The 57,097-nt window shown below is 49.5% G+C and carries 59 protein-coding genes and 1 pseudogene (2 of these 60 only partly in view); 43 read left to right on the top strand and 17 right to left on the bottom strand.

Annotated features, from left to right (window positions below; all coding sequences use genetic code 11):
- Positions 1-331: the beginning of an ATP phosphoribosyltransferase regulatory subunit gene (locus tag CYJ98_RS02840; protein WP_101755204.1), read on the bottom strand. It extends 827 nt beyond the left edge of the window; 331 of the gene's 1,158 nt are visible here — the first part of the coding sequence; the start codon lies at positions 329-331; its stop codon lies beyond the left edge, outside the window.
- 322 nt (positions 332-653) lie between these two features.
- Positions 654-1,457 (bottom strand): outer membrane protein assembly factor BamD, encoded by an 804-nt coding sequence (locus tag CYJ98_RS02835; RefSeq protein WP_003680807.1) that lies wholly within the window; start codon positions 1,455-1,457, stop codon positions 654-656.
- On the opposite strand from CYJ98_RS02835, the gene rluD reads away from it, so the two are divergent.
- The 6 genes from rluD (at position 1,456) to CYJ98_RS02805 (ending at position 6,216) form a co-directional block, all read left to right on the top strand.
- Complete coding sequence (gene rluD, locus CYJ98_RS02830; RefSeq protein ID WP_101755203.1) at positions 1,456-2,580, top strand: 23S rRNA pseudouridine(1911/1915/1917) synthase RluD; 1,125 nt, start codon at positions 1,456-1,458, stop codon at positions 2,578-2,580. The two genes, CYJ98_RS02835 and rluD, sit on opposite strands and share 2 nt — an antisense overlap.
- A gap of 83 nt (positions 2,581-2,663) precedes the next feature.
- A complete protein-coding gene (gene pgeF / locus CYJ98_RS02825) occupies positions 2,664-3,434 on the top strand; it encodes a peptidoglycan editing factor PgeF (RefSeq protein ID WP_101755202.1) in 771 nt (256 codons plus the stop codon).
- 119 nt (positions 3,435-3,553) lie between these two features.
- Positions 3,554-4,033, top strand: a complete 480-nt coding sequence (gene lptE, locus CYJ98_RS02820; protein ID WP_101755201.1) for an LPS assembly lipoprotein LptE — start codon at positions 3,554-3,556, stop codon at positions 4,031-4,033.
- On the top strand, positions 4,033-5,034 hold the full coding sequence (holA, locus tag CYJ98_RS02815) for a DNA polymerase III subunit delta (RefSeq protein ID WP_070608832.1): 1,002 nt from the start codon (positions 4,033-4,035) through the stop codon (positions 5,032-5,034). Before lptE ends, holA begins: the two co-directional genes overlap by 1 nt.
- 146 nt (positions 5,035-5,180) lie before the next feature.
- Complete coding sequence (locus tag CYJ98_RS02810) at positions 5,181-5,600, top strand: hypothetical protein (RefSeq protein WP_003746427.1); 420 nt, start codon at positions 5,181-5,183, stop codon at positions 5,598-5,600.
- A gap of 91 nt (positions 5,601-5,691) precedes the next feature.
- Positions 5,692-6,216, top strand: coding sequence for an RDD family protein (locus CYJ98_RS02805; RefSeq protein ID WP_101755200.1), 525 nt, complete (start codon positions 5,692-5,694; stop codon positions 6,214-6,216).
- A gap of 83 nt (positions 6,217-6,299) precedes the next feature.
- Here CYJ98_RS02805 and CYJ98_RS02800 read toward each other — a convergent pair whose 3' ends face one another.
- From CYJ98_RS02800 to CYJ98_RS02790, 3 genes are all read right to left on the bottom strand, one after another.
- On the bottom strand, positions 6,300-7,535 hold the full coding sequence (locus CYJ98_RS02800) for a beta-ketoacyl-ACP synthase (RefSeq protein ID WP_101755199.1): 1,236 nt from the start codon (positions 7,533-7,535) through the stop codon (positions 6,300-6,302).
- Complete coding sequence (gene fabG / locus CYJ98_RS02795; protein WP_003746422.1) at positions 7,529-8,257, bottom strand: 3-oxoacyl-ACP reductase FabG; 729 nt, start codon at positions 8,255-8,257, stop codon at positions 7,529-7,531. The genes CYJ98_RS02800 and fabG overlap by 7 nt, the downstream gene beginning before the upstream one ends.
- 65 nt (positions 8,258-8,322) lie before the next feature.
- A complete protein-coding gene (locus CYJ98_RS02790; RefSeq protein WP_101755198.1) occupies positions 8,323-8,811 on the bottom strand; it encodes a thioester dehydrase in 489 nt (162 codons plus the stop codon).
- A gap of 110 nt (positions 8,812-8,921) precedes the next feature.
- Between CYJ98_RS02790 and CYJ98_RS02785 the strand changes: the two genes are divergently transcribed.
- The 9 genes from CYJ98_RS02785 to CYJ98_RS02745 all read left to right on the top strand — a co-directional run bounded on the left by CYJ98_RS02785 (position 8,922) and on the right by CYJ98_RS02745 (position 16,246).
- Positions 8,922-9,683 (top strand): beta-ketoacyl synthase chain length factor, encoded by a 762-nt coding sequence (locus tag CYJ98_RS02785; RefSeq protein ID WP_101755197.1) that lies wholly within the window; start codon positions 8,922-8,924, stop codon positions 9,681-9,683.
- Entirely contained in the window at positions 9,680-10,438 is a 759-nt protein-coding gene (locus CYJ98_RS02780) for a lysophospholipid acyltransferase family protein (RefSeq protein ID WP_049344240.1), read from the top strand. Before CYJ98_RS02785 ends, CYJ98_RS02780 begins: the two co-directional genes overlap by 4 nt.
- A complete protein-coding gene (locus CYJ98_RS02775; protein WP_003680822.1) occupies positions 10,435-10,695 on the top strand; it encodes a phosphopantetheine-binding protein in 261 nt (86 codons plus the stop codon). Before CYJ98_RS02780 ends, CYJ98_RS02775 begins: the two co-directional genes overlap by 4 nt.
- 12 nt (positions 10,696-10,707) lie before the next feature.
- Positions 10,708-10,956 carry an acyl carrier protein gene (locus tag CYJ98_RS02770; RefSeq protein ID WP_101755196.1) on the top strand — a complete coding sequence of 83 codons (249 nt, stop codon included), beginning with the start codon at positions 10,708-10,710 and terminating at the stop codon, positions 10,954-10,956.
- Positions 10,957-11,074: 118 nt separating this feature from the next.
- Positions 11,075-11,509 carry a hypothetical protein gene (locus CYJ98_RS02765; protein ID WP_101755195.1) on the top strand — a complete coding sequence of 145 codons (435 nt, stop codon included), beginning with the start codon at positions 11,075-11,077 and terminating at the stop codon, positions 11,507-11,509.
- 269 nt (positions 11,510-11,778) lie between these two features.
- Positions 11,779-12,564, top strand: coding sequence for a lysine exporter LysO family protein (locus tag CYJ98_RS02760; protein WP_101755194.1), 786 nt, complete (start codon positions 11,779-11,781; stop codon positions 12,562-12,564).
- A 79-nt stretch (positions 12,565-12,643) separates the two neighbouring features.
- A complete protein-coding gene (locus tag CYJ98_RS02755) occupies positions 12,644-13,183 on the top strand; it encodes a hypothetical protein (protein WP_101755193.1) in 540 nt (179 codons plus the stop codon).
- 234 nt (positions 13,184-13,417) lie between these two features.
- Entirely contained in the window at positions 13,418-15,121 is a 1,704-nt protein-coding gene (locus CYJ98_RS02750) for an AMP-binding protein (protein WP_101755192.1), read from the top strand.
- Positions 15,122-15,157: 36 nt separating this feature from the next.
- Positions 15,158-16,246: a methyltransferase gene (locus CYJ98_RS02745; RefSeq protein WP_101755191.1), complete on the top strand. Its 1,089-nt coding sequence runs from the start codon at positions 15,158-15,160 to the stop codon at positions 16,244-16,246.
- Positions 16,247-16,337: 91 nt separating this feature from the next.
- On the opposite strand, the gene CYJ98_RS02740 is transcribed toward CYJ98_RS02745, so the two are convergent.
- Entirely contained in the window at positions 16,338-16,994 is a 657-nt protein-coding gene (locus CYJ98_RS02740) for a cytochrome b/b6 domain-containing protein (protein WP_101755190.1), read from the bottom strand.
- Positions 16,995-17,047: 53 nt separating this feature from the next.
- Here CYJ98_RS02740 and CYJ98_RS02735 point away from each other — a divergent pair, with 53 nt between their 5' ends.
- Positions 17,048-17,929 (top strand): NAD(P)H-hydrate dehydratase, encoded by an 882-nt coding sequence (locus tag CYJ98_RS02735; RefSeq protein ID WP_101755189.1) that lies wholly within the window; start codon positions 17,048-17,050, stop codon positions 17,927-17,929.
- 149 nt (positions 17,930-18,078) lie between these two features.
- On the top strand, positions 18,079-19,026 hold the full coding sequence (locus CYJ98_RS02730) for a bile acid:sodium symporter family protein (protein WP_101755188.1): 948 nt from the start codon (positions 18,079-18,081) through the stop codon (positions 19,024-19,026).
- Between the two features lie 69 nt (positions 19,027-19,095).
- Here CYJ98_RS02730 and CYJ98_RS02725 read toward each other — a convergent pair whose 3' ends face one another.
- Positions 19,096-19,659: a YceI family protein gene (locus tag CYJ98_RS02725; protein ID WP_101755187.1), complete on the bottom strand. Its 564-nt coding sequence runs from the start codon at positions 19,657-19,659 to the stop codon at positions 19,096-19,098.
- Between the two features lie 278 nt (positions 19,660-19,937).
- On the opposite strand from CYJ98_RS02725, the gene ilvD reads away from it, so the two are divergent.
- The 7 genes from ilvD (at position 19,938) to ubiE (ending at position 25,251) form a co-directional block, all read left to right on the top strand.
- On the top strand, positions 19,938-21,797 hold the full coding sequence (gene ilvD, locus CYJ98_RS02720; protein ID WP_070615262.1) for a dihydroxy-acid dehydratase: 1,860 nt from the start codon (positions 19,938-19,940) through the stop codon (positions 21,795-21,797).
- A 69-nt stretch (positions 21,798-21,866) separates the two neighbouring features.
- Positions 21,867-21,998, top strand: coding sequence for a hypothetical protein (locus CYJ98_RS02715; protein WP_256388404.1), 132 nt, complete (start codon positions 21,867-21,869; stop codon positions 21,996-21,998).
- A gap of 68 nt (positions 21,999-22,066) precedes the next feature.
- Positions 22,067-23,356, top strand: a complete 1,290-nt coding sequence (locus tag CYJ98_RS02710) for a CAP domain-containing protein (protein WP_101755186.1) — start codon at positions 22,067-22,069, stop codon at positions 23,354-23,356.
- A gap of 76 nt (positions 23,357-23,432) precedes the next feature.
- Entirely contained in the window at positions 23,433-23,666 is a 234-nt protein-coding gene (locus CYJ98_RS02705; RefSeq protein ID WP_039862213.1) for a hypothetical protein, read from the top strand.
- Between the two features lies 1 nt (position 23,667).
- Positions 23,668-24,099 carry a gamma-butyrobetaine hydroxylase-like domain-containing protein gene (locus tag CYJ98_RS02700; RefSeq protein WP_063075864.1) on the top strand — a complete coding sequence of 144 codons (432 nt, stop codon included), beginning with the start codon at positions 23,668-23,670 and terminating at the stop codon, positions 24,097-24,099.
- A gap of 19 nt (positions 24,100-24,118) precedes the next feature.
- Positions 24,119-24,484, top strand: coding sequence for a ribonuclease Z (locus CYJ98_RS02695; RefSeq protein ID WP_244169016.1), 366 nt, complete (start codon positions 24,119-24,121; stop codon positions 24,482-24,484).
- 29 nt (positions 24,485-24,513) lie between these two features.
- Positions 24,514-25,251 carry a bifunctional demethylmenaquinone methyltransferase/2-methoxy-6-polyprenyl-1,4-benzoquinol methylase UbiE gene (gene ubiE / locus CYJ98_RS02690; protein ID WP_003746386.1) on the top strand — a complete coding sequence of 246 codons (738 nt, stop codon included), beginning with the start codon at positions 24,514-24,516 and terminating at the stop codon, positions 25,249-25,251.
- 166 nt (positions 25,252-25,417) lie between these two features.
- Here ubiE and CYJ98_RS02685 read toward each other — a convergent pair whose 3' ends face one another.
- Complete coding sequence (locus CYJ98_RS02685) at positions 25,418-26,548, bottom strand: polyamine ABC transporter substrate-binding protein (RefSeq protein WP_101755185.1); 1,131 nt, start codon at positions 26,546-26,548, stop codon at positions 25,418-25,420.
- Between the two features lie 250 nt (positions 26,549-26,798).
- On the opposite strand from CYJ98_RS02685, the gene alaS reads away from it, so the two are divergent.
- The 3 genes from alaS (at position 26,799) to CYJ98_RS02670 (ending at position 31,956) form a co-directional block, all read left to right on the top strand.
- Positions 26,799-29,693 carry an alanine--tRNA ligase gene (gene alaS / locus CYJ98_RS02680; protein ID WP_101755184.1) on the top strand — a complete coding sequence of 965 codons (2,895 nt, stop codon included), beginning with the start codon at positions 26,799-26,801 and terminating at the stop codon, positions 29,691-29,693.
- 220 nt (positions 29,694-29,913) lie between these two features.
- The gene (locus CYJ98_RS02675; protein WP_101755183.1) at positions 29,914-31,797 is read left to right on the top strand and encodes an ATP-dependent nuclease; all 1,884 of its coding nucleotides are present in this window, start codon (positions 29,914-29,916) and stop codon (positions 31,795-31,797) included.
- 36 nt (positions 31,798-31,833) lie between these two features.
- Positions 31,834-31,956: a hypothetical protein gene (locus tag CYJ98_RS02670; RefSeq protein ID WP_283127050.1), complete on the top strand. Its 123-nt coding sequence runs from the start codon at positions 31,834-31,836 to the stop codon at positions 31,954-31,956.
- 209 nt (positions 31,957-32,165) lie between these two features.
- Here the strand turns inward: CYJ98_RS02670 and CYJ98_RS02665 are convergent, their stop codons facing one another.
- The 3 genes from CYJ98_RS02665 to CYJ98_RS02655 all read right to left on the bottom strand — a co-directional run bounded on the left by CYJ98_RS02665 (position 32,166) and on the right by CYJ98_RS02655 (position 36,131).
- Positions 32,166-33,023 (bottom strand): YgfZ/GcvT domain-containing protein, encoded by an 858-nt coding sequence (locus CYJ98_RS02665; RefSeq protein WP_101755182.1) that lies wholly within the window; start codon positions 33,021-33,023, stop codon positions 32,166-32,168.
- A gap of 122 nt (positions 33,024-33,145) precedes the next feature.
- On the bottom strand, positions 33,146-33,709 hold the full coding sequence (locus tag CYJ98_RS02660) for a peptidylprolyl isomerase (protein WP_101755181.1): 564 nt from the start codon (positions 33,707-33,709) through the stop codon (positions 33,146-33,148).
- Positions 33,710-33,908: 199 nt separating this feature from the next.
- The gene (locus CYJ98_RS02655; RefSeq protein WP_101755180.1) at positions 33,909-36,131 is read right to left on the bottom strand and encodes a TonB-dependent receptor; all 2,223 of its coding nucleotides are present in this window, start codon (positions 36,129-36,131) and stop codon (positions 33,909-33,911) included.
- 232 nt (positions 36,132-36,363) lie between these two features.
- Here CYJ98_RS02655 and CYJ98_RS02650 point away from each other — a divergent pair, with 232 nt between their 5' ends.
- The 11 genes from CYJ98_RS02650 (at position 36,364) to CYJ98_RS02600 (ending at position 46,391) form a co-directional block, all read left to right on the top strand.
- Positions 36,364-38,130: an ABC transporter ATP-binding protein/permease gene (locus CYJ98_RS02650; RefSeq protein WP_101755179.1), complete on the top strand. Its 1,767-nt coding sequence runs from the start codon at positions 36,364-36,366 to the stop codon at positions 38,128-38,130.
- Between the two features lie 146 nt (positions 38,131-38,276).
- Positions 38,277-39,002 (top strand): glycosyltransferase family 2 protein, encoded by a 726-nt coding sequence (locus CYJ98_RS02645; protein ID WP_101755178.1) that lies wholly within the window; start codon positions 38,277-38,279, stop codon positions 39,000-39,002.
- A 4-nt stretch (positions 39,003-39,006) separates the two neighbouring features.
- A complete protein-coding gene (locus CYJ98_RS02640) occupies positions 39,007-39,936 on the top strand; it encodes a glycosyl transferase family 2 (protein ID WP_101755177.1) in 930 nt (309 codons plus the stop codon).
- Between the two features lie 26 nt (positions 39,937-39,962).
- Complete coding sequence (locus CYJ98_RS02635) at positions 39,963-40,400, top strand: acyl-CoA thioesterase (protein WP_101755176.1); 438 nt, start codon at positions 39,963-39,965, stop codon at positions 40,398-40,400.
- A gap of 103 nt (positions 40,401-40,503) precedes the next feature.
- Positions 40,504-41,883, top strand: a complete 1,380-nt coding sequence (locus tag CYJ98_RS02630) for an MATE family efflux transporter (protein ID WP_101755175.1) — start codon at positions 40,504-40,506, stop codon at positions 41,881-41,883.
- A gap of 71 nt (positions 41,884-41,954) precedes the next feature.
- Positions 41,955-42,995 (top strand): UDP-N-acetylmuramate dehydrogenase, encoded by a 1,041-nt coding sequence (gene murB, locus CYJ98_RS02625; RefSeq protein WP_101755174.1) that lies wholly within the window; start codon positions 41,955-41,957, stop codon positions 42,993-42,995.
- 18 nt (positions 42,996-43,013) lie between these two features.
- A complete protein-coding gene (locus tag CYJ98_RS02620) occupies positions 43,014-43,655 on the top strand; it encodes a TetR/AcrR family transcriptional regulator (RefSeq protein WP_004519965.1) in 642 nt (213 codons plus the stop codon).
- Between the two features lie 89 nt (positions 43,656-43,744).
- A complete protein-coding gene (locus CYJ98_RS02615; protein WP_101755173.1) occupies positions 43,745-44,518 on the top strand; it encodes an NAD(P)-dependent oxidoreductase in 774 nt (257 codons plus the stop codon).
- A gap of 50 nt (positions 44,519-44,568) precedes the next feature.
- Positions 44,569-45,141, top strand: a complete 573-nt coding sequence (locus CYJ98_RS02610; protein ID WP_101755172.1) for a ubiquinone biosynthesis accessory factor UbiJ — start codon at positions 44,569-44,571, stop codon at positions 45,139-45,141.
- Positions 45,142-45,168: 27 nt separating this feature from the next.
- Positions 45,169-46,059, top strand: coding sequence for an NAD(+) kinase (locus CYJ98_RS02605; protein ID WP_101755171.1), 891 nt, complete (start codon positions 45,169-45,171; stop codon positions 46,057-46,059).
- A gap of 26 nt (positions 46,060-46,085) precedes the next feature.
- On the top strand, positions 46,086-46,391 hold the full coding sequence (locus CYJ98_RS02600) for a hypothetical protein (protein WP_003746349.1): 306 nt from the start codon (positions 46,086-46,088) through the stop codon (positions 46,389-46,391).
- Positions 46,392-46,489: 98 nt separating this feature from the next.
- Here CYJ98_RS02600 and CYJ98_RS02595 read toward each other — a convergent pair whose 3' ends face one another.
- From CYJ98_RS02595 to CYJ98_RS02570, 6 genes are all read right to left on the bottom strand, one after another.
- A complete protein-coding gene (locus CYJ98_RS02595; protein WP_101755170.1) occupies positions 46,490-47,623 on the bottom strand; it encodes an AAA family ATPase in 1,134 nt (377 codons plus the stop codon).
- A gap of 32 nt (positions 47,624-47,655) precedes the next feature.
- The gene (locus CYJ98_RS02590) at positions 47,656-48,459 is read right to left on the bottom strand and encodes an RNA ligase family protein (RefSeq protein ID WP_240315438.1); all 804 of its coding nucleotides are present in this window, start codon (positions 48,457-48,459) and stop codon (positions 47,656-47,658) included.
- A gap of 59 nt (positions 48,460-48,518) precedes the next feature.
- Entirely contained in the window at positions 48,519-49,820 is a 1,302-nt protein-coding gene (locus CYJ98_RS02585) for a hemolysin family protein (protein WP_101755168.1), read from the bottom strand.
- A gap of 182 nt (positions 49,821-50,002) precedes the next feature.
- Positions 50,003-50,428: a low molecular weight protein tyrosine phosphatase family protein gene (locus tag CYJ98_RS02580; protein WP_240315439.1), complete on the bottom strand. Its 426-nt coding sequence runs from the start codon at positions 50,426-50,428 to the stop codon at positions 50,003-50,005.
- Entirely contained in the window at positions 50,400-50,615 is a 216-nt protein-coding gene (locus CYJ98_RS02575) for a hypothetical protein (RefSeq protein ID WP_070824389.1), read from the bottom strand. Before CYJ98_RS02575 ends, CYJ98_RS02580 begins: the two co-directional genes overlap by 29 nt.
- A gap of 186 nt (positions 50,616-50,801) precedes the next feature.
- Positions 50,802-52,109: a replication-associated recombination protein A gene (locus tag CYJ98_RS02570; RefSeq protein WP_101755166.1), complete on the bottom strand. Its 1,308-nt coding sequence runs from the start codon at positions 52,107-52,109 to the stop codon at positions 50,802-50,804.
- Between the two features lie 151 nt (positions 52,110-52,260).
- On the opposite strand from CYJ98_RS02570, the gene CYJ98_RS02565 reads away from it, so the two are divergent.
- The 5 genes and pseudogenes from CYJ98_RS02565 to CYJ98_RS02545 form a co-directional block, all read left to right on the top strand.
- Positions 52,261-52,635, top strand: coding sequence for a hypothetical protein (locus CYJ98_RS02565; RefSeq protein WP_004519975.1), 375 nt, complete (start codon positions 52,261-52,263; stop codon positions 52,633-52,635).
- A gap of 86 nt (positions 52,636-52,721) precedes the next feature.
- Entirely contained in the window at positions 52,722-54,131 is a 1,410-nt protein-coding gene (thrC, locus tag CYJ98_RS02560) for a threonine synthase (RefSeq protein WP_101755165.1), read from the top strand.
- A gap of 228 nt (positions 54,132-54,359) precedes the next feature.
- Positions 54,360-56,126, top strand: a complete 1,767-nt coding sequence (msbA, locus tag CYJ98_RS02555; protein WP_101755164.1) for a lipid A export permease/ATP-binding protein MsbA — start codon at positions 54,360-54,362, stop codon at positions 56,124-56,126.
- An 85-nt stretch (positions 56,127-56,211) separates the two neighbouring features.
- Positions 56,212-56,988, top strand: a complete 777-nt coding sequence (locus CYJ98_RS02550; protein WP_101755163.1) for a ferredoxin--NADP reductase — start codon at positions 56,212-56,214, stop codon at positions 56,986-56,988.
- Between the two features lie 72 nt (positions 56,989-57,060).
- Positions 57,061-57,097 (top strand): annotated as a pseudogene (locus tag CYJ98_RS02545) (uroporphyrinogen-III synthase); its annotated part runs 599 nt beyond the window's last position; the annotation flags it as partial.

Raw genomic sequence — 57,097 nt, 5'->3', positions numbered from 1 at the left:
CATGAAGCACCGAGCCGGCATAGCACAAACGGTTGATGCCTTGATTGGCAGAAAGCAAGTGTGCATCAATGCGCGCCACCTGCGGCGTAATATCCGCGCGGATACCGAGCTGGCGACCGCTAAGCTGATCGACGACCAAAATGGTTTTCAAAGACAAACCGACATCGATATGAGTCAATAAGGAATGGCTGTATTCCATCAACGGCGGCTGTACCAATTCGTAACCATGCACGCGGAACAAAGCCAACAGCCGCTCACGGGTGCTTTCCAATTGTCGCGCATTGGTCGGCAATACGTCGGCGACGTGTTCAGGAAGCTGCCAAGACTTCATGAGAATCTACCTCTGTTTTTTGTAAACACAAAGGGCTGCTTAAATTTAAAACCAAATCAGCCTGACGACTGAAATTTTCCTGAATGCATCGACGGCACATCCGATGCGGCTTCAACAAAACTGATTTTAAATTTAAACAGCCCCTGAGTGACGGCTTCAAACCGTCGAGTTATTAAAATCAGACTTTACCATATTAAAACAAATTTTGCACCCTGTTTGCAGGAAACGTAAAAAAAACATTAAAAACAAAGGCCGTCTGAAAACCAAATGCATAGATGCATCATTCTCAGACGTCCTTATTCATGCCTGAACAACCCGACGCTTAACGCCAGTAACGCCACCAAGGCATATCGTCAGATCGCCATTCGTGTTGCAAGAACGGGCTTTGAGGGAAGTTGGTTTCCAAAACGCGGCGCGTATCGGCTGCCAGTTGCGGCTTGTCCAGTTTTTTGTACGCCAATTCCATCATCGCCAAAGCTTCTTCGACATAACGGGTATTTTGGTAACGGCTGACGATTTTTTGCGCACGGTTGGCTGCTGCGACATAAGCACCGCGTTTCATGTAATAACGCGCCACAGATATCTCGTTACCACCCAAAGCGTCCACCAGCTTGGCCATACGCTCGGTTGCATCGGCAGCGTATTTGCTGTTTGGATAACGTTGAACCAACTCGGCAAACGCCTGATAAGCATCGCGGTTGGCTTTCGGGTCGCGGTCGGACCAGTCTTGGGAAGCCAGCTTGTTCAAGAAAGACTGGTCTTCGTTAAACAGGACCAAACCTTTCAAGTACAGCGCGTAGTCCATATTCGGATGTTGCGGATGATGGCGTTGGAAGCGCGCAATGGCAGCCAAGGCTTTTTCCGGCTCATCGTCTTTATAATAGGCATACGCCGTATCCAACTGGGACTGCTGTGCATAGCGGCCGTTTGGAAAACGGGATTCTAAAATTTCGTATAACTTGACAGCTCGCGTATAATTGTTGCTGTTCAATTCGTCTTGCGCTTCGGCATAAAGCTTTTCCACACTCCAATCTTGAGTAATTTGGGCGTCTTTATCGATTGTGCCTTTATTTGCGCAGGCACTTAGTGCCAAACCTAAAGAAACTACTAAAAGAATTTTTTTCATGCAGAATACTTCCTTTGATAACGAAGCCGATTATAGCGATGATTTAGACTTTCCGTCATCCCCTGAAACAGAAAGTTGTGTTAATTTGACCGTTCCGCTCAAAATGGCGGGCGGAAGGCTGGATGCCGTATTGGCCAAACTCATGCCCGACTACTCGCGCAGCCGCCTGAGTTCGTGGATTAAAGAGGGTGCAGTCATTGTAAACGATAAGCCCGCGCAACCCAAAGATAAAATGATAGGCGGTGAATTGATTGCCGTTACGGTACGTCCGAGCGAAGAAAACCTCGCCTTCACGCCCGAGTCTATGGATTTGGACATTATTTATGAAGACGATACCGTCATCGTCATCAACAAGCCTGCCGGGTTGGTCGTCCATCCTGCCGCAGGCAACTGGAGCGGCACCCTGCTCAACGGCCTGTTGGCGCACTGTCCCGAATTAAGCCAAGTGCCGCGTGCGGGCATCGTACACCGTTTGGACAAAGAAACCAGCGGCCTGATGGTGGTCGCCAAAACCTTGCCGGCGCAAAACTCACTGGTTCAACAGCTTCAAGAGCGCACAGTCAAACGCATTTACCGCGCAGTCGCCAACGGCATCGTCCCTTTCGATGGCAAAATTGAAACCCAAATCGGCCGCGATCCGCACAACCGCCTAAAAATGGCAGTCGTCAAATTCGGCGGCAAACCTGCCATCACCCACGTCAAAGTGTTGGAACGTTATCTGGCACACAGCTACATCGAATGCTCACTCGAAACCGGCCGCACCCACCAAATCCGCGTTCATATGCGCGAAGCCAACCATCCGCTGGCCGCCGACCCTGTTTACGGCAACCTGCGCCACCCATGCAGCGATGCGGTTAAAGAGGCCATCAAAGCCCTTGGTGCACGCCAAGCCCTGCACGCCTACCGCTTGAGCTTTGTGCACCCGAAAACCGGCGAAACCGTTTCCTTTGAAGCGCCTATGCCTGACGATATGTACCACCTGCTTTCCGTCCTGCGTCTGGAAGCCGGTTTGGATTCGTCCCTAAGCAACGAGGAAGAATGGCAAGAGAAATTCGGCATGGACGATGACGACGATTGGAATGAAGACGACTACGATGTCGAAGTCGTTTACGTAAGGGATTAAACCCATATTTTCAGACGGCCTAAAATATTGTTTTGAGGCCGTCTGAAATCAATCCGTTCCAATATTTCAGCGACTCAAAGATTATGAAAACCATCACAGATACCCTAAACCTCGCCCCGCAAGGCAAAAATTTTTTGACTGCCGACTGGCCTGCCCCTGCCAATGTTAAAACGCTTATTACCACACGCAACGGCGGTGTCAGCGAAGGCGTGTACCGCAGCCTAAATGTCGGTTCGCACGTCGGCGACAATCTGGAAGCCGTGCTCCGCAACCGTGAAATCGTACAGGAACAAGTCGGCCTGCCCGTTGCCTACCTTAATCAAATCCACAGCACCATTGTTGTAAATGCCGCCGAAGCATTAGGCAATTCGCCGGATGCCGATGCCTCGGTTGATACGACGGGCACGATCGCCTGCGCTTCGATGACTGCCGATTGCCTGCCTGTCTTGTTTTGCGACAAAGCAGGGACCGTTGTTGCGGCGGCTCATGCAGGTTGGCGCGGTTTGGCCGGTGGCGTTTTGCAAAACACCATTGCAGCAATGAATGTCGAGCCGCTGGAAATCATGGCCTATCTCGCCCCTGCCATCGGCCCTGATGCGTTTGAGGTAGGGCAAGATGTATTTGATGCGTTTTGCACCCTTATGCCGGAAGCTGTCGATGCGTTTAAAGACATCGGCGGCGGCAAATACCTTGCCGACATTTACGCTTTGGCGCGCATGGTTCTGCACCGCGAAGGCGTGAACATGATTTATGGCGGCACCCATTGCACCGTCTTGGAACGCGATACTTTCTTCTCCTACCGCCGAGACGGGCAAACCGGCCGCATGGTCAGCCTGATTTGGCTGGAAAAATAAGCGTTGTATCTTATAGACAAGGCCGTCTGAAATACTTTCCGTTTACGGTTTCAGACGGCCTAAACATTATTCGTTATAATCCGACGATACCGTAACCGGTTTCAACGAAGGAATATCCAATGAAAAAAATCCTATTGCCTGCACTCGCCCTATTGATTGCCTCTTGCGGTTTCCACCTGAAAGGCACAGGCGTGACTTCTCAGCCGTTGCCTTATCAGAACTGGCATGTAGAAGGCGGAGCCGTCATGCAAAAAGCGCTGGAAAATGCCTTACGCCGTGCCGACGGCCATCCGGTTAGCGAAGCCGAATCACAAATCACCCTGCGCGTTGTCGACTTTCAAAAACGCCGCGATATCTACACCATCACCCGCGCCGCCGCAAACAACGAATACCTGCTGGCCATGACCGTCAAAGCCCAAGCCTTCCGCAACGGCGAGCCGGTTGGCGAACCGCTGGAAATTAAGGTTCACCGCACCATGGACTACGCCGACAGCGAAGTTTTGGGTAAACAGGAAGAGGAAGAAACCATTTGGTCTGAAATGCGCATTGACGCCGCAGATCAAATCGTCCGCCGCCTGACTTTCCTGAAGGCGCAATAATGGCTGCCGCGCCCATTGAGAGCCTGCGCCCCGATACGCCGCTCAAACCGTTGTACATCATCCACGGCGAAGAGGATTTGTTGCGCATCGAGGCTTTGGATACGCTGCGCGCAGCCGCAAAAAAACAAGGTTATCTCAACCGCGAAGTCTATACCGCCGAAAACAATTTTGACTGGAACGAGCTGTTGCAAAGTGCCGGCAGCGCAGGTTTGTTTGCCGATTTGAAACTGCTGGAAATCCACATTCCTAACGGCAAACCCGGCAAAAACGGAGGCGAGGCCCTGCAAGCCTTCGCTGAACGCCTGCCCGAAGATACGGTTACGCTCATCCTCCTGCCCAAGCTTGAAAAAGCGCAAATCCAGTCCAAATGGTTTTCTGCATTGGCAGGCAAAGGCATCGTCTTAGAAGCCAAAGCCGTTGCGCCACATGCTTTGCCGCAATGGATACAGGGCCGTCTGAAACAGCAGGGTTTGGATATCGAACCTGAAGCACTCGCCCTTTTTGCCGAGCGCGTCGAAGGCAATCTTTTGGCCGCCCGTCAGGAAATCGAAAAACTCGCCCTGCTCCATCCCCAAGGCCATTTAATCAATATTGCCGACGCAGAAGCCGCAGTTGCCACCGTCGCCCGCTTCGACGTATTCCAACTGGCAGGCGCATGGATGAAAGGCGATGCCCTGCGCGTTTCCCGTTTGCTGGACGGTTTGGAAGAAGAAGGCGAAGAGCCGGTTTTGCTGTTGTGGGCAGTTGCCGAAGACATCCGCACCCTAATCCGCCTGACTGCCGCACTCAAGCAGGGCCAAAACATCCAAAGCCTGCGCAACAGCCTGCGCTTATGGGGCGACAAGCAGACCCTTGCACCGATGGCGGCCAAACGCATTTCCATCAACCGCCTGCTCGACGCGCTCAAAACCTGCGCCAAAATCGACCGCATCATCAAAGGCGCAGAAGAAGGCGATGCATGGACCGAGTTCAAACAACTCGTTACTTCGCTGGCCGCTTGAAACCGTTGCCACGCGTCAAGAAACTTGCACGCAATACGCCCCAAAAACAGAAAATACTGTAAAATAGCGTAAACTCAAATTCAGGCCGTCTGAACCTCGCATTTCAGACGGCCTCTTCCAGCAAAAAACAAGGAAACACCAACCATATGGATAATAAAACCAAACTTCGCATCGGCGGTCTGGCCCTGCTGACCACTGCCGTATTAAGCCTCATCATCGTTCTGATCGTCGATTCATGGCCGCTGGCCATCCTGTTGGCCGTCATTATCGTGGCCGCTGCCGCAGGCGGTTTCGTTTGGACTTCACGCCGTCAGCAACGCCAATTCCTCGAGCGCCTGAAAAAATTCGACATCGATCCGGAAAAAGGCCGTATCAACGAAGCCAACCTGCGCCGCATGTACCACAGCGGCGGCCAACATCAAAAAGACGCAATTACCTTGGTTTGCCTGTCACAAAAATGTTCCGTTGACGAAGCGCACGCCATCTTCAAAAAACGTCCGACCCGTCAGGAAATGAACCAAATGGCTGCCCAACAGGCACGCGGTCAAAAACGTCCACATCGTTAATCCCGACAGTAACAGGCCGTCTGAACATCCTATCCCGTTTCAGACGGCCTGTTTTTATTTCCATTAAACCTATTTCCGTTTCCATCGCATTATGACCCGTCTTCCCACCGCCCCACTCAAACGCCGCCTCGCCGCACTGGTTTACGAACTTCTGCTGACCGGTGCCGTTACCAGCATTGCAGCCCTTGCAGCCGGTATTGTCGCCATCTTTCTCAATCCTGTTTCCACGCGCCTGTCCATGCTGACAACCTGTCTGATTCTGTTCTACGCATGGTGGCTCTACTTCCGCACCAACTGGCACAAAAAAGGCCAAACCCTCGCCATGCAGACATGGAAAATCGGTTTAGCCGATAAAAACGATACCCAGCCGCCCCTGCCTCAACTGCGCCTACGCTTTATTTGGGCAAGCATTTTTATTGTCTTCATTCCCCTGTTTGCCTACGCCGGATTGCGCCATCTGCTCAATATCCCGCCCAAAGGCGCATTCGGCGCCGCGCTCATTTGGCTCATCCTGCCATGGGGCTTCGCCCTGTTCCATCCCGACCGCCAGTTCCTCTACGACTTCTTGGCCGGAACAAGGCTGGTGGATTTAAATCAGAAGAAAACAAACGAATAAAATCCAAAAGCGGCATAAAATAAAGGCCGTCTGAAACTCAAGATAAGTTTCAGACGGCCTTTAATCATAACATCAAGCCATAATTATTCTTGCCAACGTTTGAACACCAGCGAAGTATTGACACCGCCAAAAGCAAAGTTATTGCTGACCACATAATCGGTTTGAATCTCGCGTCCGCCTGTTTGGATGTAATCCACCTTGCCGCAAAGCGGATCGATGTTTTCCAAATTGACGGTCGGCGCAAACCAGCCGTTGTTCATCATTTCGATGGTAAACCAGGCTTCCAATGCGCCGCATGCGCCGAGTGTATGGCCGAGATAACTTTTTTGCGAACTCATCGGCACAAAACCAAACACTGCCTCAGTCGCCAATGTTTCGGCAATATCGCCTTTTTCGGTCGCCGTACCGTGGCCGCTGACATAGCCGACTTTATCAGGCGTAATACCGGCATCTTTCAGCGCAAGCTCCATACATTTTTGCATGGTTTCTTTTTGCGGCTGGGTAACGTGGCTGCCGTCGCTGTTGGCACCATAGCCGACAAGCTCAGCATAGATTTTTGCACCGCGCCGTTTGGCGTGTTCCAATTCTTCCAACACAAAAATCCCTGCGCCTTCGCCGATGACCAAGCCGTCTCGAGCGTTGTCGTAAGGGCGCGGCGTCAGCTCAGGTTCGCCGTTGCGGCGGCTGGCGGCATAAAGTGAATCGAAAACATACACTTCAGACGGACAAAACTCTTCGCCGCCGCCAGCCAACATCATATCAATCAGGCCGTATTTAATCGCTTCGTAAGCATAACCAATGCCTTGACTGCCGGAAGAGCACGCGCTCGAAGTCGGGATAATGCGGCCTTTTAAGCCGAAGAAAATACCGATATTGGCGGCAGTCGTATGCGGCATCATACGCACATAAGTATTGGCGTTGAAATTGCGCGATGTGCCGGTGAGCAAAAGTTCGCCCATATCGCCGATGTCTTTGGTACTGCCGACAGACGAACCGCACGCTACGCCCATACGGCCGTCTGTAATACTTTCATCACCCAGCAAGCCTGCATCCGTCAAAGCTTGTTCCGCCGCATCGACACACAAATGCGATACGCGCCCCATGCTTCTGAGCTGCTTGCGCGTCCAATGTTTGGGAGGAGAATAGCCTTCAATCGGCGCACCCAGTTGCGCTTCCAATTCAGGAAAGCGTCCACTCCAGTCCATATGTTTGACTGCGTTTTTTTCGGCTTTAAAGGCCGTCTGAATACTTTGCCAATCACGGCCGAAGGCGGTAATACCGCCGATACCTGTTACTACGACTCTTCTAGTATTCAACACAAACCTCCGTTCACAGCAATCACTTGGCGCGTAATATACGCCGCTTTTTCATCCATTAAAAAGCGCACCGCATGCGCCACTTCCTCGGGCAATCCCATACGCGCGGCAGGGACGGCCTTTAAGATTTCTTCGACAGGCACGTTCTCATCGATAATATCGGTATCGATAAGGCCCGGTGCCACGCAGTTGACGGTAATTTTGCGTTTAGCCAACTCAACCGCCAAGGCTTTTGCCGCGCCGATTAGGCCCGCTTTGGACGCGCTGTAATTGACCTGACCGCGGTTGCCCGTCAAACCGGATACCGACGCCATGCACACAATCCGTCCGGCTTTGCGGCGACGGATCATCGGCATGGTCAAAGGGTGCAGCACATTATAAAAACCGTCCAAATTGGTACGCAACACCAAGTCCCAATCATCATCTGTAAAAGCAGGAAACGCATTGTCTCGCGTCAGGCCGGCGTTCAACACCACGCCGTAATATGTGCCGTTTGCCTCAATGTCGGCAGTCAAAATTTCTCGGCAGGCTTCGCGGTCGGACACGTCAAACTGCAACACGCGCGCATTTCTACCCAATGCACGGATTTCTTCCGCGACAGCTTCCGCTTCATCGCGGCGGCTGCGGCAGTGGACGACAATATCAAAGCCATCTTGCGCCAAACCAAGCGCGACGGCTTTGCCGATACCGCGATTAGACCCTGTAATTAAAATAGTTTCACTCATACGTTTTCTCACTATATCGACAGGCCGTCTGAATCTTTGTCTTTTCAGACGGCCTTGTAAACGGTTTAAATGATTTGACCGTCTTTCGGACTGTACACATTTAAAGAAGCTATTGCCAGCAAACCGTCCGGCGGCAACAGATGCTTCACATCTTCCGGCGCATCCGTCCAGCGCAACTCGCAATCAAATACGCCCATGCCGCCCAAATCCTGAATGGACACATGCGCCCTGACTTCCAGCTCAGTACCGACTGGCACAGAATCGGCAAACAAATCCAGCTTGCGCGTTCCCAATAAAAAACCCAAACGGACAGGCTCTCCAGCCTTTAAAGCCTCAATGCCTGCAAACGCGCCTATGCCCTGCGCCATCAATTCCATATAAGCCATAGACGGCAACACACCGTCCTGCAGCAAAATATGCTTATCGCCAACCGGCGCACGGCAAACCGTGTAGTCATCGCCAAATTCTTTCACACAATCGATAAGCACCATATGTCCGCTGTGCGGAAGCAGCGAAGCGACATCATAAATCGGGGCACTCGGTATTGAAGGCATAAAATGTCATCCGGGAATAAATTACGTTACAATATGCATTATAACAGAGCCTAGCTTTTACTAACCTATTTCATTACAATGTATGAAAATGTAAAACATTGAAAGACATCATGCCTCAAAACGTTTGCCGTTTCAGCTTCAATATCGCCGCATGGCAGGCCTCCTCCAGCAAAATCAGTACGCCGGAGCAATGGCAGGACTGGGCGCAGGGAAAACTCGATATCGCCTCACTGCCGGAGTGCAAACCCGCGCTCTCCTTTTTGCCGCCTATGCAACGCCGTCGCTTGGGAAAAGCGGCGCGCTTGGTTTGTGATGCCGCATGGAATCTGGCCGACCAATATCCCGAAAGCGTACCGGTGTACGTTTCGCACGACGGCGAAAGCAACCGCAGCTTTGAATTATGGCAAGAGCTTTTGAACACGCATACCGTATCGCCGACCTCATTCGGCCTGTCCGTTCACAACGCGACGATTGGGCAATGGTCGATGTTGCGTAAAGATATGAGCGAACATACCGCGTTGGCCGTTGCCGCCGATTCCTTTGAAACCGCGCTGACTGAAGCATTCGCGCTTTTGCAAGATGGCGTGCCATCCGTTTTAGTAATTGTCGCCGATGATCCGTTGTCTGAAGACTATCCCGTCTTGGCTACACGTGCGCCGTTTGCCTATGCATTGGCACTGGTCATCATAAAAGGCGAAGACTATACCTTAAGTTTGGAAACCACAGCCGCAAGGCCGTCTGAAAATCCTAACGATACAACAGTCGAGCCCTATTGGAGCAGCTTGGAGTGGGTACGCTTCCTGCTTTCAGACGGCAGACAACATACGCAACACTATCTCGGTAGAAACTGGCACTGGCAGAAAAACGCATGAAGACTTTAGACTATTTCCGTCGCTTTTTTGCCACACTCTTCGGCTTTATTCTTTTCGGCGTTGCAGGCGTATTGTTCAAAATCGCACTTTTACCCTATACGCTCAAATCGACCAAAGGCGACATCAAACGCCAACTTGAAGCAAGACGCATGATAGGCAAAGTTTGGCGTTTCTTCGTCGGCTACCTGCAATGGTCAGGCGTATTGAGCGTCCGCTTCAACGGCTTGGAAAAACTCGGCAGGCCTGGCCAGCTTATTCTTGCCAACCATCCCTCGCTTTTGGATGTCGTCTTGCTGATCAGCCATTATTCGGAGCCGAACGTACTGGTTAAAAAAGACCTGTTGCACAACCCCAGCATGAAAAGCCAGATTATCGCTTCCGGCTACATCCCCAACGATGAAAGCATGGAAATGCTGGAAGAAATCGATGCCGTGTTCAAAAGCGGGCAAAGTTTGCTGATTTTCCCCGAGGGCACGCGCACAGGTTGGGATGGACAGGTTAAAATGCACCGCGGCGCCGTATCACTCGGTTTGCGCAGCGCATCAGTCATCACGCCCGTGTGCATCAAGATGACGCCGCCCAATTTTAAAAAGGGGCAACCGTGGTACAAAATCCCGCCACAAAAAATTCATTATGAAATTACCGTCGGCGACGACATCCTGCCGGAAGAATGGCTGGCAGAAAAACCCCTGCCCATCGCCGCACGCCGTTTAAACGAATACCTGCAAGACTATTTTACAAGGAAAACCACATGAGCAATTTAGAAAACCAAATCAAACAATTAATCATCGACAGCTTGGGCTTGGAAGACATTACCGTTGCCGACATCGGCAGCGAAGATCCGCTTTTCGGCGACGACGGCCTGGGTCTGGATTCGGTTGATGCATTGGAACTTGGTTTGGCCGTACAAAAAACCTTCGGCTTCCAGCTCGACGGTGAAAACGACAACCTGCGCGAAAACTTCGCCAACGTCAAAACTTTGGCCGAGTTCGTCAAGAGCCGCCAAGCATAAGGGAGAAACAAGATGACTGAACAAGAAGTACGCGCCCTGCTGACCGATGCACTGGTTAACCTGTTTGAAATCGAACCGGAACGCATCAAACCCGAAACCAACCTCTACGAAGATTTGGAAATCGACAGCATCGACGCTATCGACCTTATCGACCACATCAAACGCGAAACCGGCCGCAAACTGCAAGCCGAAGACTTCCGCAATGTGCGTACCGTAGAAGACGTGGTTCAAGCGGTTTTGAAAGTACAACAAGATTTCTAATTCCGCTTTGAATCAGCATATTTTCAGACGGCCTTACCCACCGGCAAGGTCGTCTGAATATCAATAAACAACCTAATCATCAATCTTTCTCACTTATCCATAATATACAACTAACACCATGAAAAAATTCATTTCCCTACTGCTCTTACTCCCCGCCTTGTCTGCGCACGCTGAAATTTCCCTCATCAAAAAAATGACACATGCCGAGTGTATGCAAGTCATTCGTGATTCATTGGATATGTATAACGATATGGAGTTTTGTGAAAAAAACACGAACGAGGAAACTCAACGTAACGGGATGCTGGCATGGAATATGGCTGGATTTGCCAACAGCAAATCAGCAATGGCCCCTATCTGCCCAACGGTCAAAAAAATGACCAAACAAGAGCAGACTGAAATGTTTTCCCGCTATCCTAAATCTCATGAACCCAAAGAGGTTGCAAAATTCTGCACCTCGGAAAACCGTAACCGCATCGCCAAGCTTTATCCAAAATACTATAAGCTGCTCGTAGAACATGAAGCCTTTGAAAAAAATAAGGAAGAAAACGAATAATCCAAGACACCATCGACCTTATTGACCACATCAAATGCGAAACCGGCCGCAAACTGCAACTGGCAAACCTGCTCAAAGAACAATGATATTAATTGACTTCTCTCTTACGAAACAAAATATTTAATATCAAATCAATAATTTTCAACTGGAGAATTATAAATATGGAATCATCTTTATCATCGATCTTTATTGTTCTTGCATTGTTATCTACCGGTTTCCTATCTGGTAAATTTCTTGCACCACCCCTTCGACAAGTCCTACTCAAACCCTTGTCCTTTATTGTCCTGCTGCTGCTCTTTTTCATGGGCTATGAGTTCGGCGGCGTCTTTACCGACCCGAATCTGGGCGCGGACATCGTCAAATATGCCCTGCTGCTCGCACTGATTATCAGCGCGTTTACCTTGATTGCGCTTTATCGCAAACCCGAAGCCTCGACTGCTCCCACTCCATCGGGCAGCTTTATCAAACCCTTTTACGGCTGTTTCAAAGCCTTTGCTTTTTTCGGTTTGGGTGTCGCGGCATTTGCCTTTTTCGGGCGACAGGTCGGCAATCTGCCCATCGACAGCACCCATATCCTCTATCTGCTGATTTTCATGGTTGGCATGGACTTGGTTCATTTCCAGCTTGGCGGATTCGGACGTAGGATTTTCCTGCTGCCGCTTCTGACCGTTGCTGCAACCGCCGCCGCGTGTTTCGTTTTTTCGCTATGTTCGCCCTATTCGTTTGCCCAAAGCCTGGTATTGTCGGGCGGTTTCGGCTGGTTCTCCCTTTCGGGTCCTATGGTTGGAAAAGCGGTATCGCCCGAAATGGGTGCGGCAGCGTTTATGACCGATTTTTTCCGCGAAATGATCAGCATCGTCTTCCTGTATTTCTACGGACGAAAGCAGCCTATGGCGGCAATCGGCATTTCCGGCGCAGCGGCAATGGACTCCGCCCTGCCCTTTGTAAAAGAAAACTGCCGCGCCGAATACATCAAATACGCCGTCGTCAGCGGCTTTATCCTGACCCTTGTCGCACCGTTTTTTCTGTCCGCCGCCATTGCCATGCTGAACTGATCCTACTATTTTTCCAAACAACTTTCAGACGACCTCCCCCCCCCTAAAACCCAAAAGTCATCTGAAACCGAACACCATTATGAAAACACTGGGAAAATTCCTACTGACCCTTGCCAGCCTCGCCTATCCGCTTCTATGGTATTACGGCAGGGAAAACGGCGCATTTTTCTGGCTTGCTGCGGCCATGTGTGTGTTATGGCTGATACGCGCCGCCATGCCGCAAACCACAGCCCAACGCATTACGGCGATTATCCTTGCCGCCTTTTTTGCGGCGGTACTGGTTTTCAGACGGCCTGACTCGATGTATTGGTATCCCGTCGCCGTCAATGCACTGATGCTTGCCATTTTCGGCGGCAGCCTGTTTGCCAAACAAACCGTTATCGAACGCCTCGCCCGACTGCAACACCCCGACCTGCCGCCCGAAGGTGTGCGCCACACTCGACGCGTTACGAAAATCTGGTGCGCCTTCTTTATCTTCAACGGCGCAACCGCCGCCATTTTGGCAGGCTTGCAATATTACGACTGGTGGGCGGCTTATACCGGCATTGTGTCGTATGTGTTAATGGGAATCTTATTTGCCGGAGAGTGGATTTATCGGAAATTGGTTTTGAAGGTTTAATCCATTAAAAATATTTCATCAATTATCAGCCTTTTTGTAGACGGACAAAACGGCAAAACCGATCGGCTACTCCATTGCTTCAAAAGAAGTGAAAGCCATTCATTGGAAGAGTGGCAGGCGAATGATTACGAATTGGTACACCAAACGACAAACAAACAATACGATGAATGCTTGGCTCAATTCAAAGAAGATACCAAGGCAGATACATCAAAATTATAAAACCTTAGAACCATCATGCACCTAACCCAAATTCTATCCCCCGACCTGCCCCAACACGACCTTATCGCCGCCCATCCGAATTGGACGCGTGCTGACTTCAACCGTGCGGTTTTCCATCTGTCAGGCCGTCTGAAACAGGCAGGCGTGCAAACGGCCGCGTTGTGGTTTGACGATGCTACGCTGTTTGCCTGTGCTGTGTTGGCAGTGTGGCATTCTGGCGGAAAGGTTTTATTATTGCCCAATTTGGCGCAAGACAATTTGGATTGGGGGAAAACGGCAGAAGCGTTTTTAACGGATTCAACAGATAAAAAGCTGTCTTCAGACGGCCTGAACATCTGGCATTTACCTGATGTATTGACTCAAACAGAATCGGAAGGGCTGAACACTTATCCTGAAAACCATCTGATTCCCAACCATGCCGAAGCATGGCTGAAAACATCAGGTTCCAGCGGTGAAGCGCAAATTATTGTGAAAACCGCCGCGCAAATGCAGGCAGAAGCCCTGACTTTGGCAAATACGCTGCCATTTGGACAACACGGTGAAACCGTGATCGGCAGCGTGATTCCGCAGCATCTTTACGGCTTCACATTCCGCTTCGCACTCGCGTTGACAATGGGTTGGACTATGGAACGACAGCAGGCGGTTTATCCGGAAAACCTGCTTTCCAGCACGGCCGCACACGATAAAGTGGTTTGGATTGCCAGTCCGGCCGTACTCAACCGCTTGGGTGAAAACCGCAACTGGCAAAGTATCGGCCATAAAATTGCAGGCATTGTCTCGGCCGGTGGCGCATTGCCCGCAGCCACGGCGGATTTGCTGCAACAGGCTGCCGTCCGCCCGTTTGAAGTTTATGGCAGTACCGAAACCGGCGTGATTGCCTCACGTTGCGAACGCCAAGAATGGCAGCCTTTCGAAGGCGTGGAAATCGGGCAAAACGAAGAAGGCGCACTGTGGGCTTCTTCGCCTTGGTCGCCCGAACGCCGCCAAACCGCCGATTTGATCGAACCGCAAGATGACGGTTTTCTGTTACTCGGTCGCCAAGACCGTATTATTAAATTTGAGGACAAACGCGTGTCGCTGACCCAAATCGAACACGAACTTTTACAACACCCTTGGATTGCCGACGCCCATTGCGGCCGCCATCCGCAACATCAGCGCATCGCCATATGGGCGGCGTTGAACGCGGACGGTATCGCCGCCTTGCGCGAGAAAGGCCGCGCTGCGGTTGCCGATACGCTCAAACGCCATCTCGCCGCCACACAAGACACCATCGCCCTGCCGCGTTACTGGCGTTTGACCGACAGCCTGCCGCGCAACGCCCAAGCCAAAATCGCTGCGGCGGATTTTCAGACGGCCTTTACCGTCGCCCAGACATCGCCCGTTTGGTCGAAAACATCATCTGACGATGAAACCAATATCGAAACTTTTATCGGGCGCGTGCCTTTGGATTTGGTTTATTTCGGCGGCCATTTTGCCACCTTCCCGCTTGTTCCCGGCGTGGTCGAGCTGCAATGGGTGCGCAATCTGATCGCGCCCAAGCCATGGAGTAAACAGCGTATCATCCGCATCGAAAATCTAAAATATCAGCAGTTTATCCGTCCTCACGATGAAGTGTCGGTGGAGCTGAAATACGATGAAGGTAAAAATAAACTGAGCTTTAAAATCAACAACGGAGAGCATCCGTGTGCATCAGGACGGATTGTGTTTGAGGCCGTCTGAATATACTTATTAACTTTTTAGTGGAAAACCAACAATATGCAACTCTTCCCTGCCCTAGAACAACGCTATTCCCACGAACACCAGTCCGCAGGCGAGGCTCAACGTCTGGCTCAAGAAATCGCTTTTGCACCGATTGTGTTCCAAGTTTCCCGCCTGATGGTGAAATTTGGCATTCTGGACTTGCTGAACGACCATCCAGACGGCCTCACTCAAGCCGAAATCGCTGAAAAAGCGAAAATCAGCAACTACGCGGCACAAGTCCTGCTGGAAGCTTCGCTGTCTATCGGCACTGTCTTAACTCGCGACAACCGCTATTTCATCAGCAAGGCCGGTTGGTTTGTCCTCAAAGACAAAATGGCCCGCGTCAACATGGATTTCACACAAGAAATCTGCTACCAAGGCATGTTTGATTTGGAAAAAACCCTGCAAACCGGCAAGCCCGAAGGCCTGAAAGTATTCGGCGACTGGCCGACCATTTACGAAGGCTTGTCTTCCTTGCCAAGCATCGCGCAGGAAAAATGGTTTGCGTTCGACCATTATTATTCCGACAATTCCTTCGCCGAAGCACTGAACACCGTGTTTGCCAAACCAGTTAAAAAACTGCTCGATGTCGGCGGCAATACCGGCCGCTGGGCGGAGCAATGCGTCAACCACAATGCCGAAGTCGAAGTAACCATCATGGATCTGCCGCAACAAATCGGCTTGATGCGCGAAGCGACCAAAGGCAAAAACGGCGCAGACCGTATCCACGCCCATCCAGCCAACCTGCTTGATCCTGAAATTCCGTTCCCAACCGGTTTTGACGCGATTTGGATGAGCCAATTCCTAGACTGTTTCACCGAAGAACAAGCCACCAGCATTCTTCAACGTGCCGCTGCGTCTATGAACGAAAACACCAGCCTCTACATCATGGAGCCTTTCTGGGACAGACAACGCTACGAGACCGCCGCCTACTGCCTGACCATGACCAGCCTGTATTTCACTGCCATGGCCAACGGCAACAGCAAAATCTTCCATTCTGAAGACCTGATCCGTTGCGTTGAAAAAGCCGGATTGAAAGTAGCAGAAATTTCAGACGGCATCGGCCGCGGCCACAGCATCTTGCGCTGCGTTAAGGCCGTCTGAACATCATCTTTTAAACCCTAAAAAGCAACCGACCCCAACAGCCATTTCGGCTATCAGGGTCGGTTTGTTTTTAGGTATCAGCCTTAATGCATCAGCCGCGCAACATCCATACTGCGCACACTAACGCAATCGCTACCAACAAAGCGGCAAACAGTTGCCCCAGTCCGGCCACTTTAGGCTGCTTGGCATCGATGGTTTTAAAGCCGTTAATCATCGGCGTAATCAAATCCTGTTTTTTCACAAAGCGATACAGCAAAACGGCTGCGATATGTACAGCCGCCAACACGGCCAAAATATTAAAGAAATTGACATGGATTTTTCGCGCCAGCGTACCGGCGTGTTCGCTGACCAAATGATTTAAAAAGCCGGAATTGGTAAACGTATTTTCATCGGCGGCAAATAAGCCTGTGGCCGTCTGAAAAACCAAGGCGACCAATAAGGCGATGACCATCAGCGCGCCCAAAGGATTGTGGCCGACCAATTCGTCTTCAGACATTTGGCCTTGCGTATAGCGACGGATTTCGGAAAACGGACGCACAAATCGGCTGAATTTTGCCGTATCGCTGCCCCAAATCCCCCAACACAAGCGGAAAACCACCAAGGCCAGCATCAACAAGCCGCCGCGCAAGTGCCATACCAGCATATCGCCGCCTTGGGTTGCGCTGTACCACATGAATCCCATCAATAACACCAAGAGCCAATGGAACAGGCGTGTAGGTGCGTCCCAAACTTTTATTTTTTGCTTCATTACCTTTTACTTTCTGATTTAAAATTAAATTTCTTATCTTGGAAGGTTACGCCATGCAGTCCATCTACACGCTTCCCGAATCGCTTCAAGCTTTTCAGACGGCCTTAGCATTTCCCGACGTATTCCGCCCCCGCGCCCAAGAATCACACAAAGGCACATACGGCACGCTTGCCATTATCGGCGGCGCAACAGGAATGAGCGGTGCGGTAGTTTTGGCAGCCACAGCCGCGATGTATCAAGGGTGCGGCAAAGTTTGGGCGGGCTTCAACCAAGCCACGCTGCCTTTTGCCATCATTCCCGAACGCCCTGAAATTATGCTCGCCACTGCAACCCAACTGATGGAACGCAACGATGTCAGCGCACGCGTAATCGGCTGCGGCTTTGGTTTAGACGGATTATCAGAGCAGCTGCTGCACCATATCCTGTCTACACACCATGACCAGCCTTTATTACTCGATGCAGATGCTTTGACACTGCTTGCCCGTTCTTCCAAATTAGCCGAACGCCTCAAATCGTACAAACATATCGTCCTGACACCTCATCCGGCCGAAGCCGCCCGCCTACTCGGCACCGATACCCAATCAGTTCAAACCGACAGGCAAAACGCCGTAACCGAAATCAGCCGTAAATATGGCGCGACCGTCGTGTTGAAAGGCCATCACACATTAGTGGCCACGGCAGACGGCATAGTCTATACCAACACCAGCGGCAATGCCGGTTTGGCCACCGCAGGCAGCGGTGATGTCTTGAGCGGCATCATCGGTAGCCTATTGGCGCAAGGCATTCCGACATTCCAAGCCGCCTGCGCCGGCGTATGGCTGCATGGTGCGGCGGCCGATGTCATCAAACACAGCAGCCAAATCGAAACCGGTATGCTCGCCGGAGAAATCGCACCTGCCGCCCGATGGCTGCGCAATATTTTATCAAAAGAATAATGCCGTCTATATAGCAAATACAAATCACAGGCCGTCTGAAAATCAATCCTTATTTTCAGACGGCCTTATTTATTTTAAGTCATTTTGCAAATTAAGGTTAAGGCGTGTATCCTTAGTTTCCCTTAAAAACAACTTCACAACATATCATCATGAATACCCTCAACAAAATCAGTAATTTTATCGGAAAGACCTTTTCCCTCTGGGCCGCACTCTTTGCCGGTATCGCTTTTTTCGCACCCGACACCTTCAAATGGGTCGGCCCTTACATTCCTTGGCTACTGGGCGTCATCATGTTCGGCATGGGCTTGACCCTCAAACCCTCCGACTTTGATATTTTGTTTAAACATCCCAAAGCCGTCATTATCGGCGTGATTGCCCAATTCGCCATCATGCCTGCAACTGCCTATCTGCTGGCGAAACTGTTGAACCTGCCTGCCGAAATCGCGGTCGGTGTGATTTTGGTCGGCTGCTGCCCGGGCGGTACGGCTTCCAATGTAATAACCTATTTGGCGCGCGGAAATGTGGCTTTGTCGGTTGCCGTTACGTCGGTTTCCACCCTGATTTCCCCATTGCTGACTCCTGCCATCTTCCTGATGCTTGCCGGTGAAATGCTGGAAATCCAAGCGGGCGGCATGTTGATGTCCATCGTCAAAATGGTTTTGCTCCCCATCGTTTTGGGTTTGATTGTCCATAAAGTCTTGGGCAACAAAACCGAAAAACTGACCGATGCGCTGCCGCTGGTTTCCGTTGCCGCCATCGTGCTGATTATCGGCGCGGTAGTCGGCGCCAGCAAAGGCAAGATTATTGAAAGTGGCCTGCTGATTTTCGCGGTTGTCGTGCTCCACAACGGCATCGGCTATCTGCTCGGCTTCTTTGCTGCCAAATGGACCGGCCTGCCTTATGATGCACAAAAAACGCTGGCCATCGAAGTCGGTATGCAAAACTCAGGCTTAGGCGCCGCCCTTGCCGCCGCACACTTTGCCGCCGCGCCGATTGTTGCCGTTCCCAGCGCATTGTTCAGTGTGTGGCACAATATCTCCGGCTCGCTTCTGGCAACTTATTGGGCAGCCAAAGCAGATAAAAATAAAGAATCCTAAACATCTTTAATCATAAGGCCGTCTGAACAGATTCCGTTCAGACGGCCTTTATTTTGAAATCAAGCAGGATTATTGTTTCACTGCTTCGATTTGGATATTGATGTTCACTTTTTTGCTCATGCCGGCACTTACCAAATAATCCAAGCCCCATTTGGTACGGTCGATGGTGGTGCTGAAGTCGCCGCCGCACGCTTCTGCTTTTGCCATCGGGCTTTGGTAGCAGTTGAATTTATCGGCTTTGAGTTTTACCGGCGCAGTTTTGCCGTTCATGGTCAGATTGCCGTCAACGGAAAGCAGTTTTTTGCCGTTGAAATTGAATTTGGTGGAGACAAAACGGATTTCAGGGTATTTGTCTGCATTGAAAATATCGGCAGATTTCAAGTGTTGGGTAAAGTGATCAGAACCGGTTTGCAGTTTGGACAAAGGCAATACGATATCGATAGAGCCTTGGCGTTTGGCACGGTCAAATTCCAAATTACCGGTCAAACCATAAATACCGCCGACGTTGGTGCTGGTGTTGAAATGGTCGATGGCAAAGCGGGTATTGGCATGAAATTCGTCCACTTTATAAACAGCGGCAGACGCAGCAGAAGCCAACATGGCCGAACACAATGCAAACATGATTTTTTTCATCGTCTTATCCTTAGAAATGTGAGAAGTTCCCTATCATATCACTTTTTGATGCCAACATCTTTTGCTACTGAGAAAGACAGCGTTTCATCTTAAGAAAACTTCAGGCCGTCTGAAAGAATGAGCAGTAAACTCAGGTGAAGCAAATACAGTTTAGTTTTATTACAAAATAGCGTGCTTCATCGCTCGTAATTGGTATAAAATACCGAGTTATTTCTACAACGGGCCGCCAACCAACCAGCCTATTTCAGACGGCCTCAGCATAAAACAAAGGAACAAAAATGCCTGAATACCGCTCCAAAACCTCTACCCACGGCCGCAATATGGCAGGCGCGCGCGCATTGTGGCGTGCGACCGGCGTAATGGAAACCGACTTCGGCAAACCGATTATCGCCATTGCCAACTCTTTCACCCAATTCGTCCCAGGCCATGTGCACCTGCACAATATGGGTCAACTGGTTGCCCGTGAAATCGAAAAAGCCGGCGGCATTGCCAAAGAATTCAACACCATCGCCATTGACGACGGCATCGCCATGGGCCACAGCGGTATGCTCTACTCCCTGCCCAGCCGCGACCTGATTGCCGACTCCATCGAATACATGGTCAATGCCCACTGCGCCGACGCGCTGGTGTGCATTTCCAACTGCGACAAAATCACTCCGGGCATGCTGATTGCCGCCATGCGCCTGAACATCCCGACCATCTTCGTTTCCGGCGGCCCGATGGAAGCCGGTAAAGTTATCGGCGTAGCCAATATTCAACCCGAACGCCGTTTGGACTTGATTGATGCCATGATCGAATCGGCTGACGACAATATCAGCGACAAACAAGTCGAAGAAGTCGAACAAAACGCCTGCCCGACTTGCGGCTCCTGCTCCGGCATGTTTACCGCCAACTCCATGAACTGTCTGACCGAAGCACTCGGCCTGTCCCTGCCCGGCAACGGTTCATACTTGGCGACTCACGCAGGCCGCAAAGAATTGTTCCTCGAAGCAGGCCGCATGATTGTCGAAATCACCAAACGCTATTACGAGCAAGACGATGAAACCGTATTGCCACGCAGTATTGCCACTAAAAAAGCGTTTGAAAATGCCATGACCATGGACATCGCTATGGGCGGCTCTACCAATACCATTTTGCACCTGTTGGCCGTTGCCAACGAAGCCGGTGTCGATTTCAAAATGGCCGACATCGACCGCCTGAGCCGCGTTGTGCCTTGCATCTGCAAAACCGCGCCAAACAATCACGACTACTATATGGAAGACGTGCATCGCGCCGGCGGTATCTTTGCCATCCTGAAAGAATTGGACAAAGCAGGCAAACTGCACACCGACGTGTACACCATCCACGCGCCGACACTGAAAGACGCGATTGAAAAATGGGACGTGACTAATCCCGAAAACACCCACGCCATCGAGCGTTTCAAAGCGGCTCCCGGCGGCGTGCGCACTACTCAGGCGTTCTCACAAAACCGTATGTGGAAAACCCTAGACCTCGACCGCGAAAAAGGCTGTATCCGCGATGTCGAACATGCCTACTCGCAAGACGGCGGCTTGGCAGTATTGTTCGGTAATATCGCCGAGCGCGGTTGCGTGGTAAAAACCGCAGGTGTGGACGAGAGCATCCTTAAATTTACCGGCCGCGCCCGTGTATTTGAAAGCCAAGAAGACGCAGTCGAAGGCATTTTGGGCAACCAAATCGTCGCCGGCGATATCGTCATCATCCGATACGAAGGCCCTAAAGGCGGCCCGGGCATGCAAGAAATGTTGTACCCAACTTCTTACCTGAAATCCAAAGGCTTGGGCAAAGAATGCGCCCTTCTGACCGACGGCCGCTTCTCCGGCGGTACTTCCGGCCTGTCCATCGGCCATGCTTCGCCTGAAGCGGCAGAAGGCGGCGCCATCGGTTTGGTACACGAAGGCGACACCATCGAAATCGACATTCCAAACCGCAGCATCCACCTTGTCATTTCCGATGAAGAGCTTGCCGCACGCCGCGCCGAGATGGAAGCACGCGGCAGCAAAGCGTGGAAACCGGAAAACCGCGACCGCTACGTCTCCGCAGCCCTGCGTGCCTACGGCGCGATGGCGACTTCCGCCGACAAAGGCGCAGTACGCGACGTATCGCAAATCGAACGTTAATTAACCTGACTTTAAGGCCGTCTGAACGCTTTCAAGTGTTTCAGACGGCCTTCATTCAAACGGACAAATATGGACAAATTCATTTTAGCGATGATCGGCATGGCCATTGCCCTGTTGATTATTATTGGCGGCGGATTTATCGCTGTCGAATATTTCAAATCCCATCCTGAAGCATTCCAAGTCAAGCCGCTATCAAAATAATCATTTAACGGCATGAGTTTCAAGGGGAAAGAGCCGCAGCTCAAGGCCGTCTGAACGCAGTACATATAATGAAACACATTCTTTACTGGCTGGGTGGTTTTGCCGTCGCCCTCGGCATATTCCAATACTACGAAACCCATCGCTATTCCGAAGACCAGCTCATCTATGCCCAACCGCCGCAAAATCGTTCTGCCGTTGCCGATTTTGACGCCTTGGCGTATTTAAACTTCCTCCGCTCCTCAGCCAATCTGCCCGCACTGGCGCACTCAGACACACTCGAACGCGCCGCGCGCAATCATGCCCGCTATCTGCTGCAAAACCCTGACGACGGACATGACGAACACAATACGCGCAATCCCTTTTATACAGGCCCACGCCCATCAGACCGCACACGCAAAGCCGGTTATGCTTATAAAGGCGTGCATGAAAACGTCAGTACCGGCCAGCATCCGCCAAACGAAAAAATCAACGACCATCTACCAGCCCAACATCAGCTGGATAATCTGATGACGGCGATTTACCACCGCCTCTCCTTGCTCGATCAAAATATCGACGAGGCCGGTGCGGCGTTTGAATCACAAGGCAAACAAATCGCGCTCAGCATCAATCAGGGGGACAGCAGATTCAACAGCCTCTGCCAAAAAAACCGCCCCCTATCCGACCTCAGCCGCTCGTTTTATCAAGATGCCTGTCATGGTCATGCCATTGTTTATGCGGATGAAATCTCCAACCGCAAAACCCGACCTTACATCACCTATCCGCAAGGCAACTTCGCTTCGCCGGTTTTCCACGGCGAACGTCCCGACCCTATGCCGCATTATGAAATGACCGGCAATCCGGTCAGCATCGCGTTCTCAGAACAATCGCCTCCGGTCAAAATGCGTTCGTTCAAACTGTATCAGGACACAAAAGAAATCAGAGACGTCAAAATCTTAGATAAAGATAATGACCCAAACCGCCTCCTGACCGAACGCCAATTTGCGCTGTTTCCTTTACAGCCATTGGAATACGACACCAACTACCGTGCTGTGTTCGAATACCGTCAAAACGGAAAAGACAGAACGGCCGAATGGACATTCAGCACGCAAAAACCTGATTACCCTTACTTCATCGTCAAAGGCGGCGAAACGCTGGCCATCGAATCCGGACAAAAATATTTTATCCATTGGCAGGATTTTTGGTGCTTGAAACAATGCGAACGCTACAACTACCGAACGAACCGCGACACCCAAATCGACATTATCGAGCGGCAGGCCGGCGGTATTATTATCCGTGTCAACGGAAGCAAAGGCAGCAGCATCCGCTTAATGCCCGAAGGCGAAGACAGGCGTGCCATTACACTTTATTTATGGAAATAAAGCCGTTTTCAGACGGCATGAAGCACCAAAAAGCTGATAAAATACCGCCTCACCACCCTACGGCAAGCTATCCAATATGACCAAACATCCGCAAACAGCAGCCAATACCCGCTATGCCTTTGCCAGCATTGCCGCCATGTTGGCCGCGTTTTTACTGTTCGTTGCCGTGATGTTGCTGCCTTTGGGGTTGACGGCGGGCACACAAGTAAGCCTGATACGGCTTTCACTCTACGCAATCGTGCTGTTTGCCGTACTTGGCGGTATTTTTTCTGTACGCGTTGCCTATTTGCGTAAAAAGAACGGAGCATGACATGACCCAAGCCGATAAAATTCCACAAGAAATCCGCCTTCAGCAAGAGCGGCGCGTACTGACTTTGGTCTATGTTGACGGTGCCAAAAGCCTTCCTGCCGAATACCTGCGCGTGTACTCGCCCAGCGCGGAAGTGCGCGGACACGGTCCAGGCCAAGATGTTTTGCAAACAGGCAAAGCCGAAGTCAGCATTACCGATTTAGACCCCGTCGGCCAATACGCATTGAAAATTACTTTTTCAGACGGCCACGACAGCGGCCTTTACGATTGGGACTATCTCTACCGACTGGCGCACAATCAAGACGCGCTTTGGCAAGACTATCTCGACCGCCTCGAAAAGGCCGGCGCGTCCAGAACGCCAAGTGCCGAAGATTTAAAACCCAAACACACGCATTCCTGCGGTAGCGGCGGTTGCGGCGGAAAGGCCGTCTGAAAAAGGCGAGACCGTAACATTGGACGACGGCAGGATCATTGACGGCAAAGCGTTCCTCTCCCCACCCAAAAAAGGACGGGTAGCGGCCATCTTCGGCGATACCAAAGCCTGCCTTCAGGCAGTGCGCGCCGCACAAAACGCAGACGTTTTGGTGCATGAAGCAAGCTTTGCCGCAGGCGATGAAGAGACAGCGGAACAAGTGTTCCATTCGATCGTATCCGATGCCGCCAAGCCGGCCTTGCAAGCCAATGTGAAACAACTTTACCTGACCCACATCAGCGCACGTTATACCGAAGAAGAGCAACGCCTGATACTGGAGCAGCAGGCACAAACTATATTTCCCGCGTCGAAAGTGGTTGGCGATTTCGACGTATTCGATATCTGAATCCGTATTATTTTAAGAAGGCAGACACTATGAGCGACCACAAAACCCATTTCGGCTTCACAACTGTTGACGAAGACGAAAAAGCAGGCAAAGTTGCCGAAGTCTTCCACTCCGTGGCAAAAAACTACGACATTATGAATGACGTAATGTCCGGCGGTCTGCACCGTGTTTGGAAACATTTCACCATCAATACCGCGCGCCTGAAAAAAGGCGACAAAGTATTGGACATCGCCGGTGGCACTGGCGATTTGTCCCGAGGCTGGGCGAAACGTGTGGGCAAAGAAGGCGAAGTTTGGCTGACAGACATCAACTCCTCCATGCTGACCGTCGGCCGCGACCGCCTGCTCAACGAAGGCATGATTCTGCCCGTATCGTTGGCAGACGCTGAAAAATTGCCGTTCCCCGACAACTATTTCAATCTGGTTTCCGTCGCATTCGGCCTGCGTAATATGACGCACAAAGATGCCGCGCTGAAAGAAATGTACCGCGTATTGAAACCGGGCGGCACCCTGCTGGTATTGGAATTTTCCAAAGTGTACAAACCTTTGGAAGGCGTGTACGACCTCTACTCTTTCAAACTGTTGCCGATTATGGGCAAACTGATTGCCAAAGATGCCGACAGCTACCAATACCTCGCCGAGTCCATCCGTATGCACCCCGACCAAGAGACCTTGAAACAAATGATGCTGGATGCAGGCTTCGACAGCGTGGATTACCACAATATGAGCGCAGGCATCGTCGCCCTGCATAAAGGCGTGAAATTCTAAGGCCGTCTGAAGCAAACACAAAGGGCGTGATTGATAGACACGCCCTTTATTTTTAAACCTTATCCAAGCCAATCTGACATAAAACAAAGGCCGTCTGAACAGCCGTAAAACGAAATCAAGGATTTCGGTTACACCATTCAGACGGCCTGAATACGTTTAAATCAGCTTATGTCCCTGCTTTCACGCTTTGCCATTGACGGACCATAAATTTCAACGCCGCCGGTTGGATAGGCACCATGATAAAGCTGTTTTTCAAATCCTCGTCAGTCGGGAAAATCGTATTATCGTTTCTAAACTCTTCATCCATCAGCTCTTGAGCCGGTTTGCTGGACGGCGCATAAGTAACAAAATTGCCGTTCTTCGCCGCAACTTCAGGATCTAAGAAATCATTGATATACGCATGGGCATTGGCCACATGTTTGGCATCTTTCGGAATCACAAACGAATCCACCCAAATCCCCACGCCTTCTTTCGGCATCATCACACGGATTTTTTCCTTGCCGCCCGCTTCTTCGGCACGACGTTTGGCAATGTTCAAATCGCCGCCAAAACCAATCGTTACGCAAGTATCGCCGCGCGCCAAATCATCGATAAAACCGGACGAAGTAAAACGCTTGATGTACGGACGGTTTTTCTTCAAGACTTCCGTAGCCGCCTTGATATCCGCCGTTTCGCTGCTGTTTGGATTCTTACCCATATAGTTCAACACCATAGGATAAATTTCCGCCGCGCTGTCCAAATAGCTGATGCCGCATTGCTTGAGTTTGGACGTGTATTCGGGGTTAAACACCAAATCCCATTGATTGTCCGGCAGCTGATCCGTACCCAAAGCCTTTTTCACACGCTCGGTATTAATGGCGAAAGTATTGGTACCCCAATAAAACGGCACCGCATATTCATGCCCCGGATCGACACCTTCCATCAGTTTCATCAACTGAGGATTCAAGTTTTTATAGTTGGGAATCAGGGATTTGTCGATTTTCTGATACGCACCTGCCTTAATCTGCCTACCGACAAACGCATTGGAAGGACCCACGATGTCATAACCCGACTTGCCGGTCAATACCTTGCTCTCCAGCGTTTCATCGCTGTCATATACATCGTAAGTTACTGTGATACCGTGTTTCTTCTCAAACGCGGCAACCGTCTCGGGATCGACATATTCCGACCAGTTGTAAATGCTCAATACCTTTTGATTATCGGTTTGAGCCGCCTTGTCGGCAGAAGTTTTGTCCGAGCCGCCGCAGCCGGCCAGTGCCAGCGCAGTCAGTACGATGAGGGGCAGATGTTTGGTCATTATCATTCCTTGCGTATCCGGTTGAAAATAGAGAGGCATTATAAAGCAGGCAAGCCCGAGCGGATAGGCTTCATTGTTAAAAGATATCGTCCCGCTTGAGGCCGTCTGAAAGACGGATTGCAGCCAACTTAAAACCTTTCTGCCGATAGCTTGAAATATGGTTTTGCGGTAAGATAACGCCCATTCGTTTTTAATCGCAACGTGCCGTCCAGGCCGTCTGAAATCCTTGTAAAAAATTTATCGAGACATTATGAAAACCACCGAACTACGCCAAAAATTCCTGAAATTTTTCGAATCTAAAGGCCACACCATCGTCCGCTCTTCCTCGCTCGTGCCACACGACGACCCGACCCTGCTGTTTACCAACGCCGGTATGAACCAATTTAAAGACGTATTCCTCGGCTTTGACAAACGCCCCTACAACCGCGCCACTACCGCGCAAAAATGCGTACGCGCAGGCGGCAAACACAACGACTTGGAAAACGTCGGCTACACCGCCCGCCATCACACTTTCTTTGAAATGATGGGCAACTTCTCCTTCGGCGACTACTTCAAACGCGACGCCATCCACTTCGCTTGGGAATTCCTGACTTCCCCGGAATGGTTGAACATCCCTAAAGACAAACTCTTGGCAACCGTTTACGCAGAAGACGACGAAGCCTACAACATCTGGTTGAACGAAATCGGCATGCCTGCCGAGCGCATCGTCCGCATCGGTGATAACAAAGGCGCGAAATACGCATCCGACAACTTCTGGCAAATGGGCGATACCGGCCCTTGCGGCCCTTGCTCCGAAATTTTCTACGACCACGGCGAAGAAATCTGGGGCGGCATTCCGGGCAGCCCTGAAGAAGACGGCGACCGCTGGATCGAAATTTGGAACTGCGTATTCATGCAGTTCAACCGCGACGAACAAGGCAATATGAATCCGCTGCCTAAACCATCCGTCGATACCGGCATGGGCTTGGAGCGTATGGCCGCCGTCATGCAGCATGTCCACAGCAACTACGAAATCGACTTGTTCCAAGACCTGCTCAAAGCCGTTGCCCGCGAAACCGGCGCGCCTTTCAGCATGGAAGAACCAAGTCTGAAAGTCATCGCCGACCACATCCGCTCCTGCTCGTTCCTGATTGCAGACGGCGTATTGCCTTCCAACGAAGGCCGCGGCTACGTATTGCGCCGCATTATCCGCCGCGCTGTGCGTCATGGCTACAAACTGGGTCAGAAACAGGCGTTTTTCTACAAACTCGTGCCCGACTTGGTGAAAGCAATGGGAGACGCCTATCCCGAGTTGAAAGAAAAACAGACGCAGATTATGGAAGCCCTGCGCGCGGAAGAAAGCCGATTTGGTGAAACGTTGGAAAAAGGCATGGGTTTGTTCAACCAAGTGTTAAACGGCATGAAATTCCTGAAACTGGAAAGCCTACTGCCGCAAGATGGTGCGGGCAAACCACTGGCATTGAAAACCGCAGAGGGTGTGGAATTCACCGCCGCCTCCCGTGCCGCTTCGGGCAAAAAGCAAATCGTTATCCGTCCCCAAGTGCCAGGTAGCCTGAACGAAGGCATGTATATCGATTTGCAGGCTGCTTTGGAAACCGCCCATATTCCCGACGCGGAAAAACCGTTTGCCGAAACCTTGAATGCCTATTTGATGGACAACATTGCCAACAGCAAACTCGTTATCGGTGGCGAACATATCTTCAAACTCTACGACACCTACGGCTTCCCCTACGACCTGACCGCTGACATGGCGCGTGAATTAGGTATCGATTTGGACGAAGCAGGCTTCAACCGCGAAATGGAAGCCCAACGCGCACGCGCACGCGCCGCACAAAGCTTCAAAGCCAACGCCCAACTTCCTTACGAAGGTCAAGACACCGAGTTTAAAGGTTATAGCGAACGCCAAACCGAATCCAAAGTCCTCGCCCTCTACAAAGACGGCGAGCAAGTCAACGAATTGAACGAAGGCGATGAAGGTGCCATCGTTATCGACTTTACCCCGTTCTATGCAGAATCCGGCGGTCAAGTCGGCGACGTCGGCTATATCTTCGCAGGCGAAAACCGCTTTGAAGTACTCGATACCCAAAAAATCAAAGCGGCCGTATTCGGCCAATTCGGCGTACAAACTTCAGGCCGTCTGAAAGTCGGCGACAGCGTTACCGCCAAAGTGGATGACGAAATCCGCAATGCCAATATGCGCAACCACAGCGCGACCCACTTGATGCACAAAGCTCTGCGCGATGTATTGGGCGAGCACGTTGAACAAAAAGGCTCTTTGGTTACCGCCGAATCCACCCGTTTCGATATTTCCCATCCTCAAGCGGTAACTGCCGAAGAAATCGCCGAAGTAGAACGCCGCGTCAACGAAGCCATTTTGGCCAACGTTGCCGTCAACGCCGCCATTATGAGCATGGAAGATGCCCAAAAAACCGGCGCCATGATGCTCTTCGGCGAAAAATACGGCGACGAAGTACGCGTACTGCAAATGGGCGGTTTCTCTACCGAATTGTGCGGCGGTACACACGTTTCACGCACCGGCGACATCGGCCTCTTCAAAATCATCAGCGAAGGCGGTATTGCCGCAGGCGTGCGCCGTATCGAAGCCATTACCGGCCTGAACGCACTCAAATGGGCGCAAGATCAAGAGCGTTTGGTGAAAGACATTATTGCCGAAACCAAAGCCCAAACCGAAAAAGACGTACTGGCGAAAATCCAAGCAGGTGCGGCACACGCCAAAGCACTGGAAAAAGAATTGGCACGCGCCAAAGCCGAACTCGCCGTCCACGCAGGCGCCAAACTTTTGGACAACGCAAAAGATTTGGGCGCAGCCAAATTCGTCGCCGCCCAAATCGAAGCCGACGCAGCCGCCCTGCGCGAAATCGTTACCGACTTGACCGGCAAATCAGAACAAGCCATCGTATTACTCGCCGCAGTCAACGACGGCAAAGTTTCCCTGTGCGCAGGCGTATCCAAACCGTTGACTGGCAAAGTCAAAGCAGGCGATCTGGTTAAATTTGCAGCCGAACAAGTCGGCGGCAAAGGCGGCGGCCGGCCGGACTTGGCACAGGCCGGCGGCAGCGATGTCGAGAAACTGCCCGCGATGATTGACAGCGTGAAAGATTGGGTTGGTGCGAAGCTGGCTTGATGTAAGAAAGGCAGCCTGAAAGGGATTCAGGCTGCCTTTTGTGCAAAGAGGCAGTCTGAAAAGCCTCGCTTGCCGTAGGTTGGGGAGCGCCCCAACAGATTTTGTGAAGTATGGAGATGTTGGGTTATGAAACGACTGTTTTACTGGATTATGTATCAACAAAATACCACACAATAAAAATTCGTAAGAGCCAAATATCTTAAAATAAAAGGAAAACAGAATGAAATTTTTGCAATTTGACATTGAAAATTACAAAGGAATTAAAAAGGCTGAATTAAAGCTAAATCCTCAAGGAGAAAGTAAAATTTTTACGCTTGTCGGTTTAAATGAAAGTGGAAAAACAACCATTCTGGAAGCAATTAATAGTTTTTCTCCTGATAAGGATACTGAGAGTTTATTTTCAAATGATGATGTCTTTAAAAAAGTAGAGCCTAAAGACTTGGTACCCAAACATTTGAAAGACAATTTCAACGGCAATGTTACTATAAAAGCATTACTTGCATTTGATGATAATGATTTAAACGAATTAAAAGATTATCTTAATAATGAACATGGGTTAATTTTAGATGAAGTTTCTTTTAAAAAAGAATTTTGCATTACTAAATATTTTTCTTTTGAACAATCCGAATTTACAAAAACAGGAAGTACATGGGATATTATCCTAAATGTAAAGTCTAAAAGATCAAAAAAATATTCTCGTTTACATGATTCAAATATGACAATATGGTTGGATGTAGTAAATTTTATACGGAATAAAATTCCAAGAATTTGCTATTTCCCTACCTTTTTATTTGAATTTCCTGAAAAGGTTTATTTAGCAAACCCTCCTGATCATTTAAATTTAAAAAATTCATATTACCGTCAAATTATCCAAGACATATTGGACTCGACGGATCGTAGCTTATATATCCAAGAACATATTGTTGATCGAATTAACCATGTTGAAGAAGGTGAAAGTTGGAGTTTTTTTAGTTATCAAAGAAGTGATAGAAGTGAACAAGTAAATGCCGTGATGGAACAATTGGGAAGGCAAATTTCTAAAGTAGTTTTTACTCGATGGAACGAAATATTTGGAGAGGACTCCGCCAAAGACATTCAAATTAAATGCAATGTTGATAATGAGTCTAACAACCCTCCTATTTATATAAGTTTTCATATTAAAGATGGCGTTTCTACATATAGCCTAACAGAGCGATCATTAGGGTTTAGATGGTTCTTCTGTTTCTTATTATTTACCCAATTTAGAAATACAAGAAGTAGTTCAGGAACGCTTTTTCTGCTTGATGAACCAGCTTCAAATTTACATGCCACTGCTCAAAGCCAACTACTCAAAAGTTTTGAATCTATTGCAGATGGTGGTAATAGTTTGATTTATTCCACTCACTCTCATTATATGGTAAATCCCCAATGGTTAGAGAACTGTTACATTATCCAAAACAGTTCTATTCATTATGAAAATGCATTAAGCAGTATGAATGATCTTTCGTTGGATGAACCAAATGTTATTGTATCTAGTTATAAAAAATTTGTGGGTCAAAATCCCGACAAGGCAACTTATTATCAACCGATTTTAGACGCTATTAATTATAAACCAAGTGTTTTTTCTCATAAAAAAAATACTGTGATGCTAGAGGGTAAGGGGGATTTTTATATCTTTACTTACTTTAAAGACATTATTTTTGGAAAATTTAAAAAAATTATTCTTCTGCCATCATCAGGAGCTAATGAATTAGGGCCTTTAATTTCATTATATCTTGGTTGGGGATATGATTTTCTAGTATTGCTTGATGATGATTCAGCAGGTCGTAAAGCAAGAGATAAATATTTAAATGAATGGTTTTTACATGAATCAATATGTAATACTTTAGGAGATTTGTCTGAAAAATTCCAAAATAAAAAACTAGAGCATTTAATTTCTAAAGATGGGATAAATCTAATCTCTAACGCTATTGAAGAAAGTAAGCCAAATAAAAAGCAGATCACTCGTTTCTTTCAAGATAAACTAGCGGCAAAACAATTCTTTCAATTTGATGAAGAAACTTTGAATAATTTTGAATTAGTATTTAATTCATTACAGGAAAAACTTAAATCCATCTCTCAATAAGCAGCAACCTAAACTTTTGCAAGGGATTTGTCGGGCATGAATGCCCGACCTACAAATCCAAGTTTTCCAACTAATCGTCAGCAAGCCGTAGCCCGCACCCCTGTCAACCGCGTGCGTGGCTACGCCACACACCCTACCTGCGGGCGACGCAAACCTTAAGATTAAGGTGTAGGGTGTGTGCGGTACGCACGCACGCGGTTTTTGTTGCTACCGAATGATTCCAAACCATGCCGTAATCCAGTCAGCAGCAAACGCAGCTTGGGTCATGTACCAACAAAACTCAATATCAAAGGCCGTCTGAATTTCAGACGGCCTTTCTGTTTTCATTTCAAGCTGATATTTAAGCTTTTTATTCAATCATCTGACAATCAATCTTTCTCAACCGTAAAAAACAGTTCTTCCCGTTTCAAAGCATTACCGTCTGCATCGGTCAATGCTGCTTCTGCTGCGGAAAACTTAATAACGGCGAGGCTGAGGCTGCCTTGCTCAGTCAGTGCCGTATTGAGGATGACGCCTGCTTCTTCCTCGCCGGCTTTGATGGTAATACCGGCGGCTTCTAAAGAATCGCCGCTTAATACGGCCAGACCGCGTTTGACTTGGCCTCGGTATTGGGCGCGGGCGATGATTTCTTGGCCGGGGTAGCAGCCTTTACGGAAATGGACGGCGCCGATAATGTGTTGATTGAGCATTTGGGCAACAGCCGCTTCTTTGGTTGCAGCGCAAATCCACGGATAGCCGCTGCGGATTTCGTGCAAGTTCCACGCGTTTTCGGCTCCTGCTTGATATTCGGCTGCGTTTTCGGCTGCTGAAATTTTCAGACGGCCTGTGTGCGGCAAGGCAATTTCTACGGCGTTTGCTTGAATTTGGGCTGAAAAAGACAGTTGCGGTTCGGTAGCAGGATGTGGTTCTGCATTGTCTGCCAACTCGCCGCTTACTGCCAAATCGGGCATCAGCTCGAAGACGACCTTTGCACGCAAGACAAACATTCTCAGGCGTTTGACGATGGCTTCGGTCAAATCTTGAGCCATGACCAACAGTAAATCTTCTCCGCGATTGACGACCAACATATTCGCCAATACACGGCCTTTAGGCGTATTGTATGTGGCGTAACATGCCTGACCGGAAGCTAAATTATTAATATCGTTGGATAATTGACCATGAAGAAATGAAGCTCTGTCTTCTCCGCTGACACGGATAACGCCGAAAAAAGGCAGGCGGGTTTGCATAATCGACTCCTTAAATTGTAGATGCTGAATTATCGCCCAAATTGCTGCTTATTATCAAATAAATAAATTCAGGCCGTCTGAATGTTTCAGACGGCCTGTTGTTTGTGTTCAAACAATCAAAATTATTTGATGCTGACTTTGCGGATAATCACGGCTTCGGTTGGAACGTCTTGGTGGAAGCCGCGTGTCGCTGTTTTCACTTTACTGATTTTACGGACGACGTCCATGCCGGAAGTGACTTTACCGAAAACGGCATAGCCGTAGCCTTGAGGGGTTTTGCTTTTGAAATTCAAAAAGTCGTTGTCGGCTGTATTGATAAAGAACTGGCTGGTTGCTGAATTTGGATCGCCGGTGCGTGCCATGGCGATGGTGCCGACGTTATTTTTCAAGCCGTTGTATGCTTCATTGGTGATGGCTTTATCGGTGGATTTTTGAACCATATTCTCGGTAAATCCACCGCCTTGAATCATAAAATTGTCGATAACGCGGTGGAAAATCGTGTTGTCGTAAAAACCTTTTTTGGCGTAATTGACAAAGTTTGCCACGGTTTTCGGCGCTTTGACTTCATCCAGCTCCAGTTGGATGTTGCCCATATTGGTTTCAATCACTGCATGGGTAACTGCTTGTGCTTGTACGGAAAGTGAGAGTGCAAGGGCGCACAGGGTCAGTTTGATGGATTTTTTCATATGTCTTCTCGAATGATGTATTGTGAAAATGGAATATTAACCTTGTTTCGCGTGAAATCCATAAAAAACATGTAAGATTTTTCAAGCAAAAAACATAAGGCAATCAAATCAGGCCGTCTGAAAAGGGATAAAAACCAAATTCTTGCTCTTTATCATTCCCTTTCAGACGGCCTGCTATTACGGTCAAACCGAAATCAGATTAGAAATCCAATTCCGCTTTTAGCCAATAAGTACGCGGCATGCCGACAACGGCGAAGCTGCGGTCGTATTGGCCGCGTTGCACCTGCCAGTAGTTTTTGTTGAACAGGTTTTCTACCGAGCTGCTGACGGTTAAAGTATTTTTGCCGAGCTTGGTTTTGTAGCGCGCGCCTACATCAACCAAAGTATAGGATGGGAAGGCGTATTGTTTTTGCGTGTCTTGGTAAGACTTGCCGAAATACGAAACGTTGCCGTTCAGGGTCAAGCCTTTGGCAAACGGAGTGTCCCATTCAACGCCTGCTTTGGCAATCACGCGCGGGTTGGCGACTTGTACGCCGTTAACCAAATTGTCGGCAAAATTCGGATAATCTTTTACTGTTGATTGCAGATACATCAAACCTAAACTCGGACGCAGGGTTTTATTCAACAAGTTGGCATAGGTATTGAATTCGATACCGCGGCTGCGTTCTATGCCTTGCTCCGAACCGCTATAAGCCAAGCCTGCATTTTTGCGCGCTGCGAAATCAGTTCCTGAAGTCGTGTTGCCGCGCCAGTAGCCCGGGCGTTTGATTTGGAACGCGTTTAAAGTGGTGACAAAGTCGCCCCAGTTTTTGCGTACGCCGACTTCAAATTGACGGCTGACGCGCGGATCTGCCATCGTTACATGACCGTCGTCATCAGTACGGATGTTGGACGGCTCCAAATCTTCCATATAGTTGCCGTAAACCACCAAATCAGGCTGCGGAACCCATGCCGCCATCAACATCGGGCTGAAACGGCTCGCATCTGCTTTGCGGCCGTTTAATTTGTTTTTCTGCTCGACGGCTTGGAAACGCCCGCCTAAAGTGAGGCGGTATTTGTTGTCGGCAAAACCAAGCGTGTCAGATACCGCCAAACTGTTTACTTTGATCACGGTGTCCACTGAAGGCGTTGCACTCCATGCCGTTCCTAAGTTGGAATCCAATTTTGCCAATTGGGTTGGAATATCAAGGCTCGGATCGATAACGCGGCTTTGAGTTTGACGTGCGCCTTGATAAGTAGTGCGTTTACGGTCGATTCGGTCAAATGCGGCACTCCAGTTGTGGCTTACCGGACCGGTTTCAAATTCGCCGCGTGCAGTCAGATTCATACTGAGCGTTTTGAAACGCTGGTCGGTCAGGCGCGCGCGACCGGAATTGTAGGTCAAACCGCTGCTTGTGACGGTAGGAGAGGCGAAATTACCGTAATAACGCGCATTGTTGTAGCCGATACCGCCTGTAATTTGGGCATTTTCAAATGCATCCCATTCGAAGGTCAGCATATTCGTTTGACCGCGCGTGTTTTGAGCCTGCCAGCTCGGCGCCAAATTCACTTTGCCTTCAGGTGCGGCAAACAAGCGTCCGTTGGCGTTTTGAATGTCCTGCATACGCGCGCGACCGCCGTTGGTTTTGCGTTTCGCGTAGATAGAATCAAACGCCACGCGCACTTTTTCGCCGCGATAATCAGCATTCAAGGCAAATTCTTTGTTGTCTTCGCTGTAACCGTCGCGTGGGGTGTCGCCGTGGCGCAGTTTGCCATTGGCGCGCACGCCGAATTCTTTGTTTTCGCCGAAGCGTTGGCCTAAATCGAATGTGCCTTGGGCGCGGTTGTTGCTGAACCAGCCCAAACCGATTTTGCGGTTGCCTTCATCGGCGGCTTTTTTGGTCTCGATATTGACGGAACCGGATACCGCGCCTTCAGGGTCCATGCCGTTTACGGCAGTGGATGCGCCTTTAATCAGTTGCGCGGAGCCGACTTGCACGCTGGCCGTGCCTTGTGTGCCGTACATACCTGCCAAACCGTTGACGCTGAATTGGCGCGCATCAAGTTGGTAACCGCGGAAATACAGGCCGGTCAATGTGTTGCTTTCGCCGCCGAACTGCCAAACGGAAGCGTCTTTTTTCGCTACGGCATCCACCAAAGTACGCGCTTCGGTGTTGTTGAGGGCTTGTTCGTCGTAATTGACGACGGTAATCGGCGCGGTAAAAGCGTTGGCTTTACCCAATACGCCCAAGTTCACACGGTCACGTAAGTCGCCGTCGCTGGCAATAGAATAAGAGCGTGCGGCCTTCACGCGTTTAGCGTCGGCATGGACTTTGACTTCCTGCAACTGCTGTTGCACAGGGGTTTCGGGTGTCGCTTCATCGGCGGCATAAGAAAATGCGCTCATAATCAAAAGCGGCATCAGGGCTAATTTGCTGTTCATAAAATACCTTCTGGTTTGAAATATTAATAATTCTTATATCGAGTAAAAAATTACAAAGTAATTTAGTTTTATGATTATATTTGATAAGATTTCTGCTTTCTACAAAAACAAATAAGAACCGTTTGTAAATACAAAAAATACAACAGTTCAGAAAACTATTATTGCAGTTACCATAGTCAAATAAATTTGCCGTCCTTTCAGACGGCCTTTACTTCCTTTCAGAGAACACCTCATGCAAAAATGGCAAATCGAGCTTTATTCCACGCCGTCTTGGCTATTGCAGACCTTATTGATGGTCGCTGCAGCCTCGACGGTCATTCTGTTTTTTGCACGCAACACACGCTTCGGGCGCGAGTTTAGCTATATCCTTCGCCTGTGCCTGACACCAAAAAGTACGGTCAAAGTTTTGCTGCTGATTACGGCGATGATTACGCTGCTGTTAACCGAAGTACGGCTGAATGTGTTGAGCACCTTTATGTCCAAAGGGCTTTACGATTCGATGCAGGATTTGAACGCCTCCGCGTTTTGGATGTTTGCAGCGATGAACGCAGGCGTGGTGTTGATACGGGCGTTTAACAACGTCGTCAACGACTTTCTCGATCAAGGCTTGGCGATTAAATGGTCGGAGCGGCTCAATGAAGTTTTGACTTCGCGCTGGCTTGCCGACAAAAACTACTACCGCCTGCAAATGCGCCGCCATGCGCCGGACAACATCGACCAGCGTATCCAACAAGATGCGCAGGATTTCATCGCCTCGACCATAGAATTTGTGCGCGGCATGGTCAATTCGGTCGTTACCTCGCTGGAATTTGCCGTTGTTTTGTGGGGCTTGGCAGGCATCCTGACCGTGTTCGGCTTCGACATTCCGCGCGGCATTGTTTGGTTCGTCTTTATCTTTGTGATTTTGGCAACCTTTATCGCCATGTGGATAGGCAACCCGTTGATTCGTTACAACTATGAAAATGAAAAACTCAACGGCGACTACCGTTATTCCCTTATCCGCGTGCGCGACCACGCCGAAAGCGTGGCGTTTTACAGCGGCGAAAAACACGAACACGACCAGCTTTCCGACCGTTTTAAAGCCATTATCCGCAACCGTTGGCGCATTGCGCGACAAAGCGTTTGCCTAAGCGGCTTTAACGATATGTTTACCAACGGAATCAAGCTTTTTCCCATCATTTTGCAAGCTCCGCGCCTGTTTGCCGGACAAATCAAAATCGGCGATATCCAGCAGACTGTCCAAGCCTTCGCACGACTGCAAAACGCGCTGTCTTTCTTCCGGATGTTCTACAACAAATTCACCGCATACCGCGCCCGACTAGAGCGTCTGTACGGCTTTTTGCTGAGTACGGAAGAAAAACACACCGCACGACAACCCGACCTTACCGAAGTTTCAGACGGCCTAATCTTAGAAAACGTTGCCCTATACCGTCACAACGGCGAAGTTTTATTAGACGGCATCAACATCAACCTCAAAAACGGCAATTCCCTGCTGATACGCGGCCCGAGCGGTTGCGGCAAAACTTCGTTGCTGCGCGCGCTGGCAGGGCTTTGGCCTTTCGGCAGCAGCGGTAAAGTCAGCCATCCGCCGCTTCAAGACATCCTCTTCCTGCCGCAACGCCCGTACACGGCACAAGGCAGCCTACGCGATGCGATTTGTTACCCTGACATCGACAAACAACATCCGGAACTAATCGAAGCTATGAACACCTGCCGCTTAGGTTATCTGGTTGATAAATTGGATAAACCCGATGACTGGCAGCACAAACTCTCCCCGGGCGAACTGCAACGTGTCGCCTTCGTCCGCGCCCTGCTCTCGCAGCCCAAAGTCATCCTGCTTGATGAAGCCACCGCCGCCTTGGACGAACCGACCGAAGCCATGCTCTACCGCGCCTTAAAGCAAAAACTGCCCGACAGCATCATCATCAGTATCGGCCACCGCAGCACGCTCAATGAGTTCCATGATTTATGCCTCGATGTCGGTCATGTACAATGCTGAATTAATGGCATATCAAAGGCCGTCTGAAACAGTGAAAAACGAAATCTAACGATTTTGTCCTCGCCGTTTCAGACGGCCTTTTCAAACGCTATGGCATGTTTATTTGCTATACTCTGCATTGTGTTAACGTCGTCTAAAAAATATTTATGAAAACCCTGGCCCTTATTCCACATTACAACCATCCGACCACCATCAGCCACGTTGCCCAAACCATGCGCGGCTTTGGTTTAAACGTTTTAATTGTGGACGACGGTTCACGCGAAGAATGCAAACCTGTATTGCAGGCTTTGGTTTCAGACGGCATTGATGTCCTTTACCGTCCCATCAACGGCGGCAAAGGTGCAGCGGTCAAAACCGGCTTGGAATACGCCGAAGAACATGGCTATACCCACGTCTTGCAGGTTGATGCAGACGGTCAACACTGCTTGAACGATACGCCCAAACTCCTCGCTGCAGCAGAACAAAACCCCGAAGCCGTTGTTTGCGGCTGGCCGCAATACGGCGATGACGCGCCCAAAGCACGGCTTTACGGACGCAAAATTACCAACTTCTGGAATATGCTGCACACTTGGTCATGCGACATCAAAGACGGCATGTGCGGCTTCCGCCTCTATCCGCTTGCACCCGCGCTATCCGTCGCCCGCGAAGAAACCGTAGGCGACCGCATGGACTTCGATACGGAAATCCTTATCCGCCTGTACTGGCGCGACGTCAAACCGGTTTGGATTAAAACGCCTGTCCAATACGCCGCCGACGGCGTGTCACACTTCGATGCCTTTGCCGACAATGTCCGCATCAGCAAAATGCACACACGGCTGTTTTTCGGCATGCTGAAACACCGATTGGGTAAAGTTTTCGGAAAGGCCGTCTGAAACCATGACCGATAATAAACAAACCCATTGGGCGGCGCAGCCCGAACGCGGCAGCCGCCTGTTTCTCGCTCTGACCACATTGATGGTGCGCTATCTGCCGGCTTTTTTCATGAGGCAGTGCATTTGGTTTGTGGTGCTGTATTTTTATGCAACCGCGCCCAAACCGCGTCGTCATGTCTTACGCTATCAAACCCGTCTTCAGACGGCCTTTCCCCATACCGTCCTGCCGAAACACAGCGTATTCAAACAATTCGTTGCATTTGGCGAAGCAGTTTGCGACCGTTTTGCCGTGTGGCAACGCAAAATCCGTTATGAAGATTTGGTGATTGAAGATCCTGACGACATCTATTCGCAAATCAAGCGCAACGAACGCGGCCAGATTTTTGCCTGCTCACACTTGGGCAATACCGAAGTTTGCCGTGCGCTGGTGTCGCACCATAAAAATTTCAGACTCAACGTATTGGTGCACAGCAAGCACGCGCAGGCATTTAACGAGGCATTGCAAAAAGCCGGCGCAGAACATATCCGCCTGATTCAGGTAACCGATTTGGACACCACCCTGATGATGGAATTGAACCGCCGTATCGAAGACGGCGAATGGATTGCCATCGCGGCCGACCGCGTACCTGTACGCGGCGAGAAAACCGCCGATATTAATTTCTTAGGCCACACCGCCCCTATGCCGCAAGGCGCATGGCTATTGGCTTCGCTTTTAAAAACGCAAGTAAACACGCTGTTTTGCGTCAAACAAAACGGCCGCCATCATTTGAAACTGCGTCGCTTTACCGATACTTCCAGCTGGAAACGCGGCAACCGCGAGGCAGCCGTCAAAGACGCGATGCAGGGCTTTGCCGATATTTTGGCGCAAGAATGTGCGCAAAATCCGCTACAATGGTTCAATTTTTATGATTTTTGGGGCGAAGACGCCGTCTGAAACCATCACACTCTCTCTTTTAAACCATGAAAAAACACATCTATTGCCGACACAGCTTTGAAACCGAAGTTCCTTTTTTTGACGTAGATGCCATGCACATCGTGTGGCACGGAAACTATGTCAAATACCTTGAAACCGCACGTTGCGCTTTTCTGTCTTCCATCGGTTATGACTACAACGAAATGGGACGGCAGGGGTACAGCTGGCCGATTGTGCAGATGAACCTCAAATACATCCGCCCTGCCCATTTCGGCCAAAAAATCCGCGTTGATATGGACATCGTCGAGATCGAAAGCTGCCTGCGTATCGATTACACCATTTACGATGCCGAAACCAATGAAAAGCTGACCCGCGCTTCGACTACCCAAGCCGCAGTATCGCTTTCAGACGGCCTAATGCAGTTTCAAACGCCGGACAGCTGGTTGGAAGCCGTCAAAAGACATCCGACTTTTAAGGCCGTCTGAAAAATTTAGCGATTAAACAACATATTGCCTGCTTATCAGTATTACCCTTTATAATTTTAAATTTCCGTTTTCAGACGGCCTTTATCCTCAAATCGCACACATTATGCTACTGAACCTCAACCGCTTTGCCTTTCCTGTTTTCTTAAAAGAAACCCGCCTGCTTACCGCCCTCGCCCTGCCTATGCTGTTGGCGCAAGTGGCGCAAGTGGGCATTGGTTTTGTCGATACAGTGATGGCCGGTGGCGCAGGTAAGGAAGATTTGGCCGCGGTGGCTTTGGGCAGCAGCGCGTTTTCCACTATTTACATTACCTTTATGGGCGTAATGGCGGCGTTGAACCCGATGATTGCACAGCTGTACGGTGCAGGTAAAACCGAAGAAGTCGGCAAAACAGGAATGCAGGGCATTTGGTTTGGCTTGTGTTTAGGCGTATTCGGCATGTTGTTGATGTGGGCGATGATTACGCCGTTCCGTCATTGGCTGACATTGAACGATTATGTCGAAGACACGATGGCGCAATATATGTTCTTTACCAGCTTGGCAATGCCGGCCGCCATGATACACCGCGCCCTGCACGCCTATGCCTCCAGCTTGAACCGTCCGCGCGTGATTATGTTGGTCAGCTTTGCAGCGTTTGTATTGAATGTGCCGCTAAACTATGTGTTTGTTTACGGAAAATTTGGCATGCCTGCTTTGGGTGGCGCAGGTTGCGGCGTGGCAACGGCGGCAGTATTTTGGTTCAGCGCATTGGCTTTGTGGCTTTATATCGCCAAAGAAAAATTCTTCCATCCGTTTGGTTTGACGGCAAAAATCGGCAAACCCGATTTGACGGCTTTCAAACAGATTTGGAAAATCGGCGCACCCATCGGCTTGTCTTATTTTCTAGAAGCCAGCGCGTTTTCGTTTATCGTCTTTTTGGTGGCGCCATTCGGCGAGGATTATGTCGCCGCGCAACAAGTCGTCATCAGCCTGTCGGGCATCTTGTATATGGTTCCGCAAAGCGTCGGCTCGGCAAGCACGGTACGCGTTGGCTTTTCGCTCGGGCGGCGCGATTTTTTGCGGGCGCGTTATATTTCAGGCGTGTCGCTGGTGTTGGGCTGGGTACTTGCCACCTGTACCGCGCTGCTCTTGGTCATCTTTCGCTTTCAGTTGGCCGGTATGTACACCAACGATGCGGCCGTATTAGGCATTGCCGCAACCGTTTTATTTTTCGCCTCCCTATTCCAACTGGCAGACGCCACCCAATGTATCGCTTCATATGCGCTGCGCGGCTATAAAGTGACCAAAATGCCGATGTTCATCCATGCCGTGGCTTTTTGGGGTTGCGGCCTGTTGCCCGGCTACCTGCTTGCCTATCATGCTGATATGGGCATTTACGGCTTCTGGACCGCGCTGACCGTTTCACTGACGATTGCTGCCATCGCATTGGTATGGTGCCTGGAGCTTTGCAGTAAAGAGATGGTCAAATCGCATAAGGCCATCTGAAAAAATACAAGCAGTCTTTCTCCGATGATTACGCTATTTAATCAACGAATTCCTATTTTAAAGTTAAACCCATGCAACCCATCCAATACCAAACCGACCTTACCCCTTACAACACTTTCGGCCTGAAAGCCCAAGCCCAAGCCTTTATCGCGCTCAAACATGCCGATGAGTTGCGCGACATCGTCCGGCTGCCCGAGTTCGACCGAGATACTGTTTTATGGCTTGGTGGCGGCAGCAATATCCTTTTGATGGAGGACTATGCCGGTCTGGTTGTGCATATGGAAAACAAGGGAATACGCGAAATTGAGCGTTCAGACGGCCTGGTTTATATCGAAGCGCAGGCCGGAGAAATTTGGCATGAATTTGTTTTGCATACGGTTGGACTGGGTTTAAGCGGGCTGGAAAACCTCAGCCTGATTCCAGGCACGGTCGGTGCGTCTCCGGTACAAAACATCGGCGCATACGGCGTTGAAGTCAAAGATGTTATCCATAGCGTACGCTGCTTTGATTTGAATACGGAAACCTTTGTCGAGCTTTCCAATGCCGACTGTGACTTTGCCTATCGTGAAAGCCTATTCAAACAGGAAGGCAAAGGCCGTTATGTGATTGTTTCGGTTGTATTTGCGTTGAAAGAGCATTTTGTGCCGAACTTGGGCTATGGCGATTTGGCAGCCGCGGTTGCCGAACTGAGCCAAGGCCGAGAAGCGACGGCCAAAGATGTTTCCGATGCAGTGTGTGCAATCCGCAACAGTAAACTGCCTAATCCTAACGTACTTGGTAATGTCGGAAGTTTCTTTAAAAACCCTGTTGTCAGCGCTGAAAAAGCGGCCGATTTATTGCAGCAATACCCCGATATGCCACGCTATCCGCAGCCTGACGGTTCGGTCAAACTCGCTGCCGGCTGGCTGATTGACCAATGCCGTCTGAAAGGCCATCAGATCGGCGGTGCGGCTGTGCATGACAGACAGGCTTTGGTTTTGGTAAATAAAAACAATGCATCCGCGCAAGATGTCCACCAGCTGGCACAATATGTTTGTAATACAGTATTTACTCAATTTCAGGTAGAATTACACGCAGAACCCAACTGGCTGCCTACTTCATACAGCCTATAAAACAAAGGAGTGTATTCCATGCCGCGCATTGCTAAAGTCAACACTTACACACGAATCATCAATGCCAGCCTCGCCTTGTTCAACGAAGAAGGCGAGCGCAATATTAGCACCAACCATATTGCCGCCCACTTAGGCATCAGCCCGGGCAACCTCTACTACCATTTCCGCAACAAAGACGAAATCATCGTCCAATTGTTCAAACGTTACAGCGAGGCCCTGCTTGTCTACCTTAACGAAGCTGTGTTGCCGTCTAATGTTGAAGACTCCATCAACTACATGGCCGGTATTTATGATGTGATGTGGGAATACCGTTTCCTTTTCAGCGATGTGAACACCCTGCTTGCCCGCAGTGCCGAATTATTGGGCGAACACAATACCTTTACCCAAGCCAAAGTGTCCCCGCTGTTGGTCAACCTGCTGACCCAGCTCAACGGCTTGAACATCATCAGCGCAGACCAAACCGCCATGAACGACCTTGCCGTCAATATGTGGATGGTAACAAAATACTGGTTCGACTTCGACAGCTCCCTGCGCGGTCGCGCCAAGTTGACCGAGGATTCCAAAGTACGGGGCATCAGCCGCACACTCAGCCTGTTGCGCCCGTACCTCCTGCCGGAACACCGTGCCGAATTCGACCAAAAAATCGGCAGCAACCATTAATTTTTCCATACAAAGGCCGTCTGAAAACGTGGCTTTAACCAAGTTAAAGCTATTTTCAGGCGGCCTGTTAATTTTCGGATGCTTTATTTATGCACCTTCCCGATATTTCCATTCTCGGCTTAGGCTATCTCGGCCTGCCGCTGGCGCAAAAATGTTATGAGCAAGGCAGTCAGGTAGCCGCAGTCAAACGCAACCTGACCTCTGACGACATCAATCTGCCGATTGAACTCGACATCATCGATTTGAATCAAGACGATATTTTTTACAGTTCGACCTTGTGGCAAAACCATATCAGCAAGCCGACATGGTTTTGCCTGCTCCCGCCTTCGTCATTAAACCATTACGCCGATACCCTGAAAAAATGGATTCAACTTGCCGAGCAATCTAAGGTACAACACATCATCTTTACCAGCAGCACCAGCGTGTATAGCGACCAAGCACGCATATGCGATGAAACCACGCCGCCCGATCCGCAAACCGAATCCGCCCGTCAAATCCTCGCAGTCGAGCAAACCTTGCTTGAAAGTACCGTACCCCATATCGACATACTGCGACTGGGCGGACTTTATTCTGCCGACCGTCATCCCGTTACCAAGCTGGTTCAAAAAATGCGCATTCAAGGCGGCAATCAACCCGTCAATATTCTTCATAAAGACTTGGCCGTCCAAGTCCTTTTTCAGACGGCCTGCCAAGCTGACGGCAAGCGTATCCGCAATATTGTCGAACCCCGCCACCCAAGCCGGGCCGAATTTTATACTGCCGAAGCGGCCAAACTCGGCCTACCGGCTCCTGATTTCATCGTTGATGACAAAAGCAACGGCAAAATTGTAAATACCGTTTGCGCAGACGGGCTAAGCCTGTAAAATTGCGACTCAACCCATTAATCCGTTTCAGACGGCATTTAGAGTAAACCATGTCTGCCCTATTTCCCCTTATCAACCACCTGATACAGCAAAATCCAGAGCAACAGCGCGAGCTGTCTGAATTTGCAGGCAGCATCATCTGCATCAGCCTGACCGGTTTCAGACTGACCGGACGCATCAGCGAACAAGGTTTTCTTGAAACCGCACACGAAACCGCCGACACCAACATCACATTCCACAACAGCGCCATCCAAAAAATCCTCCAAGGCGGCCAGCCCGGCGTGGGCGACATCAGCCTCGAAGGCGACTTGGTCTTGGGCATGTCCGTCCTTCCTATTTTAGGCGGACTGCGCTATTATCCGAGCGAAGATTTGGCGCGTGTATTCGGTCATGTGGCCGCAGAAAGCATCAGTTCGCGCGCCGGCGACATCGGCCGCACCATGAAAAAAATCGGCAAAAGCATTGCCGAGCAAATCAGTGACTTTTCACGCGAACCCGAATCCCCTGTTATCGACCAAGCCACGCTTGCCGCATGGTTGGAAGAAGTGGACAAACTGCGTGACGACGTTGCCCGCCTAAACGAACGCCTCGATCGGCTCGAGCGCGATATCTGGATAGATTAGACACTTAATTTCAGACGGCCTACTACCATGAAAAGCCCATTTAAAAACATCGGTATCGTTACACGTCCCAATACGCCCGAGATTCAAGATACCGTCCACACATTGGTTTCTTTTCTGCGCAAAAACGGCTTTACCATCTATCTGGATGAATTGAGCGTAGAAGAACACTGCGTCTATATCCAAGACTCCGCCTACTGCGAAACCGTAAACAAAGCCCAGCTGGGCAAATACTGCGACCTCGTCATTGTGCTCGGCGGCGACGGTACCTTCCTCTCCGCCGCCCGCGAAGTTGCCCCGCGCGCCGTCCCCATCATTGGTATCAATCAAGGCCACTTAGGCTTTCTTACCCAAATCTCACGCGACACCATGGTTGAGGGCATCCGCCCTGTACTGGAAGGCAAATATCTGCCTGAAGAACGCATCCTCATTGAAGCCAGCATCATTCGTGACGGCGAAACCATCGAACGCGCCCTCGCCCTCAACGACACCGTACTGTCTCGTGGCGGTGCAGGCCAAATGATTGAATTTGAAGTCTTTATTAATCAAGAATTTGTCTATACCCAACGTTCGGACGGCCTGATTATTTCCACGCCGACAGGTTCGACCGCCTACGCGCTTGCCGCCGGAGGCCCCATCATGCAGGCCGGTCTGCACGCCTTCACACTTGTACCTATCTGTCCGCAATCCATGACCAATCGTCCGATTGCCATCCCTGACACCAGCGTAATCGAAATCCTCATTACCAAAAGTGGCGACGCACGCGCACATTTTGATGGACAATCCCATATCGACGTGCAAAACTTCGACCGCATCATCATCCGCCGCTATCACAACCCCTTGCGCGTCCTCCATCCCACCGATTACCAATACTTCAAAACCCTGCGCCAAAAGCTGCATTGGGGCGAACAATTGATTTAAACACCACTTCAATAAATAGGCTTACCATGAAAACCATTTCCCAAACCTTAATCATCGCGCTGTGCGCCCTTTCCTCCCTCTCCGTCTCCGCACACGGCATGCACAAAAGCAAACCCTTGTCCTTTGAAGAATTGCCGAAAATCTGCCAGCAATACTTTACCCGTGCGGATGCGTGTTACCAAAAAGCAGGCGATAAAGCATCGTTCCAACGTGACAACACAAAATACCTGCGCCAAATCCTGCCTGCTGCCGACGTAGGCCAACGTGAACGCATGTGCCAAATTGCCATGGATACATTCGCTGAAAAAACAAAAGGCTTAAATTGCGAATAAAGACCTTCCCCTTAGCTCTAGTAATTTTAATTTCATAAAAAGGCCGTCTGAAACATTAGATTGTTTCAGACGGCCTACTTACAAAAACCCTTTACTTTTTAAGAAGAGACCACAAAATCTACCGTATGCGCTTCACTGTAATCAGGGATTTCCAGCTTTTCTATCATGCGGTGCAACACATCATTCGGAACAGAATGTTCGCGGTTACGGTTTTGCGATAGTAATTGCGTGTAAGGCACTTCCAAATAAATGAGATGCACACGTGCGCCGTAATCGGCAAACATCGGCAGCCATTTACTGCGCAAGTCGCGGTTGAGATTGGTCGCATTGAAGACAAATGACGTACGGGCTCGCAGGTATTCTTTTGCCTGCTCTTTACCCAAACGCACTGCTTCGGCGGTATGTTTGGAATCTGCGGGATTGAGTTTACGCTCACGGCGAATCTCATCGAGCGACAGCATAGGTAAATGGGCAAGATGTTGCCTGATGTAGCTGTCTTTGCCGCTACCTGCTATGGCGCACATGGCGTACACCTCAAAGGTCTGATCATCAAATGGCTGATAATCCGGCATTTCGCTACGGCCGTTAAGATAGAGATAGCGTCCGTAATCGCTGGCGAACGTACGTGCCTTACCCCAACAAGCATTTTCTTCACAGAGTTCACGAAACAAATCAACGCGCAGCAAAATATCCTGTTGGTCGCAACATATACGACCCAGGACATCGGCTTTAGCCAGCATGGCAAGATGTGCAGTGTTAACCTGCAAACTGGCCGCTATGACAGCTCGATCAGGATTAGGCTTGTTAATTGCCCATAAAGGCAATCCGTGCAAGCGCACAAGTTTGGCGATTGCTTCTCTTACGGCAAATGGAGCGGCAAGTTCGGTATACAGTAAAGTACGGGCAGTATGCTCGCCTTTTTTTGCGTGATGCGGCGAAACGATACGCTCTTTACCGTTTTCTATTTCACGCTTGGTCGTACTGCGTTTTTCCACATCATGCAGTATGGCGGCAGCAAACAGAATATGTTGCTCCTGCTCATCAAGCGCTTGAAACTCGGGCAGTTGTAAAAGGGCTTCGCACACCATTTTGGTATGCGTAAATACATCGCCTTCGGCATGCCACTCAGGGTCTTGCGGAACGTCCTTCATATCGGCAAACCAGCTGAAACGACGTTCTAAGGCTTGCCAATCAGGAAGTTGACCGGGTATGTAATATGGGAATGTCCACATAATTGTCTTTCTTATTATTGGATAATTGGACTTCAGGCCGTCTGAAACTGCCAGCTTTGCCAATGGTATTTGTCGTAATCGATAAGACGGGCAGGCTTCCAAGTTTTCGTCCAATGAACGTCGGTTTTAACATGTTTGGCTCGCACCAATTTGAAAAGATTGTCGAATTCATTGGATTGAACAGGCAGTTTGCCGTTGTTGGTGGCAAAATCAGCGGCGTTCCGGATAACAAAACCTTCACTGCATGCCTCTCCTGTGTTCGGATCGTAGCCGCCAAGCTTGCCGGCAGTTTGTACGCTGTCCGTCCACGGCTCTCCCAAATTAGCAGCAAGCCATTGCGCTAAAGCAATATCTTCATTGGCGTATTTTTGAGTGAAATCCGCAAGCGACTGGACAATGGGGATTTCTGGCACAGTCGGAAAATCAAACAGCTGCGCATAAAATTTAACCTCTTCCCATGAAAGCCAATGTCCGCCACGGCGGACTGCAAACAGGTAAAAATAGCTTTCCAATTGCGAATAGGCAATCGAATGAATACCATACATATTCTCGCCAAAAAGTTCGAGATCGCCTAAATCATCTTTAATTTGCTGCCATCGTTGCAGCAAAGGTTTATCCCACGGATGCTGAGTAGGTGCAGCATGGCTACGGGCATAGAGGCCGTGTGCGGCAAAGCAGTTGTTTTGCCCATCTAATTTTTCGGTTAAAACCAATTTCGGCAGTGAGGCAAAATATGAAAGAAAGCCGCGCGGCATAAAGCGGTCGTCTGAAGTCGTGCCGAGGCTGATGGGCGCGTGCAGGCTGCGGGCGTATTTTTGAGGTTCGTCAGTCGTCATAATATTTTTTCCTTTTTATTCATTTTTTAATTTTCTTTTCAAGTATTCCCAGCGACTTGTTATATTTTCCCCACCATATTTCCTTGTTTAGAAACCAAAAGTTGGTCAATTTTCAAGTTTTCGGTATCAATGATTTCAAACTTATAACCGGCATAAACCAGAAAATCCGTACGCTTCGGGATTTTGCGCAGGGAATACATCATAAAGCCGGCGATGGTTTCGTAGTTTTCCGAATTGGGAAACTCTTCAATATCCAGCGCACGCATGACATCGGTAAGCGGCGTGGCGCCATCCACCAACCATGTGTCTTCGGTACGGCGGATAATTTGCGGCTCTTCTTCGGTATTGACCAGCTCGCCCATCACAATGCTCATCACATCTTTCAGCGTTACCACGCCGACCACCAGCGCGTATTCGTTCACCACTACGGCAAAGTCTTCGCCGGAAGTTTTGAAGGTTTCTAAGACATCGTAAAGCGACAGCGTGTCGGGGATGAACAAGGCTTTACGCAACACACGCTTGTCGGTCAGTCGGACATCTTTTTCTTTTAAAAATAAGGTCAGCAGCGTATGCGATTCGATATAGCCGATGACGCGTTCCAAGTCGCCGTCGCATACGAGGAATTTGTTGTGCGGTTTGTCCGACATCATTTCCAACACGGTATCGCTGTCGTCGTGTTTATCGAAATAGGCGATGTATTCGCGCGTGCTCATGGTGGAAGTCACCGTGCGCTCCTGCATATCAAAAATGTTTTCAATCAGATAGTGTTCCTGCTCTTTCAACACACCAGCTTGCGCACCAGCATCAACGACGGCATAAATATCTTCCGAGGTCAGCTGCTCCTGACGAACGGTTGAGATTTTGAAGAGTTTGAATATTGCGTTTGCCAACCCGTCAAAAACCCAGACAAGGGGTTTTAAGATAAAAATCAGAAACATCATCGGACGCACAATGCGTACCGCCACCGCTTCGGGATGGGTCATTGCCATACGCTTGGGCATCAGGTCGGCAATTAAAATAAAGCTGCCTGTAACCAGCGAGAAAGTCAGCAAAGAGGCAACTGTGCTGCCCCAACTGCCTGCATTCTCCAATAGTTTGCCAAAATAAGGACGTATTGCCGCCTCGCCAACGATACCGGCAAGAATGGCGACGGCGTTCAATCCGATTTGGACAACGGTAATAAAACTGCCCGGCTGCTGCTGCATATTGATTACATCAAGCGCACGCGTATCGCCGCCGTCTTTCGCCATGACCTGTAATTTGATTTTGCGTGCCGAAGCAAGCGCGAGTTCGGAACAGGATACAAACGCGCTAATGACAATCAGCAGGCACAATAATAGTAAGGCTTCAAAAATATTCATGAAAAAGTGTGTGTATGGTATAGGTTAAAAATATTCAAACAGCAAAGGCCGTCTGAAAAATTCAATTTGATCTTAGATTTGCGTGTTATTTGTCAGTAATGCGTGAAGTAAATGATGTTTTGGAATAAATTTTACTTAGAAGTAAGTCATATTTTTTTCAGATAATCTTGAGGAAAACCTCATTATCTAGACAGATAAGGCACGACACTTTCCTTCAATATTTCTATTAACTCTTCATCCATGTATCTGTAATTATCAGGAATATCTAAAACAATCATTTCCTTATATTGCAAAGCACGGGGAAACTGTGCCAGCAGACGGCTCTTATGTTTTTGTTCCATTACGAAAATCTTATCCGCCCATGCGATGTCGTCTATGGAAACAGTATGCCGCGCATTGGGGCTAGTCCCCGCAGAACGTGCCTGTACATTTGGATAACGTCGAAATACGGTTTCAGCGGTAGGACTGCGCCATTGGTTACGACTACAAATAAAAAGTGCATTCATAAAAATTAAAAAAGGCGGAAAATATCCGCCTTGTGAAAACCATCTCGATTGAATCGAAAATGTATCTTTTGAGTTAATCAAACCATTCAGCATCAAATTCATGCTGTCTGAACGGATAAATAAAACCCAGTTTTTGTGCACGTTTGATTTTATTGCTGCGGAGATATATCAAATCCCACTTTTTTTCAGGTTTATATTTCAAAGGATTTTTGCCATGTATACGATGACTGGGGCGTTGCTCTTGATGTCGTCGCCATGCACGGCTACGACTTTGATCTAAATTGTCCATTATCTGCTTTCTAATTTTGTTTCGGAAATCGGGTTCAGCAGCCGCGATTTTTTATGTATTCGATTATTCGGCAAAAAATAGGATGACAAAATTATAGCGAAATTAAAGATATAATGCCAATATTAAACAATTTATTACGCTCAAAATAGCCAAAGGCCGTCTGAAACTTGAGACACATTTATTGTTTTAATCATCCAGCGCCTCTTCATCCAAGGATTTCAACCATTTCAGCTTTTCGCCAATTTTGATTTCCAGCCCGCGCGGGACAGGTTGATAGAAATCGGGTTCATCCAAGCCGTCGGGCATATAGCTTTCGCCAGCGGCGTAGGCATTTGGTTCGTCGTGGGCGTAACGGTATTCGCGTCCGTAGCCCAATTCTTTCATCAACTTGGTCGGGGCGTTGCGCAGGTGGACGGGTACTTCGTCGCTGGCGTTTTCTTTAACGAAGCGGCGCATTTGGTTGTATGCCTTGTAGCCCGCGTTGGATTTCGCGGCGGCAGCAAGGTATAACACGGCTTGCGCCAGTGCGAGTTCCCCTTCTGGCGAGCCTAAGCGCTCATAAGTCGCTGCGGCATCATTGGCAATCGTTAAGGCACGCGGATCGGCTAAACCGATGTCTTCCCATGCCATGCGGACAATGCGACGGGCGAGATAGCGCGGGTCGGTGCCACCGTCAAGCATACGGCAGAACCAATACAATGCCGCATTGGGATGCGAACCGCGCACGGATTTGTGTAGCGCAGAAATTTGGTTGTAGAAACTCTCGCCACCCTTATCAAAACGACGGATTTGCGCCCCCAAACTATCGGCAAGAAATTCAGCGGTTAGGGTTTTCAGACGGCGTGTATCGGCAGCACGTAAAAGCTGCTCGATCAAGTTCAACAATCTGCGTGCATCGCCATCGGCGGTATTCACGAGCAATTCTTGCGCATCCGCTTCAATCGTAAAATCTTGGTATTCGGGCAAAGCCAATACTTTGGTAATCAGCTTCTTCAGGTCGTCTGAAGACAAGGATTGCAAGACATACACCTGCGCCCTGCTAAGTAAAGCCGGATTGACTTCAAATGACGGGTTTTCCGTGGTAGCACCGATAAAGGTTAATAAACCACTTTCGACATAAGGCAAAAATGCGTCCTGCTGCGCTTTGTTGAAGCGGTGTACCTCGTCAACAAACAAAATCGTCGCACGCCCTTGCTGCAAGGCAATTTCAGCTTTCTCAATTGCCTCACGTATGTCTTTTACGCCGGAAAATACGGCGGAAACCGGCAGAAACTGGGCATTGAAACTCTGCGCCAAAATCCGTGCCAGCGTGGTTTTACCTACGCCCGGCGGTCCCCACAGCAACATAGAATGCGGCTTCCCGCCTTCCACCGCCACGCGCAAAGGTTTACCTTCGCCGATTAAGTGCTGCTGCCCAATGACATCATCTAAAGAATGCGGGCGCAAGCGTTCGGCTAAAGGGGCTTCGGGTTGGCGGGCGAAAAGGTCGGACATAGCGGCTTTCGTGCTGATTGATTAAAAAGAAAACTCGCTAGCATTATACGGCAGTTTCGCAAACTCACATATCGGGCCGCATTACGGTATAATACATGCTATTTTGAGAACTCTTCGGGCGTTTCAGACGGCCTTGCTAACAGGAAACATCATGACTTCAAAAACTCTTTTGGCAGCTGTTACATCAGCTTTCTTATTGGGTGCATGCGCTACCGGCGGCGAATCTTTCGGCGGCTTGGGCAGCGGTACAGGTATCGGCAGCAGCGTAGTGAAAATGGCGGTAGACAGCCAATGCCGTACCGAATTAAACAAACGTAACGAATGGCGCGTCATTGCTTTAGCCATGAGCGCGGAAAAACAAGCCGAATGGGAAAATAAAATCTGTGGCTGCGCCAGCGAAGAAGCGCCAAATCAATTAACTGCAACCGAAATGATGCAGGTTTTGAGCCCGGCAACCCGCGATCAGGCCATTGCTTCCGTTACCGCGAAAACGGTTACCGCCTGCTTCAAACGACTCTACAAATAATCGTTCAGACGGCCTTTTTTAATATCGAGGCCGTCTGAATTCGTTTTGACTTTCTATTTGAATTTTAAATATATAGAGAAGAAACCATGAAATACATCAGCACCCGCGGTGCAACCGCACGCAAGCAATTCAGCGAAGTTTTATTGATGGGTTTGGCTCCTGACGGCGGTTTGATGCTGCCTGAGCAATACCCTCAAATCGACCGTGCTACTTTAGACCAATGGCGCACACTCAGCTATCCAGAGCTGGCGTTTGAAGTCATGAGCCTGTTTGCCACCGACATCCCTGCTGATGATTTACGCGATATCATCAACCGTACCTACACCGAAGAAGTATTCGGTACCAAAGCCATTACTCCGGTGCGCACACTTTCAGACGGCATCAAAATCCAAGCTCTGTCCAACGGCCCGACTTTGGCATTCAAAGACATGGCCATGCAATTCTTGGGCAATGCGTTTGAATATGTATTGAACAAAGAAGGCAAAGAACTCAATATTTTAGGCGCCACCAGCGGCGACACCGGCTCTGCCGCCGAATATGCCCTGCGCGGAAAAAAAGGCGTCAATGTCTTCATGCTGTCTCCGGAAGGCAAAATGAGTGCATTCCAACGTGCACAAATGTTCAGCCTGCAAGATGCCAACATCCACAACATCGCTGTTGAAGGCATGTTTGACGACTGCCAAGACATCGTCAAAGCCGTACAAAACGATGCCGAATTCAAAGCCAAATACCACATCGGCACAGTCAACTCTATTAACTGGGGCCGTATCGTCGCCCAAGTCGTGTATTACTTTGCCGGTTATTTCAATGCCACTTCGAGCAATGACGAAAAAGTCAGCTTCTGCGTACCAAGCGGCAACTTTGGCAATGTCTGCGCCGGTCATATCGCCCGTCAAATGGGCCTACCCATCCACCGCTTGATTGTCGCCACTAACGAAAACGACGTATTGGACGAATTTTTCAAAACCGGTGCATACCGCCCGCGCAACAGCGAACACACCCACGTTACTTCCAGCCCGTCTATGGATATTTCCAAAGCCTCCAACTTCGAGCGTTTTGTGTTTGACCTGATGGACCGCGATGCAGACGAAATCAAAACCTTATGGGCGGAAGTAGGTTCCGGCAAAGGTTTCAATTTGGAATTTGTCTTAAACAAAGTACATCAACAATATGGCTTTGTTTCCGGCAAATCGACCCATGCCAACCGCCTTGCCACCATCAAACAGGTTTACGAGCAAGATCATGAACTGATTGATCCGCATACAGCTGATGGTGTCAAAGTAGCGCGTGAAGTCCGCGAAGCCGGCGAAACCATCGTCTGCCTCGAAACCGCACTGGCCGCCAAATTTGAAGCCACCATCCATGAGGCTGTCGGCGAAGTTTCCATCCCTCGTCCGGCCGCATTGGAAGGCTTGGAAAACCTGCCGCAACGTGTCCGTGTTGTCCCTAATAATGCAACAGCAGTGAAAGACATCATTAAGGAAGCCCTGGCTTAACCGGCCGTCCTTGACGACTGCACAGGCCGTCTGAAAAAGTTTCAGACGGCCGCAACCGATATTTGAGAAGTGGGTAACATTATTGCCAAACCCACCACGCCGCAGTCGTTCCTAATATAAAATCAAGGTGTTAAAACAATACCAACTCCTTTTGACTTTCAATTGCAAACATTGTAATGACAGATATTTTCGTTTAGAATTGCATGTTTGCTCTAAATTTGGATTGATATGCAGACAACACAAGCCACATCCAACTGGGAGCTATACAAGCGCTTGCTTGGATATTTGAAAAGCTATTGGAAGATGTTTATCGTCTCCGTAGTGGCCATGCTGATTGTCGCCGGTACGATGCCGGCTTTCGGTTACTTGCTCAAACCTTTGATCAATGAAGGTTTTGTCGATAAAAACATGAAAAGCATGTCATGGTTGCCACTGGCAATTGTGGCGCTGTTTTTCGTTCGCGGCCTGTTCAACTTCATTAACGAATATTGCACGACTTATCTGTCCAGCCACTTGGTGCAGCGCTTGCGCGGTGAAATGTTCAACAAAATGATGCACCTGCCGACTTCGTATTTCAGCAGCAATACCGGCGGCCGTTTGATGTCTCGTATCTTGAACGACGTCAATCAAATTACCGATGCAGGGTTTAACGTCATTACCGTGATTGCTAAAGACGGCGTGAGCGTAGTCGGCCTGTTGGGCTTGCTGACTTATCTGAACTGGCGTTTGACCCTGATTACTTTTATCATCTTGCCGGTTGTTGCTGTATGTATCCAAACAGTCAGCAAACGCCTGCGCAAACTGTCTGCCAACAACCAAATTTATCTTGGCCAGCTGATGCAGGTCTTGGGCGAAAGCATTAATGGTGAACGCGTTGTAAAAATCTACGGCGGTCAAGATTATGAAAATCGCCGCTTCAACCGTATTGCCGACGATGTGCGCCGCAACCTGCTCAAACAGGTTTCCGCCAGCTCTGCGGGTACCGGCATTACCCAATTAATGGCTTCGGTTGCACTGGCTGCGATTATTTATGCAGCCGCACGCCAAGCAGGGCTTTCCGGCTTCAGTGCAGGCGATTTTATGTCGTTTTTGTCCAGTATGATCATGATGTTTGACCCCATCAAACGCATGACCGGCGTGATGCAATCCCTGCAGCGCGGTTTGGCGGCGGCTGAAAGTGTCTTCACATTTTTGGATCAGCCCGAAGAAAGCAACGAAGGCAAACAAATCCTCAGCCCAAACCCTGACGATATCGAATTTTGCGATGTTGTACACCGCTATCCTGAAGCCGAACGTAACAGCTTGAACCACATTAACCTGCTTGTACCGCAAGGCAAAGTGACTGCCTTGGTTGGCGCATCGGGTTGCGGCAAAACCACCTTGGCCAATATGTTGCCACGCTTCCTCAATCCGGATGAAGGCAAGGTCTTGATTGGCGGCATCAACGTCAATGAATATACGCTTGAAAGCCTGCGCAGCCGCATGGCATTCGTCAGCCAAAACGTTGTCCTGTTTAATGGTACGATTGCTGAAAACATTGCCTATGCACAAGCTGACAAATTCAGCGAAGAAGAAATTATTAATGCCGCAAAAGCAGCCAATGCCTGGGAATTTATCCAAAAAATGCCGCAAGGCCTGCACACTGAAGTTGGCGAAAACGGTTTAAAACTGTCCGGCGGCCAACGTCAACGCCTCGCCATTGCGCGTGCGCTTTTGAAAAATGCGCCGATTTTGATTTTGGACGAAGCCACCAGTGCATTGGATAATGAATCCGAACGTTTGGTACAAACTGCATTGGAAAACCTGATGCAAAACCGTACCACATTGGTGATTGCCCACCGACTTTCAACCATCGAAAAAGCCGACAATATCGTTGTCATGCACGAAGGCAATGTCGTCGAACAAGGCACTCACCATGAATTGATCCGCGCAGGCGGACGCTATGCCGACCTGCACAGCCTCAGCGAAAAATCAGCCAAACCGGCAAGCAAGTAGCTGAACACCATATTACATTCTTTTTATTAACCTTGGCCGCCCCGACCTACCCTTTTCAGACGGCCTTATCCGACAGGAAATATCAATGGCAGCATTCAACACCCAGAAAGTCTTGTCCGTACACCACTGGACCGACGCTTACTTCACTTTCACCTGTACTCGTGACGAATCTTTGCGCTTTGAAAACGGCCAGTTCGTCATGGTCGGCCTGATGGTTGACGGCAAACCGCTGATGCGCGCATACAGCGTGGCTTCTGCCAACTGGGAAGAGCATCTGGAATTTTTCAGCATTAAAGTACAAGACGGCCCATTGACCAGCCGCCTGCAACACCTTAAAGTCGGTGATGATGTCCTCATCAGTAAAAAACCGACCGGTACACTGGTTGCCGGCGACCTGAATCCGGGCAAACACCTCTACCTCTTGAGCACCGGTACCGGTATCGCCCCTTTCTTGAGCATTACCAAAGATCCTGAAATTTACGAGCAATTCGAAAAAATCATCTTGGTTCACGGCGTACGCTACAAAAAAGACTTGGCATACTACGACCGCTTCACCAAAGAATTGCCCGAACACGAATACTTGGGCGACTTGGTTAAAGAAAAATTGATTTACTACCCGATCGTTTCACGCGAAGAATATGTACACCAAGGCCGTCTGACCGATTTAATGCGCAGCGGCAAACTCTTCGAAGACATTGGCCTTCCCAAAATCAATCCGCAAGACGACCGCGCCATGTTGTGCGGCAGCCCTGCCATGTTGAAAGACACCTGCAACGTCTTGGACGAATTCGGCCTGACCGTTTCTCCGAAAACCGGTGTCCGCGGCGACTACCTGATTGAGCGCGCATTCGTCGATCAATAATGTATCCCCGGCAGCAGGCCGTCTGAAACCCTTCTTTCAGACGGCCTAAACCTTAATAATTTATCCCACATTATGCCTACTCTACTCATCATCCGTCCGTCCAACCGTC

The organism is Neisseria perflava (assembly GCF_002863305.2).
Classification (GTDB): Bacteria; Pseudomonadota; Gammaproteobacteria; order Burkholderiales; family Neisseriaceae; genus Neisseria; species Neisseria perflava_A.
Note: the sequence above shows the minus strand (reverse complement) of the source record. Positions and strands in the feature narration are given on the sequence as shown.

Excerpts from the sequence above, each read along its gene's own strand:
- rluD (WP_101755203.1), top strand. The coding sequence starts at position 1,456 with ATGCAGAATACTTCCTTTGATAACGAAGCCGATTATAGCGATGATTTA.
- CYJ98_RS02835 (WP_003680807.1), bottom strand. The coding sequence starts at position 1,457 with ATGAAAAAAATTCTTTTAGTAGTTTCTTTAGGTTTGGCACTAAGTGCC.
- pgeF (WP_101755202.1), top strand. The coding sequence starts at position 2,664 with ATGAAAACCATCACAGATACCCTAAACCTCGCCCCGCAAGGCAAAAAT.
- lptE (WP_101755201.1), top strand. The coding sequence starts at position 3,554 with ATGAAAAAAATCCTATTGCCTGCACTCGCCCTATTGATTGCCTCTTGC.
- holA (WP_070608832.1), top strand. The coding sequence starts at position 4,033 with ATGGCTGCCGCGCCCATTGAGAGCCTGCGCCCCGATACGCCGCTCAAA.
- CYJ98_RS02810 (WP_003746427.1), top strand. The coding sequence starts at position 5,181 with ATGGATAATAAAACCAAACTTCGCATCGGCGGTCTGGCCCTGCTGACC.
- CYJ98_RS02805 (WP_101755200.1), top strand. The coding sequence starts at position 5,692 with ATGACCCGTCTTCCCACCGCCCCACTCAAACGCCGCCTCGCCGCACTG.
- fabG (WP_003746422.1), bottom strand. The coding sequence starts at position 8,257 with ATGAGTGAAACTATTTTAATTACAGGGTCTAATCGCGGTATCGGCAAA.
- CYJ98_RS02790 (WP_101755198.1), bottom strand. The coding sequence starts at position 8,811 with ATGCCTTCAATACCGAGTGCCCCGATTTATGATGTCGCTTCGCTGCTT.
- CYJ98_RS02785 (WP_101755197.1), top strand. The coding sequence starts at position 8,922 with ATGCCTCAAAACGTTTGCCGTTTCAGCTTCAATATCGCCGCATGGCAG.
- CYJ98_RS02780 (WP_049344240.1), top strand. The coding sequence starts at position 9,680 with ATGAAGACTTTAGACTATTTCCGTCGCTTTTTTGCCACACTCTTCGGC.
- CYJ98_RS02775 (WP_003680822.1), top strand. The coding sequence starts at position 10,435 with ATGAGCAATTTAGAAAACCAAATCAAACAATTAATCATCGACAGCTTG.
- CYJ98_RS02770 (WP_101755196.1), top strand. The coding sequence starts at position 10,708 with ATGACTGAACAAGAAGTACGCGCCCTGCTGACCGATGCACTGGTTAAC.
- CYJ98_RS02765 (WP_101755195.1), top strand. The coding sequence starts at position 11,075 with ATGAAAAAATTCATTTCCCTACTGCTCTTACTCCCCGCCTTGTCTGCG.
- CYJ98_RS02755 (WP_101755193.1), top strand. The coding sequence starts at position 12,644 with ATGAAAACACTGGGAAAATTCCTACTGACCCTTGCCAGCCTCGCCTAT.
- CYJ98_RS02750 (WP_101755192.1), top strand. The coding sequence starts at position 13,418 with ATGCACCTAACCCAAATTCTATCCCCCGACCTGCCCCAACACGACCTT.
- CYJ98_RS02745 (WP_101755191.1), top strand. The coding sequence starts at position 15,158 with ATGCAACTCTTCCCTGCCCTAGAACAACGCTATTCCCACGAACACCAG.
- CYJ98_RS02740 (WP_101755190.1), bottom strand. The coding sequence starts at position 16,994 with ATGAAGCAAAAAATAAAAGTTTGGGACGCACCTACACGCCTGTTCCAT.
- CYJ98_RS02735 (WP_101755189.1), top strand. The coding sequence starts at position 17,048 with ATGCAGTCCATCTACACGCTTCCCGAATCGCTTCAAGCTTTTCAGACG.
- CYJ98_RS02730 (WP_101755188.1), top strand. The coding sequence starts at position 18,079 with ATGAATACCCTCAACAAAATCAGTAATTTTATCGGAAAGACCTTTTCC.
- CYJ98_RS02725 (WP_101755187.1), bottom strand. The coding sequence starts at position 19,659 with ATGAAAAAAATCATGTTTGCATTGTGTTCGGCCATGTTGGCTTCTGCT.
- ilvD (WP_070615262.1), top strand. The coding sequence starts at position 19,938 with ATGCCTGAATACCGCTCCAAAACCTCTACCCACGGCCGCAATATGGCA.
- CYJ98_RS02715 (WP_256388404.1), top strand. The coding sequence starts at position 21,867 with ATGGACAAATTCATTTTAGCGATGATCGGCATGGCCATTGCCCTGTTG.
- CYJ98_RS02710 (WP_101755186.1), top strand. The coding sequence starts at position 22,067 with ATGAAACACATTCTTTACTGGCTGGGTGGTTTTGCCGTCGCCCTCGGC.
- CYJ98_RS02705 (WP_039862213.1), top strand. The coding sequence starts at position 23,433 with ATGACCAAACATCCGCAAACAGCAGCCAATACCCGCTATGCCTTTGCC.
- CYJ98_RS02700 (WP_063075864.1), top strand. The coding sequence starts at position 23,668 with ATGACCCAAGCCGATAAAATTCCACAAGAAATCCGCCTTCAGCAAGAG.
- ubiE (WP_003746386.1), top strand. The coding sequence starts at position 24,514 with ATGAGCGACCACAAAACCCATTTCGGCTTCACAACTGTTGACGAAGAC.
- CYJ98_RS02685 (WP_101755185.1), bottom strand. The coding sequence starts at position 26,548 with ATGACCAAACATCTGCCCCTCATCGTACTGACTGCGCTGGCACTGGCC.
- alaS (WP_101755184.1), top strand. The coding sequence starts at position 26,799 with ATGAAAACCACCGAACTACGCCAAAAATTCCTGAAATTTTTCGAATCT.
- CYJ98_RS02675 (WP_101755183.1), top strand. The coding sequence starts at position 29,914 with ATGAAATTTTTGCAATTTGACATTGAAAATTACAAAGGAATTAAAAAG.
- CYJ98_RS02670 (WP_283127050.1), top strand. The coding sequence starts at position 31,834 with ATGAATGCCCGACCTACAAATCCAAGTTTTCCAACTAATCGTCAGCAA.
- CYJ98_RS02665 (WP_101755182.1), bottom strand. The coding sequence starts at position 33,023 with ATGCAAACCCGCCTGCCTTTTTTCGGCGTTATCCGTGTCAGCGGAGAA.
- CYJ98_RS02660 (WP_101755181.1), bottom strand. The coding sequence starts at position 33,709 with ATGAAAAAATCCATCAAACTGACCCTGTGCGCCCTTGCACTCTCACTT.
- CYJ98_RS02655 (WP_101755180.1), bottom strand. The coding sequence starts at position 36,131 with ATGAACAGCAAATTAGCCCTGATGCCGCTTTTGATTATGAGCGCATTT.
- CYJ98_RS02650 (WP_101755179.1), top strand. The coding sequence starts at position 36,364 with ATGCAAAAATGGCAAATCGAGCTTTATTCCACGCCGTCTTGGCTATTG.
- CYJ98_RS02645 (WP_101755178.1), top strand. The coding sequence starts at position 38,277 with ATGAAAACCCTGGCCCTTATTCCACATTACAACCATCCGACCACCATC.
- CYJ98_RS02640 (WP_101755177.1), top strand. The coding sequence starts at position 39,007 with ATGACCGATAATAAACAAACCCATTGGGCGGCGCAGCCCGAACGCGGC.
- CYJ98_RS02635 (WP_101755176.1), top strand. The coding sequence starts at position 39,963 with ATGAAAAAACACATCTATTGCCGACACAGCTTTGAAACCGAAGTTCCT.
- CYJ98_RS02630 (WP_101755175.1), top strand. The coding sequence starts at position 40,504 with ATGCTACTGAACCTCAACCGCTTTGCCTTTCCTGTTTTCTTAAAAGAA.
- murB (WP_101755174.1), top strand. The coding sequence starts at position 41,955 with ATGCAACCCATCCAATACCAAACCGACCTTACCCCTTACAACACTTTC.
- CYJ98_RS02620 (WP_004519965.1), top strand. The coding sequence starts at position 43,014 with ATGCCGCGCATTGCTAAAGTCAACACTTACACACGAATCATCAATGCC.
- CYJ98_RS02615 (WP_101755173.1), top strand. The coding sequence starts at position 43,745 with ATGCACCTTCCCGATATTTCCATTCTCGGCTTAGGCTATCTCGGCCTG.
- CYJ98_RS02610 (WP_101755172.1), top strand. The coding sequence starts at position 44,569 with ATGTCTGCCCTATTTCCCCTTATCAACCACCTGATACAGCAAAATCCA.
- CYJ98_RS02605 (WP_101755171.1), top strand. The coding sequence starts at position 45,169 with ATGAAAAGCCCATTTAAAAACATCGGTATCGTTACACGTCCCAATACG.
- CYJ98_RS02600 (WP_003746349.1), top strand. The coding sequence starts at position 46,086 with ATGAAAACCATTTCCCAAACCTTAATCATCGCGCTGTGCGCCCTTTCC.
- CYJ98_RS02595 (WP_101755170.1), bottom strand. The coding sequence starts at position 47,623 with ATGTGGACATTCCCATATTACATACCCGGTCAACTTCCTGATTGGCAA.
- CYJ98_RS02590 (WP_240315438.1), bottom strand. The coding sequence starts at position 48,459 with ATGACGACTGACGAACCTCAAAAATACGCCCGCAGCCTGCACGCGCCC.
- CYJ98_RS02585 (WP_101755168.1), bottom strand. The coding sequence starts at position 49,820 with ATGAATATTTTTGAAGCCTTACTATTATTGTGCCTGCTGATTGTCATT.
- CYJ98_RS02580 (WP_240315439.1), bottom strand. The coding sequence starts at position 50,428 with ATGAATTTGATGCTGAATGGTTTGATTAACTCAAAAGATACATTTTCG.
- CYJ98_RS02575 (WP_070824389.1), bottom strand. The coding sequence starts at position 50,615 with ATGGACAATTTAGATCAAAGTCGTAGCCGTGCATGGCGACGACATCAA.
- CYJ98_RS02570 (WP_101755166.1), bottom strand. The coding sequence starts at position 52,109 with ATGTCCGACCTTTTCGCCCGCCAACCCGAAGCCCCTTTAGCCGAACGC.
- CYJ98_RS02565 (WP_004519975.1), top strand. The coding sequence starts at position 52,261 with ATGACTTCAAAAACTCTTTTGGCAGCTGTTACATCAGCTTTCTTATTG.
- thrC (WP_101755165.1), top strand. The coding sequence starts at position 52,722 with ATGAAATACATCAGCACCCGCGGTGCAACCGCACGCAAGCAATTCAGC.
- msbA (WP_101755164.1), top strand. The coding sequence starts at position 54,360 with ATGCAGACAACACAAGCCACATCCAACTGGGAGCTATACAAGCGCTTG.
- CYJ98_RS02550 (WP_101755163.1), top strand. The coding sequence starts at position 56,212 with ATGGCAGCATTCAACACCCAGAAAGTCTTGTCCGTACACCACTGGACC.